Source organism: Pseudomonas sp. NPDC088890, assembly GCF_044900155.1.
In the GTDB taxonomy this organism is placed as follows: Bacteria; Pseudomonadota; Gammaproteobacteria; order Pseudomonadales; family Pseudomonadaceae; genus Aquipseudomonas; species Aquipseudomonas urmiensis.
Window position 1 is genome coordinate 1 of sequence record NZ_JBJDNG010000001.1, and the last position, 40,402, is coordinate 40,402.

Sequence of the window (40,402 nt, forward strand, 5' to 3'; positions counted from 1 at the left end):
TGGTAGTGTGGGGTTTCCCCATGTGAGAGTAGGTCATCGTCAAGATTCATTTCGCAAAACCCCTATCTGCGCGAGCAGGTAGGGGTTTTGTCTTTTCCAGCCTGCTATATTGCCGCGCCCGATACCTGGCCTTGCCCCACCCCTTGTAGGAGCGGGCTTGCCCGCGAAGAGGCCTCTGGTACCACACCTCCCGCCTTTCCCCCTCAAGCAAATGCATTTTGTCCGAACAAGTACATTTCTCCTACACGATAGGTGCGACAATATTGCAGTTCAACGACGTGACTTTCTCGCACATAGTCAGCGTCAAGACTTAGATTCGGGGGCACCTTCCGCCCGCGACAGACCGAAGTCAGTACACCGTGCTGACCGTCCTGGACGTCTCCACCGTCCTACTACTTGAGGTAACAAGCAAGATGGCTAAGGCCGCCGATGTCGTTGTGCAATGCCTGGAAAACGAAGGTGTCGAGTATGTGTTCGGCATTCCTGGTGAGGAGAACCTCGACCTGCTGGAGTCCCTGCGCAAGTCGAAGATCAAGCTGGTACTGACCCGCCACGAGCAGTCCGCAGGCTTCATGGCCGCCACCTATGGCCGCCTGACCGGCAAGACCGGCGTCAGCCTGTCGACCCTCGGCCCTGGCGCGACCAACCTGGTGACCGCCAGTGCGTACGCCTACCTGGGCGGTATGCCGATGATGATGATTACCGGCCAGAAGCCGATCAAGAAGTCCAAACAGGGCCGCTTCCAGATCATCGACGTGTGCGGCATGATGGCCCCCATCACCAAGTACACCCACCAGTTCGCCTCGGCCGACAACATCCCCGCGCGCATGCGTGAAGCTTTCCGCCTGGCTGAAGAAGAAAAGCCGGGTGCCGTGCACCTGGAACTGCCGGAAGACATCGCTGCCGAGCAGACTGATGCCATGCCGATCCCGCGCAGCCTGCACCGCCGCCCGCTGGCCGAGCATGTGGCCATCGAAGCCGCCATCGAGAAACTGCGCACCGCCCGCAGCCCGATCTTGGTCATCGGTGCCGGCGCCAACCGCAAGATGACCGCCAAAGTCCTCAAGCAACTGATCGACAAGACCGGCATTCCGTTCGTCACCACCCAGCTGGGCAAAGGTGTGGTCGACGAGCGCAGTCCACGCTTCCTGGGCAATGCTGCGCTGTCGTCCGGTGACTTCGTCCACCGCGCGATCGAAGCTTCCGACCTGATCATCAACATCGGCCACGACGTGATCGAAAAACCGCCGTTCTTCATGGTCCGTGGCGGCACTGAAGTCATTCACATCAGCTTCCGCTCCGCCGAAGTCGATGCCGTGTACTTCCCGCAGGTCGAAGTGATCGGTGACATCGCCAACGCCGTCTGGCAGATTGCCGAAGGCCTGGGCGATACCTCGCACTGGGACTTCACTCGCCTCATGGCGATTCGTGATGCCAACGAAGTGCAGATCGCCGAAGGTGCCGATGACGATCGCTTCCCGGTCTACCCACAGCGTCTTGTCGCCGATATCCGCCGCGTGCTGCCATCCGAAGGCATCGTCGCCCTGGACAATGGTATCTACAAGATCTGGTTTGCCCGCAACTACAAGGCGCACAAGCCCAACACCGTGCTGCTCGACAACGCCCTGGCGACCATGGGCGCCGGCCTGCCATCGGCCATGGCGGCGCACCTGGTCTACCCAGATCGCCCGGTGATTTCGGTGTGCGGCGATGGCGGCTTCATGATGAACAGCCAGGAGCTGGAGACCGCTGTGCGTCTGGGCATGCACATCACCGTGGTGATCCTGCGTGACGACGGTTACGGCATGATTCGCTGGAAGCAGGCCAACATGGGCTTCACCGATTTCGGCCTGGACTATGGCAACCCGGACTTCGTCAAATACGCCGAAGCCTATGGTGCCAATGGCCACCGTGTGGAAAGCGCCGAAGGCTTCCTGCCGCTGCTCGAGCACTGCATCAAGACCCCAGGCGTGCACGTGATCGACTGCCCGGTCGACTACAGCGAGAACGACCGCATCCTCAACAGCGAGCTGCGTGAGCGCGCGCTGGCGGTCTAAACGCTGACGCTCTATCGCGGTACATGCCCGCTCCCACAGAGCCAATACAGGCCTTGTGGGAGCGGGCTTGACCCGCGATGAGGCCCGCCCAGACAACACCTCTGTGCTTCACCTGATCATGTGCTAGGGTGCACCCCAACTCCTTACCCAGGACACCCAGACTCATGCTTCCCCGCCTCAATGAAAAAGAACTCGCCCGCCTCGAAGACCTGCTGATCACCTACGGCAATGACTTCTCCGTACTCAACCTGGCCGAGCTCAATGGTTTCTTTACCGCGCTTGCCAGCTCGCCAACCACCGTCACCCCGGAAAAATGGCTACCCGCCGTCAGCGGCGGCAAAGTGCCTAAGTTCAAACGTCCTGCTCATGAAGAGGCCTACACCGCACTGATGCTGCGTTACTGCAATGACGTAGCCGCGGAACTAGCCGAGCAGTTGGAGCACTTCGAGCCGTTGTTCGAAGAGAGCGAGGGCGAAGAAGGGCCGGCGATCATTCTCGAAGAGTGGTGCTTTGGCTACATGCGTGGCACCCAGGTCGCCGAGTGGGACGCATTGCCACCGGAGCAGGATGCACTGCTCAAGGCGATCTCCTTGCATGGCCTGGAAGATAACTTCGAGTTGCTCGACTCGATGAGCTTCGATGAGCTGCAAGCGTGCGTGCCGCTGGTTATCGATGCCGCGCGTGGCTTGTATCGCTACCAGAAGCAGCAGCGCCACTGAGTTATTCGCGCAGCGCCATTCGCGCCCTGGCCGTGAATGGCTCGCTAATGATTATTTCGCTTGGCGAAATTATGGATTGCCCCTCGCACTGATTCTTTTGCCCGCAGATTAGGTGCAGCATGTGTTCCACAGCCTACCCCGCCTGGAGCGCAATCATGTCAACTGCCATCAAACTGTACAACTTCCCGAAATCTGGCCATGCCCATCGCATCGAGCTGATGCTCTCGCTGCTCAACCTGCCCACCGAACTGGTGTTGGTTGATCTGGCCAAGGGCGCACACAAGCAACCCGAGTTTCTGGCCATCAACCCGTTCGGCCAAGTGCCGGTGATCGACGATAACGGCACGGTGATCGCCGATTCCAATGCCATCCTCGTGTATCTGGCCAAGACCTACGGCGAGGGCCGCTGGCTGCCCGAGCAAGCCCACGCGGCCGCCCAAGTGCAACGCTGGCTGTCAGTGGCTGCCGGGCCGCTCGCCTATGGCCCCGCCGCTGCGCGGTTGGTGACTGTTTTTGGCGCGACGTTCAACACCGAGGAAGTCATCGCACGTGCCCACACGCTGCTGACAGTGATGGACCGTGAACTGGCCAAATCGCCATTCCTGGTCGGGGATACGCCCACCATCGCTGATATCGCCAACTACTCCTACATCGCCCACGCGCCGGAGGGCAATGTGTCGCTGGAGCCCTACGCTAACGTCCGTGCCTGGTTGGCGCGCATCGAGGCGCTGCCCGGATTCGTAGCGATGCCACGCACCGCTGTGGGCCTGCAAAGCGCAGATTGATCGCCACCCAACGCTGCGAGGTATGCCACCATGCGCGCACAACATCGAACTTCGCCTTGGCACGCCGGCGAAAAAAGCCTGCAGGAAAAGGTTGGCGTCGCCGAGCGCATGGAGCAGTTCGGGCAAAAGGTCATTCGCGACTACATGCCCGATCAGCATCGCCAGTTCTACCATCAGTTGCCGTTCATGGTGGCAGGTACGGTAGATGCCCAGGGCAGGCCTTGGGCAACCCTGCTCGAAGGCCCAGAAGGCTTTGTCACCTCACCCGAACCCCGCCAGCTTGTGATATCCGCTACACCGGCAGCTGATGATCCTGCTGCATCAGGTATTGTCGTGGGCCAAGCAATTGGCTTGCTGGGCATCGAGCTGCACACCCGGCGACGCAATCGCATCAATGGCCAGATCAGCCAGGCCGCAGGGGGACAGCTGCTGGTTGAAGTGGAGCAATCGTTCGGCAACTGCCCGCAATACATTCAACTGCGTAATTACCGGCGAGTCGACCAACCCGCACTGCCGCGTGAGGATTCGACCGCACTGGATGCTTCGGCGATTGCGATGATCGAGTCGGCCGACACCTTTTTTGTCGCAAGCTACGTCGATCACGACGACGCTCAGCGTTCGGTGGATGTCTCGCACCGGGGAGGTCGCCCAGGCTTCATCAAGGTCGAGGGCAATCGCCTGACCATCCCCGATTATGCCGGCAACCTGCATTTCAACACCCTCGGCAATTTGCTGCTCACTCCACGGGCCGGGCTGCTATTCGTCGATTTCGCTAGTGGCAATGTGCTGCAGCTCTCAGGTCGCACCGAGCTGATTCTGGAGAGCCCGGCCATAGCCGCTTTCGAAGGTGCCGAGCGGCTGTGGACGCTAGAAGTCGAGCAAGTGGTGTTGCGCCCAGCTGGCGTGTCGCTGCGTTGGGCGTTCGAGGAGTATGCGCCGACCAGCCTGATGACCGGCACCTGGGCCGAGGCCGAGCAGCGCCTGAAACAGAGCAAGGCCCAACGAGAGTGGCAGAGTTGGCGTGTGCTTCAGATAGCGCAAGAGAGCCGCGATATCCGCTCGTTCTATCTGCAACCCGAGGACGGTTCGCCCGTGCCGTTCGCTGCAGGTCAGCACATCCCTGTGCGTGTTCGCCTGGGCGAGGACTCAGTGGTGCGTACCTACAGCCTGTCCAGTGCTCCCGCCGATAGCTATGTGCGTATCAGCGTCAGGGCGCAAGGCCCTGCATCGCGGCACTTGCATGAACAGGTTGCCGTGGGTGACCTGCTGCAGGTGCGCCTACCGATGGGCAGTTTCAAGCTCGATAGCGACAGCCCGCGCCCGGTCGTGCTGATTGGCGCGGGCGTGGGGATCACCCCACTCTGGGCAATGCTGCGCGAGCAACTGACGCGCCATCCCAGCCGACCTATTCATCTGTTCCAAGGCGCTCGAAGCCTGGCTGAATTGCCATTCCAACAGGAACTGACTGCGCTGCGGCAGGCCAACAGTGCGCTGAGCGTGCACCGAGCCCTGAGCCAGCCGGAAGCGCATGCGCAACAGGGACGTGATTACGAGCTCACGGGGCGCCTGGGTATTGAGCAGATCAAGAGTCGCCTGGCCTTGGATGACTACGACTTCTATCTGTGTGGCCCACCTGGTTTCACCCAGGATATCTACGACGGACTACGTACTGTAAACGTGCCGGATCATCGCCTGCATGCGGAGGCCTTCGGACCTTCCACGCTCAAACGCCACGGCGATGCCGCGCAGCCGCCCCTGATGCAGCCGCCCGCAGCCAGTGTGCCAGTGCCGGTGTATTTCGCCGGCTCCGCCAAGGAGGCACGCTGGACACCCGACAGCGGCAGCCTGTTGGAACTGGCGGAGAATCGCGGTCTGTCACCGGACTTCAGTTGTCGGGGCGGTTCGTGCGGCAGCTGCAAGACCCGTGTGCTCAGTGGCCAGGTGCACTACCCGAATCCACCGGCAGAACTGCCGGACAGCGGCTCAGTATTGATCTGCTGCGCAGTTCCAGCTCAGCTAGAGGGTGACAGCGCTCAACCGTTAGTACTGGATCTATAGAACGCCGCACTTGTGCAAGCGGGTTGGCCCCGCGAATAATCGCCCCACGACAACCACGGGGGCGCGGCATGGATCAGATCCACCTGATGAAGGTGTTGGTGGCAGTCGGCGAGCTCGAGAGCTTCGCCGGCGCCGCGCGCCGTCTGGGCATCTCGCCCGCGGCGGTGACCCGGGCAATCAGCACGCTGGAGGAAACACTCGGGGTCAAACTGCTGCTGCGCACCACCCGCAGTGTGCGCCTGACTGAAGCGGGCAACCGCTATCTGGAGGACACCCGCAATATTCTCGCCAGCATCGCCGAAGCCAACGAAGCAGCCGCCGGGGTCAATGCAGCGCCCAAGGGCAATCTCTCGGTCACCGCACCGCTATTGTTCGGCAAGGCCTTCGTCATGCCTTGCATCGTCGACTACCTGCAGGCCTACCCGCAGGTTGATGTGTCGGCGTACTTTCTCGATCGGGTGGTCAACCTGGTGGAGGAGGGCATGGACGTCGCGGTGCGCATCGGTCCGCTGCCCGACTCGGGCCTCAAGGCCTTGCACGTCGGCCAGGTGCGCCGGTTGTTGTGCGCCTCGCCGGAGTACCTCGAACGCCACGGCGTGCCGCAGCATCCGAGTGAACTGGTGCAGCACACCGTGATCGCTGCCAGCGGCGTGTCACCGCGACTGGATTGGAAGTTCGGGCCGGCCCATGAACCGATCCAGGTTCGGCTCAAGCCGCGCCTGACCGTTACCAGCAATGATGCGGCCATCGTGGCCGCCAGTGCTGGCCTGGGGATCGCCCGGCTGCTGTCCTATCAGGTGGCAGGGGATCTGGCTGCCGGTCGTTTGCAGGTGGTGCTCGAAGCGTACGAGGAGGCGCCTTGGCCGATTCATGTGCTGCACCGGGAAAGCAAGTACGGCTCGGCCAAGGTGCGCGCCTTCATCGATAGGCTGGCGCAGCAGCTGCGGGCGCATCGGTATCTGAATTGAGCTAATGCTGTTCACTTAAGATTTTGGGGCCGCTTTGCGTCCCTTCGCGGGCAAGCCCGCTCCCACAGGTACGGCGCCGACCGTTCGAGCGGCGCCGTACCTGTGGGAGCGGGCTTGCCCGCGAAGGGGCGCAAAGCGGCCCCAATGCAGGCGACACAAGCCTTAAGTGAACAGCATTCTGTCCATTGGGCAACCTTTCCAGTTAAGTGGGAAGATCAGTCCCAGCTCAACGCCCCACCCGTCTGATACTCGATCACGCGCGTTTCAAAGAAGTTCTTCTCCTTCTTCAAGTCCATGATCTCGCTCATCCACGGGAACGGGTTGGTGGTCCCTGGGTATTCTTCCTTCAGACCAATCTGGGTCAGGCGACGGTTAGCGATGAACTTGAGGTAGTCCTCCATCATCGCGGCGTTCATGCCCAGTACGCCGCGTGGCATGGTGTCACGGGCGTATTCGATCTCCAGCTGAGTCCCTTGCAGGATCATCTGGGTGGCTTCTTCCTTCATCGAGGCATCCCACAGATGCGGGTTCTCGATCTTGATCTGGTTGATCACGTCGATGCCGAAGTTCAGGTGCATCGACTCGTCACGCAGGATGTACTGGAACTGCTCGGCAACGCCGGTCATCTTGTTGCGGCGACCCATCGACAGGATCTGGGTGAAGCCGCAGTAGAAGAAGATGCCTTCCAGTACACAGTAGTAGGCGATCAGGTTGCGCAGCAGTTCTTTGTCGGTCTCCGGGGTGCCGGTGTTGAACTCCGGATCCGAGATCGCGCGGGTGTACTTCAGGCCCCAGGCAGCCTTTTTCGCCACCGATGGGATCTCGTGGTACATGTTGAAGATCTCGCCTTCATCCATGCCCAGCGACTCGATGCAGTATTGGTAGGCGTGGGTGTGGATCGCCTCTTCAAAGGCCTGGCGCAGGATGTACTGGCGGCACTCCGGGTTGGTGATCAGGCGGTACACGGCCAGCGCCAGGTTGTTGGCAACCAGCGAGTCAGCGGTGGAGAAGAAGCCCAGGTTACGCATGACGATGCGGCGCTCGTCTTCGGTCAGGCCGTCCTGGCTCTTCCACAGGGCGATGTCGGCGGTCATGTTGACCTCTTGCGGCATCCAGTGGTTGGCGCAGCCGTCGAGGTACTTCTGCCAGGCCCAGTCGTACTTGAACGGTACCAGCTGGTTGAGGTCGGCGCGGCAGTTGATCATGCGCTTCTCGTCAACCGCAACGCGGGCCGAGGAGCCTTCCAGTTCAGCCAGGCCTTCGGCGATGTCCAGGTCGTTCAGGGCAGCCTTGGCGCGCTTGACCGCCTCGGAGTCAGAAGCGGTAGCGGCACGCGCTTCCAGGGCGGCGGCGCCACCGGCGCTGTCGAGCTTGTCGAGGGTAGCGGCGGCGTTGGCCTGCGCGGGGGTGCTGCCTTTGGCGGCGACTTCGCCGTCTTCTTTATCGAATTCGTCCCAGCTCAGCATGGTCCTGGCTCCTGCTAGAGGGTTGCGCGGGGCAACCGGTTGGATTTGAGGTGATGCCTGTACTACGCAAGGCCCATAAGGCAATACGGCGGGCAGTGAGAGCTCGCTCTCGTCACATTTGAAATTGTCGGGTCAGCGCTTGGCCTGTCCTCGAACGAGGGGCCAGGACGCCTGAAAACAGTGTGGCAACGACAAAACATGCGGTCTGGCCAAGCGGGGCTTGTGTCACGCAGTCGATCATTGGCTCAACCCTTTTTTGGGGGGCGAAGTATAACGGAATTCGCAGGCGATCGGAGCGACGCTGCGCCGGTCTGCGGTAATTTTTCGACCGGTACAGGGCGATTCCGTTCACGAATAACGCGTCGTTTCACGGGGAAGGAGTGTAGCTGAAAAAACGCTAGATGTGGTGTTTGGTTATTTGATTTGGCACAAAATATTGTGTTTTAAGCGATAAGAGAGGGGAGGCGGGAGGCTATGCGCCTCCCGCGATCGGGGGCTAGCCGCACTTCTTGCGAAGCGTTTCGACGATGTGGGTCTTAGGGTTGTTGCGCGCTTCTTCGACCGTGGTGAAGCGGCCGGTTGCAGCATTGCGGCCAATCCTGCGAGTGATGGTTTTTTTCCGAGCCATGCTTGCCTTCCTCATTGGATGTGGGGGCCGATGCCGCCTGTGCGGTGTCGACACTCTTTTTTATCCATTGACGAAGGTTGCTAGGCAGTGGGTGATGATTCCCTGTCAGGGCCAGTACAGACAAAAATGCCGCAAGCGGCGCTCCTCAGAGCGCCCCTTGCGGCATCAGGCCTTACTGGCAGGCTTCGCAGTCAGGCTCGTCGATCGCGCAGGCCTTCGGCACAGGTGCTGGACCTGCGGCCTGGACCGGGGCGCTGTCGCCGCCGCTGGAAACGGCGTTGAGCTTGCCGGTGTTGATGGTCGACTTCTCGGTGCTGGTCGCGGCCAGGGCACGGAGGTAGTAGGTGGTCTTCAGACCACGGTACCAGGCCATGCGGTAGGTCACGTCCAGCTTCTTGCCCGAAGCGCCAGCGATGTACAGGTTCAGCGACTGGGCCTGGTCGATCCACTTCTGGCGACGCGAGGCGGCATCGACGATCCACTTGGTCTCGACTTCGAACGCGGTGGCGTAGAGGTCTTTGAGCTCTTGTGGGATGCGCTCGATCTGCTGGACCGAACCATCGTAGTACTTCAGGTCGTTGATCATCACCGAGTCCCACAGGCCGCGAGCCTTGAGGTCGCGAACCAGGTATGGGTTGATCACGGTGAATTCGCCCGAGAGGTTCGATTTCACGTACAGGTTCTGGTAGGTCGGTTCGATCGACTGCGAAACGCCAGTAATGTTGGCGATGGTCGCGGTTGGCGCGATGGCCATGATGTTCGAGTTACGAATACCTTTTTGTACCCGAGCACGCACCGGCGCCCAGTCCAGGGTCTCGTTGAGGTCGACGTCGATGTACTTCTGGCCACGGGCCTCGATCAGGATCTGTTGCGAGTCCAGCGGCAGGATGCCTTTGGACCACAGCGAGCCCTGGAAGGTCTCGTAGGCGCCGCGCTCGTCAGCCAGGTCGCAGGACGCTTGGATCGCGTAGTAGCTGACCGCTTCCATCGACTTGTCGGCGAACTCGACGGCGGCGTCGGAACCGTAAGGGATGTGCTGCAGGTACAGTGCGTCCTGGAAGCCCATGATGCCCAGGCCGACCGGACGGTGCTTGAAGTTCGAGTTACGCGCTTGTGGCACCGAGTAGTAGTTGATGTCGATCACGTTGTCGAGCATGCGCACGGCGGTGTTGACAGTGCGCTGCAGCTTGGCGGTGTCCAGCTTGCCGTCGACGATGTGGTTCGGCAGGTTGATCGAGCCCAGGTTGCAGACCGCGATCTCGTCCTTGTTGGTGTTCAGGGTGATCTCGGTGCACAGGTTGGAGCTGTGCACGACGCCCACGTGCTGCTGCGGCGAACGCAGGTTGCACGGGTCCTTGAAGGTCAGCCATGGGTGGCCGGTCTCGAACAGCATCGAGAGCATCTTGCGCCACAGGTCTTTGGCCTGGATGGTCTTGAACACCTTGATCTTGTTGTACTCGGTCAGGGCTTCGTAGTACTCGTAGCGCTCTTCGAAGGCCTTGCCGGTCAGGTCGTGCAGATCAGGTACTTCGTTCGGCGAGAACAGGGTCCACTTGCCGTCATCGAAGACACGCTTCATGAACAGGTCAGGGATCCAGTTGGCGGTGTTCATGTCGTGGGTACGACGACGGTCATCACCGGTGTTCTTGCGCAGTTCGATGAATTCTTCGATGTCCAGGTGCCAGGTTTCCAGGTAGGCACACACAGCGCCTTTGCGCTTGCCACCCTGGTTCACGGCGACGGCGGTGTCGTTGACCACTTTCAGGAACGGCACGACGCCCTGGGATTTACCGTTGGTACCCTTGATGTAGGAGCCCAGTGCACGCACAGGGGTCCAGTCGTTGCCCAGGCCACCGGCGAATTTCGACAGCATGGCGTTGTCGTGGATCGCGTGGTAGATGCCCGACAGGTCGTCCGGCACGGTGGTCAGGTAGCAGCTCGACAGCTGTGGACGCAGGGTACCGGCGTTGAACAGGGTCGGGGTCGAAGCCATGTAGTCGAACGACGACAACAGGTTGTAGAACTCGATCGCGCGGGCTTCTTTGTCTTTCTCTTCCAGCGCCAGGCCCATGGCCACACGCATGAAGAACACCTGCGGCAGCTCGAAGCGCACGCCATCCTTGTGGATGAAGTAGCGGTCGTACAGGGTCTGCAGGCCCAGGTAGGTGAACTGCTGGTCACGCTCGTGGTTGATCGCCTTGCCCAGACGCTCCAGGTCGAAGTCGGCCAGGGCAGGGTTGAGCAGCTCGAACTCGATACCTTTGGCCACGTAGGCCGGCAGCGCCTTGGCGTACAGCTCAGCCATCTCGTGGTGAGTGGCGCTGTCGGCGACGCTGAGGAAGCCCAGGCCTTCGGCGCGCAGGGTGTCCATCAGCAGGCGAGCGGTGACGAACGAGTAGTTTGGCTCACGCTCGACCAGGGTACGGGCGGTCATCACCAGGGCGGTGTTGACGTCCTTGATGGCGACGCCGTCGTACAGGTTCTTCAGGGTTTCGCGCTGGATCAGCTCGCCATCGACTTCGGCCAGGCCTTCGCAGGCTTCGCTGATGATGGTGTTCAGGCGGGCCATGTCCAGCGGCGCCTTGCTGCCGTCGGCCAGGGTGATGCGGATCGATGGGTGCGGCTCGACCACGGCATCGGTGTTGGCGCGGGTAGCACGCTCTTTGGCGCGCTGGTCGCGGTAGATCACGTAGTCGCGGGCAACTTTCTGCTCGCCGGCACGCATCAGGGCCAGTTCGACCTGGTCCTGGATTTCTTCGATGTGGATGGTGCCGCCCGATGGCATGCGACGCTTGAAGGTAGCCGTGACCTGCTCGGTCAGGCGCGCAACGGTGTCGTGGATGCGCGACGAGGCGGCGGCAGTGCCGCCCTCAACTGCGAGGAACGCCTTGGTGATGGCCACGGTGATCTTGTCGTCGGTGTAGGCGACGACAGTGCCATTGCGCTTGATCACGCGCAGTTGGCCAGGTGCGGTGGCAGCCAGATCCTGGTTCGAATCTGCGCCCTGCGGCACCTGGGCCTGCGGGTTCTCGCGAGTTGTGTCGGTTTGCATCGGTGGGTGTCTCCACAGTTTCTATATGTTCAGGCGCCTTTTGAGCGCCCACCGTTCCATCCACTAGCCTGGTGGCCCCGCGGGGATGCACACGCACGTGCATCCGCCCGCTCGGGCTTACCGACTTCGGGACAGACTCAGGAATAAGGGGCAATAGCTTGCCGCTCCCTGGCCGAAGTCAAAGGTTCTGGGCCGTGGCCCAAAAACTGTTGCTGTCGGGTGTCACCAGGCGATGCCTGCAACACCCATACCCGAACAAGGCCGCTTGGACGGGCTTGCCTCGGTCGCCTCCGCAGGAGCGGTTTGGCTGCGCAAATCACACTAAGTTCAGGCCGAAAAATCGCTTGAGTTTGCGTGCCGACTTGTGTTTGTGATTTCAAGCGAAACCCAATATGTAGTGGTTCGCTGCAATGGGGATACAAGATAATGCGGTCGCGGGGGCTTTGCAAGGTGAGCGCCTGTGGATAACTTGTGCGTAGTTTGTGTGTGATTCGTGGGTATTGGCTGTAGGCCTTGTCCCATGAGGTTTTCACTTTTTTTCTACGCGCTGATGCCCCGGCAGAGTTTTTTTAGGGCGCGCACCCTATCACAAAAAACGGTTCAGTCCAGGGCGTGTTGGCGCGGGGTTGGATGAGATTTGGAAGTCCGTGGTGCGCGACGTAGTATCCGTCGGTGATATTGCCTTTTGGTGAACGGCAGGGACACTGTAGTGGCTCGCGCGCAAACGTATCTCAGCGTGGGAGCGGGCTTGCCCCGCGATGAGGCCCGCCCAGGCAACACCCCCAGCAGATAACTAAAACAACACAGAGGAAGGCCATGGACCAGCCCTGCAACCGCATCCTGATTGTCGAGGACGACCAGCGCCTCGCTGAGCTCACCGCTGAATACCTGCAGGCCAACGGTTTCGAGGTGGCAGTGGAAGGCGATGGCGCGCGCGCGGTGCGGCGTATTCTCGACAGCCAGCCGGACCTGGTGATCCTCGACCTGATGCTGCCCGGCGAAGATGGCCTGAGCATCTGCCGCCGGGTGCGCGGCCAATACCCCGGGCCGATTCTCATGCTCACCGCCCGCAGCGACGAGCTCGATCAAGTCCAAGGCCTGGACCTGGGGGCCGACGACTATGTGTGCAAACCGGTGCGCCCGCGCCTGTTGCTGGCGCGTATCAATGCCCTGTTGCGCCGCAGCGAGAGCCTGGATGGCAAGCGCCAGGAGTTGCAATTCGGTGCCCTGCGGATCGACAGCAGCCTGCGCGAGGCCTGGCTCAACGAACAACCGATCGACCTGACCGGCGCCGAATTCGACTTGCTCTGGCTGCTGGCCAGCCACGCAGGGCGGGTGCTCTCGCGCGAACAGATCTTCACCTCCCTGCGCGGCGTCGGCTACGACGGCCAGGACCGCTCCATCGATGTGCGTATTTCCAAGATTCGCCCCAAGATCGGCGATGATCCGATTCATCCGCGGCTGATCAAGACCCTGCGCAGCAAGGGCTATCTATTCGTCGGCGAGGCGGCCCAGGCCTGATGAACTCGATATTCCTGCGTATCTATGGCGGCATGCTCGCCGTCCTGGTGCTGGTCGCGGTGCTTGGCGTGCTCAGCCTGCACCTGGTCAATCAGGTGCGCGCCGAACAGCACCGCGAGCGCCTGGCCCAGGGCACTTTCAGTTTGATGGCCGACAATCTGGCGCTGCAGAACGACGTCGAGCGCAAGCGTTCGCTGGTGATCTGGGAGCGGCTGCTCGGTGTGCCGTTGGACCTGCGACCGATGAGCGCATTGACCCTCGACGGCGGCCAGCGAGCGCGTCTTTACCGCGACCTGGTGGTCGTGGAGAAGACTGGCCCGCATGCGGCGCGGGTATTGCGCCGGGTCGGCCGCGAAGACGTGTTGCTCGAAGCGCAGGTCCAGCAGGTCAGCGAGCAATTGGCGCGAGCCACACTGTACCTGGTGGCCGATGAACTGGTGCGTTATCCGATCACCGAGCAACAGCGACGCCTGGCTGAGCTGCGCCAGAGCAAGGGCTTTGGTTTTGACGTCGCCCTGCAGCGCTTGGAGCGCGTGGGTCTGGACGACGACCAGCGGCGGCGGGTGGAGGAGGGCGACACGGTGATGGCGCTGGGCAAGGATGGCGACTCGATTCGGGTGTTTGCTGGCCTGCCTGGCTCGCCCTGGGTGCTGGAAATCGGCCCGCTGTATCAGCTCAACCTCTATCCACCGCAGTTGTTGATCCTTATCGCCTTCCTCGGCCTGTGCCTGATCGGCTTGGTCGTGTACCTGCTGGTGCGCCAGTTGGAACGGCGGGTTTCGGGCCTGGAGAATGCCGCCACGCGCATTGCCCAGGGCAGTCTGGATACCCGCGTGCCAGCGGGCGATGCGGACTCGGTCGGGCGTCTGGCGGCAGCGTTCAACGGCATGGCCGAGCACCTGCAGCGTTCGCTGAGCATGCAGCGGGAGCTGGTGCGTGCCGTTTCGCATGAGCTGCGCACACCGGTGGCGCGCCTGCGTTTTGGCCTTGAGATGATCGAAACCGCCAACACTGAACAAGCCCGGGCCAAGCATCTGGCGGGCATGGACAGCGACATTCAAGACCTCGACAAGCTGGTCGACGAGATGTTGACCTATGCCCGCCTGGAACAGGGCGCACCGGCGCTGAAATTCCAGGCCGTCGACCTCGACGCCTTGCTCGACCGGGTCATCGCCGAGTTGGCGCCGCTGCGCGCCGAGGTACGCGTTAGCCGTGGCGTATGCCAGGGGCTGGAAGGGGCGGGCGCCTGGGTCGAGGCGGAACCGCGTTATCTGCACCGCGCTTTGCAGAACCTGGTCGGCAACGCCATGCGCCATGCCGAGTCCGAGGTGCGCCTGAGCTATCAAATTGGCCAGCAGCGTTGCCGGATCGATGTCGAAGACGACGGCCCAGGCATTCCCGAAGGCTTCTGGGACCGCATTTTTACTCCCTTCACCCGCCTGGACGACAGCCGCACGCGTGCCTCGGGCGGCCACGGCCTGGGGCTGTCGATCGTGCGACGAATCATTTACTGGCACGGCGGGCGGGCCATGGTCGGGCGTAGCGAAGGCTTGGGCGGTGCGTGTTTCAGCCTCAGTTGGCCACGGGCACAGGCGCCGTCCTGAGTGCTAGACGCTGATCAAGCTCAACAGGTGGCCATCCTTGATGCAGAACTGCCCATCGATCTCGATCCCCTGCTGCCAGGCTGGAGACAGGTCAGTGAGCAGACGAAGCCGGGCCAAGCCGCCGACAGACCATTCGAGCACTTCGGCGTGTTCGAAGTAGAAGCGTTGTTTTGTCAGTGGGTAGAGGGTCTTGAACAGGCTCTCTTTGAGCGAGAAGGTCAACGTCACAGTCAGGCCTAACTGGCTGCGGTCCAGACGTTCGAGCTCGGCAGGCGTCAGGATCTCCTGGGCCAGGCGCTCGGCACGCTCATCGTCCAGCAGGCTTTCCTGATCCAGACCCAGGCCCTTGCAGCGACCATCGGCGGCCACCACCGCAGCGGCCCAACCCTTGCCGTGGGTGATCGAGCCATGAATGCCGGTTGGCCAGATCGGAGAGCGGTCTTCATGGCTGCCGGGTACATAGTCGCGACCGTCCAGTTGCTGCAACGCGGCCCGTGCGCAGACGCGGCCGGCCAGGTATTCGGCCTGGCGCTTGGCCACCGAACGCTGCAAGCTGGCGCTGTGTTCGATGCCTGCGCGCTGAAAGTCATCGGCGGCAAGCTTGGCGGGGTCGAAGGCACAGCTGACCAGCTGCGCACCGGGGACCGGATGGGGCAGGGGCCAGTGGTGCTGGAGTGGGGCGCAGCAGGCGGGGAGTCTGTTCATGGCCGATATTGTGCCAGCCGATGAGTCATGTGTCAGGGGCCGCTATGCGGCCCTTGGCAGGCTCAAGATGAACCGTGTAGAAGCTGGCTTGCCTGCGAAGCGCCACCAAGCGGCCCCGGCGATAGTCAATCAAACGCAGTCTTGAAGAACGCCTGCATATCCGCCCAAGAGCTCTCGTCCGCCGCCTTGTCATAACCGATGTCCGGCCCGCCATGCCCACCATGGCTCAAGCGGTCAGCATCCGGATTGGTAAAGCCATGCTTGGCCCCAGGAATGCCGACGAACTTCATATCAGCCCCGGCCGCTGCCATCTCTTGTTTGAACGCCGCGACCTGCTCTGGCGTGATCATGCTGTCAGCGTCACCGTGCTCCACCAGAATTTTCGCCCTGATCACCCCAGGCTTGGCGGGCTCCTGCGTCACCAGCGCGCCATGGAAGCTCACTACGCCATCAAGCTTTACCCCGCGGCGGGCGGCATCGAGCACCACTTTGCCGCCGAAGCAGTAACCCACCGCGCCCAGTTGATGCTTATTAATGTTGGGCTGGATCTTCAAGAGCTCAAGACCTGCATTGAAGCGTGCGGCAGCTGCCTTGGGATCCTTCAGGGCGGCGGCCATGAATGCCTTGGCGTCAGCCGGGTGTTCGGTGTTCTTGCCATCGCCGTACATATCGATCGCCAACGCGTTGTAACCGAGCGCAGCAAGGTCGCGGGCACGGCGCTTGGCGTAGTCGTTCAGCCCCCACCATTCATGCACCACGACGATGCCGGGGCGCTTGCCCTCGATGGCGTCATCGTAGGCGTAGTAACCCACCAGACGGTTGCCGTCGGCGTCCTGGTAAGCGATCTCGCGGGTTTGCACGGCCGCTTGGGTAACGGCGGCGCTGCACATCAGGGTCAGGGCAAGCAGAAAACGCATGGTCGTAGCTCCTTGGACATGGCGTTTCGACAATCGGTGCGACTCGTTCAGCGAAGGTTCAGCCTGGGTTCAGCAGCGGTTCAGGGCGTCTTGCTTACTCTAGCTTCCAGACCGAAACAGCGCATCCAACTGGAGTACGAAGCTATGAAAACACTCAATACCCTGATCGCCGCCATGGCCGTTTGCGCCGCAGGCTTCACCGTCAGCGCCCAGGCCGACGACACCTTCGCCAGCCTCACCTACGGCCAGACCAGCGATAAGATCCGCAAGTCCGGCCTGCTCGATCGCAACACCGACCATCTCAACGCCGATGGCATCATCAGCAAGGACGGCACCTGGGGCGTGCGCGTAGGTAAGATCAACGACCAAGGTCGCTACTACCTGACCTACGACAATGTGTCCAACGACCATAGCGGCCTCAAGCTGCGTCAAGAAAACCTGCTCGGCAGCTACGACGTGTTCCTGCCCGTGACTGACACCACCAAGCTGTTCGGTGGCGGTAGCCTGGGCATGACCAAGCTGTCCCAGGAGTCCTCCGGCTACGGTCGCGATACCGACTATGGCTACGCTGTCGGCCTGCAGGCCGGTGTGATCCAGGACATCACCGACAACGCCTCGGTCGAGCTGGGCTACCGTTACCTGCGCAGCAACGCCAGCACCGAGCTGGTCGAACATGGCGGTCCAAAGGTCGGCACCCTGCGCCTAACCAGCAGCGCCCAGACCTACCTGTCGGCCAACTACAAGTTCTGAGGTGATGGCTAAGCCGGACCGGCCCGCTGAAGGGGCCGGTTCGCTGTTATGCTTTTCGTCAGTTCCGGCTTCATCGCGGGGCAAGCCCGCTCAGGTATCGACGCACACAGTTGCGCTAGGAGCGGGCTCGTCCCGCGATGAGGCCAGCAAATATAAGGAAGGAGAGCGGCATGAAACTGCTGGTGGTCGAGGACGAGGCGCTGCTGCGTCACCACCTGTTCACGCGCCTGAGCGAAACGGGTCATGTGGTCCAGGCGGTCGCCAATGCCGAGGAAGCCCTGTATCAAGTCGAGGAGTACCACTTCGACCTGGCAGTGGTCGACCTGGGCTTGCCTGGCATGAGCGGGCTGGACCTGATCCGCCAGTTGCGCAACCAGGGCAAGAGCTTCCCGATCCTCATCCTTACCGCGCGCGGCAACTGGCAGGACAAAGTCGAGGGCCTGGCCGCCGGGGCCGACGACTATGTGGTCAAACCCTTTCAGTTCGAAGAGCTGGAGGCCCGCCTCAATGCCCTGCTGCGCCGCTCCAGTGGTTTCACCCAGTCGACCATCGCTGCCGGACCGCTGGTGCTCGACCTCAACCGCAAGCAGGCGACCCTGGACGAGCAGCCGCTGGCGCTGACCGCCTACGAATACCGCATCCTGGAATACCTCATGCGTCATCACCAGCAGGTGGTAGCCAAGGATCGCTTGATGGAGCAGCTCTATCCCGATGACGAGGAGCGTGATCCGAATGTCATCGAAGTGCTGGTCGGCCGTCTGCGCCGCAAGCTCGAAGGTGAGCATGGCTTCAAGCCGATCGACACCGTGCGCGGCCTGGGTTACCTGTTCACCGAGCGCTGCCGATGATTCGCTCGCTGCGCGTGCGCCTGATGCTGGCGGCGGCGCTGCTTGCCTCGCTGTTCATGTTGGCGCTGCTGCCGGCCCTGCAAAAAGCCTTCAGCATGGCGTTGCAGGAGTCGATCGAGCAGCGCCTGGCTTCCGACGTCACCACGCTGATTTCCGCAGCGCGCATCGAGCATGGCCAATTGCAGATGCCCGAGCTGCTGCCGGATGAGCGCTACAACCTGCCTTATACCGGCCTGATGGGCTACATCTTCGATCGCCAGGGCAATCAGGTCTGGCGCTCGCGGGCCACCACCGACCGCAATATCAATTATCACCCCCGCTACGACGGGCGCGGCAACGAGTTCGCGCGCATTCGCCAGGACGACGGTGAGGAGTTCTTCGTCTATGACGTCGAGGTCAAGCTGCTCGGCGGCAAGAACGCCGCCTACAGTATCGTCGCCCTGCAGCCGGTGCGTGAGTACCAAGACACCATCAACGGCCTGCGGGAGAAGCTCTACCTGGGCTTTGGCGCAGCCTTGCTGGCGCTGATGGTGCTGCTCTGGGCCGGCCTGACCTGGGGGCTGCGCTCGTTGCGCAGGCTCAGCCTTGAGCTCGACGAAGTGGAAACCGGCGCCCGCGACGGCCTGAGTCGCGAGCACCCACGTGAGCTGCTGCGCCTGACGGGCTCGCTCAACCGCTTGCTGCACAGCGAGCGCGAGCAGCGCCAGCGCTACCGCGATTCGCTCGATGACCTGGCGCACAGCCTGAAAACGCCGCTGGCAGTGCTGCAAGGGGTAGGCGAAAGCATGGGCCAAGGCAGCGGTGAGCGTGAGCAAGCGCGGGTGCTGCAGAGCCAGATCGAGCGCATGAGCCAGCAGATCGACTATCAATTGCAGCGCGCCAGCTTGCGCAAGAGCGGCCTGGTGCGCCACCGGGTGCAGCTCAAGCCGCTACTCGACAGCCTGTGCAGCACATTGGCCAAGGTCTATCGCGACAAGCGCGTGGCCGTCGAGGTGGATGTTCCAGAGCACGCCCAGGTGCCGATGGAGCAGGGCGCTTTGCTCGAGTTGCTGGGCAACCTGTTGGAGAACGCCTATCGGCTATGCCTGGGGCAGGTGCGGGTGAGCCTGCAGGAAACGCCCGGGCACCTGGTGTTGTGCGTCGAGGATGATGGGCCAGGGGTGCCGGCGGATCAGCGCGAGCGGATTCTGCAGCGCGGTGAGCGGCTGGATCGCCAGCATCCGGGGCAGGGCATCGGCCTGGCGGTGGTCAAGGACATCATCGACAGCTATGACGCGCACCTGAGCCTGGATGATTCGCCACTGGGCGGGGCGGCGTTCCGGATCATCTTCAACCTCGATTGAGTGCTTCGTCAGTACCGACCTCATCGCGGGGCAAGCCCGCTCCTACAAGGTCACCGCTAATCCTGTAGGAGCGGGCTCGTCCCGCGGTGAGGCCAGCAGGGCACACTCCGGGCGGATTCCCGCCATCGACCCTGTTCAATTCCCGCCACCGGGCGGAAATCCGCCAGCGATTCCCTCACCATTGCCCCCTCATTGGGCAAGCAAACCCTTCAAATCCGGCTCCTGCACCCAATCCGGGCATTTTGGCATCGCCCTTGCTATTGACTTGGCAGAGACCTGCCCAGGCGGCTCGAACACAACGACAAATCCCTCCAGGTGCAGGAGGGTTAGCGATTCAGGTGCCCCCGCCCTGGGAAGGGTGGAAACCGGCACACTTGAGGAAAATTAGCCATGACGACACGTCAGCCGCTGTACAAATCCCTGTATATCCAGGTGTTGGTTGCCATCACCATCGGTATTCTGCTCGGTCACTACTACCCTGAAACCGGCGTCGCGCTCAAACCCCTGGGTGACGGGTTCGTCAAACTGATCAAAATGGTCATCGCCCCGATCATCTTCTGCACCGTGGTCAGCGGCATCGCTGGTATGCAGAGCATGAAATCGGTCGGCAAGACCGGCGGCTACGCGCTCCTGTACTTCGAAATCGTCTCCACCATCGCCCTGATCATCGGCCTGGTCGTGGTCAACGTGGTCAAGCCTGGCGCTGGCATGCACATTGACGTCAGCACCCTGAACGCCAGCAGCGTGGCCGCCTATGCCGCCGCAGGCGCGCAGCAGACCACCGTCGGCTTCCTGCTCAACATCATCCCTAACACTGTGGTCGGTGCCTTCGCCAACGGCGACATCCTGCAAGTGCTGATGTTCTCGGTGATCTTCGGCTTCGCCCTGCACCGCCTGGGTAGCTACGGCAAGCCGGTGCTGGACCTGATCGACCGCTTCGCCCATGTCATGTTCAACATCATCAACATGATCATGAAGCTGGCCCCGATCGGTGCCTTCGGTGCCATGGCCTTCACCATCGGCCAGTACGGCGTCGGTTCGCTGGTGCAGCTGGGCTACCTGATGGCCTGCTTCTACGTCACCTGCCTGGCGTTCATCCTGATCGTGCTCGGCGGTATCTGCCGCGCCCACGGCTTCAGCGTGCTCAAGCTGATCCGCTACATCCGTGAAGAGCTGATGATCGTGCTGGGTACCTCTTCTTCGGAGTCGGCCCTGCCGCGCATGCTGGCCAAGATGGAGCGTCTGGGTGCGAAGAAATCCGTGGTTGGCCTGGTCATCCCGACGGGCTACTCGTTCAACCTCGACGGTACCTCGATCTACCTGACCATGGCTGCGGTGTTCATCGCCCAGGCCACTGACACCACCATGGACATCACCCACCAGATCACCCTGCTGCTGGTGCTGCTGGTCGCGTCCAAAGGTGCTGCAGGCGTTACTGGTTCGGGCTTCATCGTCCTGGCTGCGACCCTGTCGGCTGTCGGCCATCTGCCGGTTGCCGGCCTGGCGCTGATCCTCGGCATCGACCGCTTCATGTCCGAGGCGCGTGCTCTGACCAACCTGATTGGTAACGGCGTGGCTACCATCGTCGTGGCCAAGTGGGTCAAGGAGCTGGACGAAGACAAACTGCAAGCCGAACTGGCTTCCGGTGGTTCGCCGCTGGAAGACACCCGTCCGACTGACGACCTGGGCGTGGCTGAAGGCCCAGCTCGCTGATTCAGGCGTAAGCAAAAAGGCGACCTTCGGGTCGCCTTTTTTGTCGCTGGGAATTGTGATGCAGCGTCGGCCTTATCGCGGGGCAAGCCCGCTCTAACGCAGGACCGGCGGCACAAGATGCTGCGTGGGAGCGGGCTTGCCCGCGATAACGGTGGTCTATTCGACGCGCGTCTGGCCGCTGTACACCAGGATCTGCCGGCAGCGCCGACACAGATAACGCCGCCCCTGGCGCACCAGCTTGTGTCGCTGCGCACTGAACGGGAAATCACTCTGCGGGCAAGGGCACTGGTAGATGTAGCGCGTTGCCGTGCGCCGCTTCACTTCATAGTTATGGCAGCGATTGGGCGGCAGCTCATACACCCCACGCATGATCAGCTGCCACTCCTCGCCATGCGGCTGGATGCTGTCGCCAAACAGCTGATGCGCCACCAGGTGGGCCACTTCATGGGCCACGGTCTGGCGCAGGAAGTCTTCCTGGTTGTCGCGGTACAGCTGCAGGTTGAAGCGCAGCAGGTTCTCATGCAGGTGGGCAACCCCGGCCTTCTGGCCGCGCAGCTTGAAGCTGACCTGCGGGCGGGCAAAGGGGCGCTTGAAGAAGGCTTCGGCTTGCTGATAGCAGGTTTCGACGCGGGATTCGAGCAACTCGGGCATGGCGGTGAATAGTCTCCTGAGCCGGGCATTATGCCGTAACCACCTTTGGCCTGCCGAGCCACCGGTCAGCAGGCAGCCAAAGGCCGCCTTGCGGCGGCCCGTGACTTGATGCCCCAGTGTTGGTTTGGATCTAGTTGGTATACACAGGCCCCACGCCCAAGCCCCAGATGATCACGGTAGCGGCCATGATAGCCACCAACACCACCAGGCCCACTGCCAGCACCGAGCTGGAGAACAGGAAGCCTTCATCCGATGGGATGTTCATGAACGTCGGCAAGCCCACATACAACAGGTAAACCGTGTAGCAAATGGCCGCTGTGCCGACCAGCATGCCTAGCCATAGGTGTGGGTAGAGCGCCGCCAGGCCGCCGATGAACAGCGGGGTGGCGGTATAGGTGGCAAAGGCGATGCATTGGGCCATGGACGGCGTGGCATCGTAGGTGCGCGCCATCCAGTGAATGAAGGCGCCCATCACCGCCACCCCGGCGAGCATTGCCAGGTAGGACATAACGCTCATCCACAGCGCGCTTTCCATGGTCAGCATCACTGCCGGTCGATTACCGATCACCCAGCCCACCTGGGTAGTGCCGATAAATGCCGAGACCGCGGGGATCGCCGCCAGTATCAGCGTGTGGGTCAGGTACATGTGGCTGATGGTTTCGTCCTCGCCACGAATCTCCTTCCACTCCTGATCGGGATGGGTAAACAGCCCCAGAACGTGATGGATCATGCGGGTCACTCCTATCGTCGTTGCCAAACGCCCCCCAAGTGGAGCGCTTGCGGCCCGAGGCCAGGCACCGATGCATGCGGTAATGTGGCCTTATGTCGCAGTATAGGAAGCAGATCCCCGCTTAATACCTGCTTTTTAGAGCAAATTGCGCTGTCAATCGGCTTGCTGATTCCCTTGCAGTCTTTGATCGGAATACGGCCGTTAATTGTGCCCAGGCCCTACGCCCAGGTGCGGTTTGTGCGTAAAATAGCCGGCTTTTGTCACACCTCGCGGATTCAAGCGCTATGGGCACCCTCTCGGTCAACCAGAACAAACTGCAAAAACGCCTGCGTCGTCTCGCTGGCGAAGCCATCACCGACTACAACATGATCGAGGATGGCGACAAGGTCATGGTCTGCCTGTCCGGCGGCAAGGACAGCTACACCATGCTCGATGTTCTGCTGCACCTGCAGAAGGTGGCGCCGATCAAGTTCGAGATCGTCGCGGTGAACATGGACCAGAAGCAGCCAGGCTTCCCCGAGCATGTGCTGCCGGCCTACCTCAAGGAACTGGGGGTCGAGTACCACATCGTCGAGAAGGACACCTACTCGGTGGTCAAGGAGCTGGTGCCCGAGGGCAAGACGACCTGCTCGCTGTGCTCGCGCCTGCGCCGTGGCACCCTGTACACCTTCGCCGACGAGATCGGCGCGACCAAGATGGCCCTCGGTCATCACCGCGATGACATCGTCGAGACCTTCTTCCTCAACATGTTCTTCAACGGCGCGCTCAAGGGCATGCCGCCCAAGCTGCGTGCCGATGACGGCCGTAACGTGGTGATCCGCCCGCTGGCCTACTGCCATGAGAAGGACATCCAGGCCTACTCGGACATGAAGCAATTCCCGATCATTCCGTGCAACCTCTGCGGCTCGCAGGAAAACCTGCAGCGCCAGGTGGTCAAGGAGATGCTGGTGGAGTGGGAACGCAAGCACCCGGGGCGTACCGAGAGCATCTTCCGCGCCATGCAGAACGTTGCCCCGTCGCAGTTGGCCGACCGCAACCTGTTCGATTTCAACAGCCTGAAGATCGACGAAAACGCCGCGCCGCGCTTCCTCGACGTGCTGAACATCTGAGCCCATGCGCGATTATCAGTGGCTGCATGAGTACTGCCTGAACCGCTTCGGCTCGGCCAAGGCCCTCGAAGCCTTCCTGCCGCAGCCGAAAACCCCGTCGCAGTTACGCGATATCGGCGATGACCGCTACCTGTCGACCCTGTCGCTGCGGGTGTTTCGCGCTGGTCTCAAGCACAGCTTGGTGGACGCCAAGTGGCCGGCCTTCGAGCAGGTGTTCTTCGGTTTCGATCCTGAGAAAGTGGTACTGATGGGCGCCGAGCATCTGGAGCGGCTGATGCAGGATGAGCGAATCATCCGCCACCTGGGTAAGCTCAAGAGCGTGCCGCGCAATGCCCAGATGATTCTGGATATCGAGCAGCAAAAGGGCAGTTTCGGTGCGTTCATTGCCGACTGGCCGGTGACCGATATCGTGGGCTTGTGGAAGTACCTGGCCAAGCATGGCAACCAGCTCGGCGGGTTGTCGGCGCCGCGTTTCTTGCGCATGGTCGGCAAAGACACCTTCATCCCAACCGATGACATGGCGGCGGCGTTGATTGCCCAGGGCATCATCGACAAGGCGCCGACCAGCCAGCGCGATCGGGCGTTGGTGCAGGAGGTGTTCAATCAGTGGCATGCCGAGAGTGGCCGGCCGCTGTGTCAGCTCTCGGTGATGCTGGCGCACACAGTCAATCACTGATTCGGCCCCTCGGCGGTGGCCCCTTGTCGGAAGGGGCGTGGGAGCGGACTGCGTGGCAGCGAACTGGTTGGAGCGAACTGGTTGGAGCGAACTGCGTGGGAGCGGGCTTGCCCCGCGATAGCGATGTCGGCCGCAGTTTCGCTATCGCGGGGCAAGCCCGCTCCCACGTAGCCCCCACCTAGCCCAGGTAGCCCACGCAGTCCACGTAGCTTGTTCTAGTTCCCTTCGCCCGCCAGCCGCCGTTCATGCTGAAACTTCCAGCGCACGAACAGCAGCCCGCTGACAAACAGCCCCAGGCTCACCAGCACCTCGATCCAGCCAAACACCGCGCGCGCCGGATCGAACGCCGCCAACACGCCCTTGATGAAGTAGATGTTCACCACAAAGCAGGTCCAGGCATGCGCCCGGGCGCTGCCCATGAGCATCCCCGGCAGCAACAGCAGCAGCGGGATCAGCTCGATCGCCAGGATGACCTCGACCCGCGCCCCGTGCAGGTTAGCGAACCACAAGTTATTGATCACCAGCAGGGCGATCAGGCCGAAGAAACAGCCCAGGCTCAGGGCCCGCGTCAAGCGCAGGCGCGGGCTCAACCACTCCAGCGGCGGCAGCACCTTGGGCTTGCTAGCCACGTTCACCACCCAAAGCCTTGGCAGTGCTCGCCAGGCGTTGGCCGAGCGCGCGGCACAGGGCGATCTCATGGCTGTCCAGCTCGCGCTTGCCATCTGCCCCGGCATGATGGCTCGCCCCGTACGGGGTGCCGCCACCACGGGTCTCGAGCAGCGCCGACTCGCTGTAGGGCAGGCCCATGACCAGCATGCCGTGGTGCATCAGCGGCAGCATCATCGACAGCAGGGTGGTCTCCTGGCCGCCGTGCAGGCTGGCGGTGGAGGTGAACACCGCCGCCGGCTTGCCGACCAGCTCACCGCCCAGCCACAGGCTGCTGGTGCCATCGAGGAAGTACTTGAGCGGCGCGGCCATGTTGCCGAAGCGGGTCGGGCTGCCCAGGACCAGCCCGGCGCAGTGGCGCAGGTCGTCGAGGGTGGCGTACAACGCCCCGCTGGCGGGGATATCCGCGGCCACTGCCTCGCATTCGGTGGAGATCGCCGGCACGGTGCGCAGGCGCGCTTCCAGGCCGGCCATCTCGACGCCGCGGGCAATGTGCCGGGCCATCTCGCTGGTCGAGCCATGGCGGCTGTAATACAGCACCAGGATGAATGGATCGCTCACGGCAGGATCTCCAGCACCTTCTCGGGTGGGCGGCCGATGACCGCCTGGTCGCCGACCACCAGAATCGGCCGCTCGATCAGTTTCGGGTGTTGGGCCATGGCTTCGATCAACTGTTGGTCGCTGAGCGCCGGGTTGGCCAGCTCCAGGGTCTTGTATTCGTCTTCACCGGTGCGCAGCAGCTGGCGCGGGGCGATGCCCAGCTTGCCCAGCAATGCCTTGAGGGTCGCCGCATCGGGCGGGGTTTCCAGGTAACGCACGATGGTCGGGCTGAGGCCGCGCGCTTCGAGCAGCTCCAAGGCGCCGCGGGATTTCGAGCAGCGCGGGTTATGATAGAGAGTCAGATCAGTCATGACGGGTCGCATCCAGCAGGGTGTGGCGGCTATTCTAACCGCAGCGACTGAATTACAGGTTTAGAAAACTTCGAGAAGGATTGACCCATGGCAAAGCGTTTGGCAGCTGCACTGGCCATCACTGCGAGCCTGTTGCTCGGCGGTTGCGGTGCGGACTACGGCGTGGACCAGCACGGCAATACGGTAAAGGCTGAACAGATCGAGGGGCACTGGCTGGTGCTCAATTACTGGGCCGAATGGTGCGGGCCGTGCCGCACTGAAATCCCTGAGTTGAACGCGGCGGCCAAGCAGTGGGACAGCCAGGGTATCAAGGTGGTCGGGGTGAACTTCGATGGCCTGCAAGGGCAGGACCTCAAGCAAGCTGCCGAGACCCTCGGGATTGGCTTCACGGTACTGGCCCAGGATCCGGCAGAGCGTTATGAGCTGCCGCGCAGCGAGGCGTTGCCGGTGACCTACATCATCGATGACAAAGGCAAGGTCCGTGAGCAACTGATGGGCGAGCAGACCCTGGAAGGGCTGCAGGAGAAGATCAAGGCTCTCAAAGGCGCCTAACGATGTTGACTTGATAGCTGGGGCTGCTTTGCAGCCCCTCGCGGGCAAGCCCGCTCCCACAGGGACCGCGCTTGTACCCGGTACACACTCTGTGGGAGCGGACTTGGCGGGGCGCTGAACCGCCGCGAAGGGCCGCAGAGCGGCCCCAACAGAGGTGATCAGCCTTCTTCAGGCCAGAATCGCAACGGCTTGCCTTGCGCCGGCCAGAACCGAATCTGTTCGATCGCCGAAACATCCCAACGCTGCACGGTCTCCAGCGCCTCGAGGAAACGCTTCTCCTGCTCCATCAACGCCGGCGCGCACAGCTTGCGAGTCTTGCCGACTTTGCCGAAGCTGATCCGCTGACCCTCAAGCGTATACGGCGCAAACCAATGGTTGCAGCCACCATTGCCATAGGCGCGGCCGTCTTCGGCCAAGGTCAGGGTGAGGTGGCTGTAATCGATCAGCGGGCGTTCGCCAATCCACTCAAGCACATAGCTCTGCTCTTGTTGCAACTTCGACGGCTGCGCAGCGCAGCCCAGCAGGCCGGTGGCAATCAGCACGCCGGTCAGCATGTTTTTCACTGAGCGCTCTCCTGGCAGTGTGGGCACAGGTGCTTGTCACCCTTGCTGGTCCAGCCCAATTCAGCGACGCGGGCAGTGGCGGCCGGCTTGTGCGCCTTGTTGCCCAGCTTGCCGTCGACGGCGAACTCGAAGTCGAGCACGGCTTGGCAGCTGTCGCACTTGACCTGCCAGTTGAGGATCTCCAGCTCTTTGAACGCCGGGCCGCTGGCCACCGCGACCCACTGGCCGCGCGGGTTGATCAGGTGGCGTACGCTTTCTACGGTCAGGCGCATGGACAAATCCTTGCTGCCTTTGAGGGTGACCAGCAGGACGTCGTCCTTCTGGATCGAACCGCCATTGCCGGTCACCTGATAGCGACCCGGCACCAGCGCGCGGCATTCGATCAGGGTGTGTTGCGGGTTGAATAGGGTGTAGCGGAAATCGTGCTCGACCATGGGTCCTCCAGAAATGCCGCGTATCCTAGCATCAACCCTCGACCAGATTCTGCGGATTGCCTGCCACCCAGCGGATGATATTTTCCAGGGTGGTCGCAGCGATCGCATCCAGCGCCTCACGGGTCAGAAACGCCTGGTGGGCGGTAATGATCACGTTGGGGAAGGTCAGCAACCGGGCCAGCACATCATCTTGCAGGGGCAAGTCGGAGCGGTCCTCGAAGAACAACTGGGCTTCTTCTTCATACACGTCCAAGCCCAGGTAGCCGAGTTGGCCGCTCTTGAGCGCATCGATCAGGGCTGGGGTGTCGACCAGCGCTCCGCGACCGGTATTGATCAACATCGCACCCGGTTGCAGCGCTGCCAGGCTGTGGGCGTTGATCAGGTGGCGGGTGTGCTCGGTCAGCGGGCAGTGCAGGCTGACGATCCGCGACTGGCGCAGCAACTCAGGTAGCTCCAGGTAGCGTGCACCCAAGGCCAGCATGCCGGGGTTGGGGTAGGGGTCGTAGGCCAGCAGCTGGCAGCCAAAGCCGGCCATGATGCGGGCGAAGGCCACGCCGATCTGGCCGGTGCCGACCACCCCGACGGTTTTGCCATGCAGGTCGAAGCCGGTCAGCCCGTGCAGGGTGAAGTCGCCTTCGCGGGTGCGGTTGTAGGCGCGATGCAGGCGGCGGTTGAGAGCCATGATCAGCGCCACCGCGTGCTCGGCCACCGCATGCGGCGAGTAGGCCGGCACCCGCACCACGGCCAGCCCCAGGCGCTTGGCGGCGGCCAGGTCGACGTGGTTGTAGCCCGCCGAGCGCAGGGCGATCAGGCGCGTGCCAGCGGCGGCCAGGCGCTCTAGCACCGGCTGGTCCAGTTCGTCATTGATGAAAGCGCAGACCACCTCGAAGCCACTGGCCAGGGCGGCGGTGTCCAGGGTCAGGCGGGCCGACTGGAAGTGCAGTTCCAGGTTGTTGTCGGTGCTGGCCCGGGTGAAGCTTTCCTGGTCGTAGTGCTGGCTGCTGAACAACAGAGTGCGCATGGCGGATTCCTTGGCAATGAGGCGAGGTGAGTTTAGCCCGATTGGCTTGGCGGACTTTGATCGGTGCCATGGGAGGCTCAGTCAGTGCCGGCCTATTCGCGGGCAAGCCCGCTCCCACAGGGTCCGAGGTGTCGAGAAGCCCGTGGGAGCATCAGTAAACGCACTCAAGCACTCTGCTGCGCCTGTTCGGCCAACCGGCTGATCGCCTGATCCAGCTCATCCAGCGCCTGCAAGGCCTGGGGATTATCCTGCTTGAGCAGGGTCTCGCTACGCTGGCACGCCGCCCGCAACTGCGGCACTCCACAGTAGCGCGAGGCGCCATTCAAGCGGTGTACCCGCTCGATCATCGCCTCACGATCGCCCGCTTCACGTGCGCTGCGAATCGCCTGGCGATCAGCCTCCAGTGACTCCAGCAGCATGCTCAACATGTCCGCTGCCAAGTCCGGTTTGCCCGCGGCCAGGCGCAAGCCTTCCTCCGGGTCGAGCACCTTCAGTTCGATGCTGTCAGGCAGGCGCTCGGTGATGCGTTCCTGTTGCGGGGTACCCAGGTTCAGCCCGGTCCATTTCATCACCACCTGGCCCAGTTGCCGTTCACTGATCGGCTTGGTCAGGTAATCGTCCATGCCGCTGTGCAGCAGGGCGCGTTTTTCATTGGCCATGGCATGCGCGGTGAGCGCGACGATCGGCAACGGATTGCCGCTCTGGCTGTTTTCCCACAGGCGGATCTGCTCGGTGCAGGCGCGCCCGTCCATACCGGGCATCTGCACATCCATCAGCACCAGGTCGAACGGCTCATCCTGCACGGCTTGCACCGCCGCAAAGCCATTGTCGACCGCCAGCACCTCGGCGCCGAGGTCTTCGAGCAGGGTCTGCACCAGCAGCAGGTTGGCCGGGTTGTCGTCGACGCAGAGGATCTTCGGCACCCGCTGGCTGCCGGCAACCCTGACTTCGCTGGTTTGCCGTCGTGGCTGAATCAGCTCTACAAGCAGCCGGCGCAGCTTGCGCGTACAGGTCGGCTTGGACAGCAGCTGACCATGGGCGTTGGGCAGGTAAGGGTGGTACAGCGCCTGTTCGGTGGTCGGGCACAGCACCACGCACTGGCAATCCAGGCGCTCCAGTTGTTGGTGGTACTGGGCGAGTTGTTCCGGCGACAGGTTGCCCAGGTTGGCCCCGAGCACGGCGAACTCGAATGGCTGGCCTGCCAGGTGCGCCGCCTGAACGCCTTGCAGCAGCTGATCGAAGGAGGCGAACAGGCTCACGCTCAAGCCGCAATCTTCCAGTTGGTGCTCAAGGGCCTGGCGCGCCAGTTCGTGGCCGTCGACGATCGCCGCGCGTCGCCCGAGCAAGGGCTGCAGCGGCAAATCCTCGGCATCGTCGTGGGCCTTGGGCAGGTTCAGGCTGATCCAGAACTGCGAGCCTTCCCCCGGCGTGCTGTCGACGCCGATCTCGCCGCCCATTTGCTCGATCAAGCGCTTGGAGATCACCAGCCCCAGGCCGGTGCCGCCGGGCTGGCGCGACAGCGAGTTATCGGCCTGGCTGAAAGCCTGGAAGAGGGTGCGCACATCTTGTGGCGACAGGCCGATACCGGTGTCTTGCACGCTGATGCGCAGTTGCACGCTGTCTTCTTGCTCGTCTTCGAGCATGGCGCGCACGACGATGGTGCCCTCACGGGTGAACTTGATAGCGTTGCTGACCAGGTTGGTGAGGATCTGCTTGAGTCGCAGCGGGTCGCCGACCAACGACAATGGCGTGTCGCGATAGACCAGGCTGAGCAACTCCAGCTGCTTGGCGTGGGCCGCTGGGGCGAGGATGGTCAGGGTGTCCTGGATCAGGTCGCGCAGGTTGAACGGGATGCTGTCGAGCACCAGCTTGCCGGCCTCGATCTTGGAGAAGTCGAGGATCTCGTTGATGATCCCCAGCAGGTTGTCGGCCGATTTCTCGATCGTGCTCAGGTAGTCGAGCTGGCGCGGCGCCAACTCGCTCTTTTGCAGCAGGTGGGTAAAGCCGAGGATGCCATTGAGCGGGGTGCGGATCTCATGGCTCATGTTGGCGAGGAACTCGGACTTGATCCGGCTGGCCTCCAGGGCCTCCTTGCGCGCCATGTCCAGTTCGATGTTCTGGATCTCGATGGTCTCAAGGTTCTGGCGCACATCTTCGGTGGCCTGGTCGATGCTGTGCTGCAGCTCTTCGTGGGCGTTGTGCAGGGTTTCGGCCATGCGGTTGATGCCGGCGGCCAATTCGTCCAGCTCGTGGCTACCCATGGCCGGCAGCCGCGCTTCGAGGTTGCCGTCCTTGAGTTGGGTGACCGCTTGCTTGATGCGGCTGATCGGGTCGTTGATCGTGCGGCTCATGCGCAGGGCGAGCAGGGCCGTCAGGATCAGGCAGCCCAGGATCAACAGTACGCTGGTGAACAGGTTGCGATAGCCGCGCAGCAGGGTGCCGTCGTGGGACAGCTCGATCTCGACCCAGCCAAGCAGCCGCTCGGCCTCGGCGGGGATGGCATCGGTAGCCAGGTCGCGATGATGACCGAACACCGGCATCAGGTAGCGCGTGGCATCGTTGCCGCTGCGTTGCAGCAGTTGGGTACCAGTGCCGCCGCTGGGCGGCTGATTGAGCATGCTCGGGCCGGCGTGGGCCAGGCGCGAGCGGTCGGGCGCGAGGAACGCTACGGCGCGCACGTCGGCCTGCTCCAGCGCCTGGGCCGCGATGCGTTCGAGCTGCGGCGCGGTGTGCTGGGCCATCGCCGGTGCGGCCAGCGGCGCCAGCTGTTCGGCGATCATCTTGCCGCGCTGCAGCAGTTGGCTGCGCAGCTCGTTCTGCTGCAACCAGGTGAAATAGCTGCCCAGCACCAGTGCCATCAGGCTGGCCGGCAACAAGGCCAGCAACAGCACCCGGCTTCTGATTCCCAAACGATCGAGCACACTCGCCTCCTGTGATGTGCCTTGCGGCCGTCGCCGAGCGGGACGGAATAATCTCGGAACGTTACTCCGGGTCTGGCGCTAATGCACTCATTGCAGACGATTTTTGTCGCCTGGGCTGGCCTCATCACCTCACCGGTCGCAATTGGGTTGCCTGGCCCGGCCACATGGCCAATAATCGCGCAACTGAGAATAAATGTCAGAAGCCAATGAATCCTGTAGCTATTCACAATTCGAGCATTCTCGCCATCGAGGACGATCCGGTCCTTGGCGCCTACCTGCATGAGGAATTGCAGCGTGGCGGCTTCCAGGTGACCTGGTGCCGCAATGGCCAGGAAGGCTTGGAAACGGCAGGCCGTCAGGTGTTCGATGTGGTGCTCATGGACATCCTGCTGCCTGGCCTCAATGGCCTGGACGCGCTCGCCCAACTGCGCAGGCGCAGCACTACGCCGGTGATCCTGATGTCGGCGCTCGGTGCCGAAGCCGATCGCATCACCGGTTTCCAGCGTGGTGCCGACGATTACCTGCCCAAGCCGTTCAGCATGGCCGAATTGCAGGTACGCATCGAGGCGATCCTGCGCCGGGTCGATCTTGAGCGCCGGCGCAAGGTCCAGCCGCAGGTCGAGCCGGGCCAGTTGCAGTACGACGAGGCCGCCAGCGATGTCTGCCTGAACGGTCAATGGGCTGGCCTTACCCCCAGCGAATACCGCCTGCTCGATACCCTCAAGCGCAGCCAGGAGGAGGTGCTCAGCAAGCCCTTCCTTTATCAGCAGGTGCTCCAGCGCGGCTACTCGCGTCACGATCGCAGCCTGGACATGCATGTCAGCCAGATCCGCCGCAAGCTCAAGAGCGTGGGTTATCACGATCAGCAGATTCGCACCGTTTGGGGCAAGGGCTACGTGCTCAGTGCCGCTGAGGCCGATTGATCATGCTTGACCGACACTCGCTGTTCTGGCGGCTGGCGATCCTGCTGGTGGGTTTCTGCCTGTTGATGATCGGCCTGAGCTACACCTGGGGCCGGCACATGGAAACCCAGAATGCGTTTCTCTCCGAGTCGGCGCGCCAAGAGCTGCGCAATTACGCCGCCGAGGCCGAGCGGGCCTGGCGCGAAGGCGGCCAGGCTGGGGTCGATCGCTGGTTGGCCGAGAGGCGCCAGCGCGAACCAGGCTGGGTCGGCGTGCTCGATGCCGACCTGCAATCACTGAGCAGCACGCCGCTGGTCACCGCCGAGCGCCAGCGCATGACGCGCTTGCGCGGCGTCGACTGGCCCATGAGCCGGCGCAGTGTCGATCAGCCCTGGGTGCGCCTGGCGTTTCCCACGCAGCCCGAGCAGGGCATGTTGGTCATCGAGTTGCCCGAGCGGCTCAATCCCGGCAAGTACCGCCTGCTCTGGCAGGTCGTGACCAATGGCGTGATTCCGGGCCTGTTCACCTTGTTGTTGTGCGTTGGTCTGTATCGCATGCTGATCGTGCCGCTGAACCAGCTGCGCGAACAGGCCACTGCCTGGCGCGCCGATCAGCTCTCGGCACGTCTCGATTCGCGGACCATCGGCCGGCATGACGAGCTGGGCGAGTTGGCCCGGGCATTCGACCAAATGGCCGAACGCTTGCAGGGTACGGTTGCCCTGCAGCAGCAACTGCTACGCGATTTGTCCCATGAAATGCGTACTCCGCTGAGCCGTCTGCGCGTGGCCTGCGATGGCGAGAGCGACCTGGAGCGTCTGCGTGAGCGCCTGACCCGTGAAGTCGACTGCATGCAGCAACTGGTCGAGGATACTTTGCAACTGGCCTGGCAGGACGCCGAGCGAGCGCCGATGAACCTTGAGCCGATCCAGCTCCAGGCGTTGTGGGAGATGCTGGCTGAGGATGCCTGCTACGAGAGTGGCTGGAGCCCGGCGCGGCTGCGCTGCGAGGTGCCGGCAAACTGCTGGGTGCAGGGCAACCTCAATCACTTGGCCCAGGCCTTCGAGAACATGCTGCGCAATGCCATTCGTCATTCGCCTGATCAGGGCTTGATCAGCCTCGGCGCAAAGCGTGAGGGCAATTACTGGCGGATCTGGCTGGAGGATCAAGGCGGGGGTGTGGCCGAGGACGATCTGGAGCGGATCTTCGCGCCTTTCTCGCGCCTGGACGGATCGCGGCCGGGGGACGGAGGCTTTGGCCTGGGCCTGAGCATCGCGCGCGGCGCCATCCAGCGCCAGGGCGGCACCTTGTGGGCGGAGAATGGCAAGCACGGCCTGCGCTTGTGCATGCGCCTGCCGGCGCATATAGCGGGGCAAGCCCGCTCCCACGAGGCCGCTGTAGAGCCAACGTCATACGCTGGAGCCTGAACTGCGCGTGCCCGGGGAAGCGTATCCAACGCCTATATAGCGGTTAGCTATAGCAACCGCAGATTGCGTGATATGGCCGCGAAAGGTTTGCCGGTATGATAGGCGCCCCTGCCGTCCGGATTGCGAAATACGCCATGACCCTGCAGTACCCAACCATCGCCGATTGCGTCGGCAATACGCCTCTGGTTCGCCTGCAGCGCTTAGCCGGCGAAACCAGCAATACCTTGCTGCTCAAGCTCGAAGGCAACAACCCCGCAGGCTCGGTCAAAGACCGCCCGGCGCTGTCGATGATCACCCGCGCTGAGCTGCGCAACCAGATCAAGCCCGGTGACACCCTGATCGAAGCGACCTCCGGCAACACCGGTATCGCCTTGGCCATGGCGGCGGCGATCAAGGGTTACAAGATGATCCTGATCATGCCGGACAATTCCACTGCCGAACGCAAGGCGGCGATGACGGCCTATGGCGCCGAGCTGATCCTGGTCAGCAAGGAAGAGGGTATGGAAGGTGCGCGCGATCTGGCCGAGAAGCTCCAGGCCGAAGGCCGTGGCCTGGTCCTGGATCAGTTCGCCAACGGCGACAACCCGATTGCCCACTACACCAGCACCGGCCCGGAAATCTGGCAACAGACGCAAGGCACCATCACTCATTTTGTCAGCTCCATGGGCACCACCGGGACCATCATGGGCTGCTCGCAGTACCTCAAGGAGCAAAACCCAGCGGTGCAGATCGTCGGTCTGCAACCGATGGAAGGCTCGGCCATCCCCGGTATCCGCCGCTGGCCGCAGGAATACCTGCCGAAGATCTTCGATGCCACCCGCGTTGATCGGGTCGTGGACATGTCCCAGGCCGAGGCCGAAAACGTCACCCGTCGCCTTGCCCGTGAAGAGGGCATTTTCTGCGGTGTGTCTTCCGGTGGTGCGGTAGCGGCCATGCTGCGCCTGTCCCAGGAAGTGGAAAACGCCGTGATGGTCGCGATCATTTGTGATCGCGGTGATCGTTATCTCTCCACCGGCCTGTTTGACGCGACCTGATGACCAGCAAGAAAAGCAAAGGCGGCCTGCGCTTCCAACCGGCTGGCGGCAACCGCGCACCCCAAGTCCCGGTGGGCAAGAAGCAGCGCCTGGACATCGAGCGGCTGTCCGCTGATGGCCGAGGTATCGCCTTCCATGACGGGCGCACCTGGTTCGTCAGTGGTGCGCTGGCCGGCGAAGCGGTCGAGGCGCGGGTGCTAAATGCCCGCGGCAAAATTGTCGAAGCGCGTCTTGAGCGGGTGTTGCAGGCCAGCGCCGAACGGCGCCAGGCGCCGTGTCGGCATTTCGACCGCTGCGGCGGCTGCAACTTGCAGCACCTGGCGCATGAAGACCAGCTCGTACTCAAGCAGCGCCTGCTCGCCGAGCAGTTGCAGCGGGTGGCCGGTATCCAGCCGCAGGCCTGGGCCGCGCCGCTGTTCGGTCCGGAGTTTGGCTACCGCCGCCGGGCGCGTATCGCCGTGCGCTGGGACGCCAAGGCGCGTCAACTGGACGTAGGCTTTCGTGCCGAAGCCAGCCAGGACATCATCGCCATCGACGACTGCCCGGTGCTGGTACAGCCCTTGCAAACGATCATGCGGCATTTGCCGACTGTGCTGCGCAGCTTGAGCAAACCTCAGGCCCTGGGCCATGTGGAGCTGTTCAGTGGTAGCGCCGAAGCGTTGCTGGTGCGGCATGTGGCGCCACTGCCGGAAGACGACCTGGCGCGCCTGCAGGCCTTCTGCAAAGAAGCCGGTGCCCAGCTATGGTTGCAAGGGGACGGTGAGCCGGCGCCAGTCGAGGCCGGGCAAACCTTGGGCTTCACCCTGGTGCCGTGGGCGTTGCAACTGGCCTGGCGGCCGGGCGACTTCGTCCAGGTCAATGCCCAGGTCAATACGATGATGATCGAGCAGGCCCTGGCCTGGCTCGCGCCGCAAGCCGATGAGCGGGTGCTGGATCTGTTCTGTGGCCTGGGCAACTTTGCCCTGCCGCTGGCCAGGCTGGCCCGCGAAGTGGTTGCGGTGGAAGGTGTACAGGCCATGGTCGATCGGGCCGCGGCCAATGCCCGGGAAAACAATGTGCATAACGCACGGTTTTTTCAGGCCGATTTATCGCAGCCTTTGGCAGGCGCCGGATGGGCCGCCGAGGGCTTTTCTGCGGTACTCTTGGATCCACCGCGCGACGGTGCTTTCGAGGTGGTGCAAGACATCGCACGCCTCAAGGCCAAGCGGTTGGTCTATGTGTCCTGCAACCCAGCGACGCTGGCGCGAGACGCCCAGGTGCTGGTCGCTCAAGGGTACCGGTTAACAAGGGCCGGGATTCTCGACATGTTTCCTCAGACGGCGCATGTCGAAGCCATGGCGTTATTCGAAGCGGGCTAGCCAGCTGGCCCCTTGGTGCGGCTTCCATGGATTGGAGGTCACACGGTGATTGTCAGTGCACCTGCGTGGTGCACTGTATGGAAAGGTAAAGCAAAGATGGTACAGGTGAGAGTGCACCAGCCGGTCAACACCGACGGCAGTATCAATCTCGAAGCGTGGTTGGATCATGTGGTCAGCGTCGATTCGGCGTTGGACCGCGTGGCCCTGAAAGAGGCTTGTGAGTTCGCCCAGGAAGTCGAGAAAAAGGGCAACCCGGCCAAGCATTCCTGGGCGGACGGTACGTCCAGCTTCCAGGCCGGTCTGGAAATTGCCGAAATTCTTGCAGACCTGAAGCTTGACCAGGATTCGCTGGTTGCCGCAGTGATCTACCGCTCGGTGCGCGAAGGCAAGGTGACCCTGGCCGAGGTCGGCCAGCGCTTTGGTCCGGTGGTGTCCAAGCTGATCGACGGCGTGCTGCGCATGGCGGCCATCAGTGCCAGTCTCAGCCCGCGTCAGTCGCTGGTACTCGGCTCCCAGGCGCAGGTGGAAAACCTGCGCAAGATGCTCGTGGCCATGGTTGACGACGTGCGCGTGGCACTGATCAAGCTCGCCGAGCGCACCTGCGCGATTCGTGCGGTCAAGGCCGCCGACGATGAAAAACGCCTGCGCGTGGCGCGTGAGGTGTTCGACATCTATGCGCCGCTGGCCCATCGCCTGGGTATCGGTCATATCAAGTGGGAGCTGGAGGACCTGTCCTTCCGCTACCTCGAACCCGATCAGTACAAGCAGATCGCCAAGCTCCTGCACGAGCGCCGGCTGGACCGCGAGCGGTTTATCAGCGACGTGATGAACCAGCTGCAGAACGAGCTGCTGGCCACCGGCGTCAACGCCGATATCAGTGGCCGGGCGAAACACATCTATTCGATCTGGCGCAAGATGCAGCGCAAGGGCCTGGAGTTCAGCCAGATCTACGACGTGCGCGCCGTGCGCGTGCTGGTGCCGGAAATCCGCGATTGCTACACCGCGCTCGGCATCGTGCATACCCTGTGGCGGCACATCCCCAAGGAATTCGACGACTACATCGCCAACCCCAAGGAGAACGGCTACCGCTCGCTGCACACGGCGGTGATCGGCCCTGAGGGCAAGGTACTGGAAGTGCAGATCCGTACCCACGGCATGCACGAGGAAGCCGAGCTCGGCGTCTGCGCCCACTGGCGCTACAAGGGCACCGACGTCAAGGCCAGCTCCAACCACTACGAAGAAAAAATCTCCTGGCTGCGCCAGGTGCTGGAGTGGCACGAGGAACTGGGCGACATCGGCGGCCTGGCCGAGCAGTTGCGGGTCGATATCGAGCCGGACCGGGTGTACATCTTTACCCCCGACGGCCACGCCATCGACCTGCCCAAGGGCGCCACGCCGCTGGACTTCGCCTACCGCGTGCACACCGAGATCGGCCACAACTGCCGCGGCGCCAAGATCAACGGGCGGATCGTACCGCTCAACTACAGCCTGCAGACCGGCGAGCAGGTGGAAATCATCACCAGCAAGCACGGCAGCCCTAGCCGCGACTGGCTGAACTCCAACCTCGGCTATGTCACCACCTCGCGGGCACGGGCGAAGATCGTCCACTGGTTCAAGCTGCAAGCACGCGACCAGAACGTCGCTGCCGGCAAGACCCTGCTCGAACGCGAACTCAGCCGGCTCGGCCTGCCGCAGGTGGACTTCGAGCGCCTGGCGGAGAAGGCCAACGTCAAGACGGCCGAGGACATGTTCGCTGCCCTCGGCGCCGGCGACTTGCGCCTGGCCCATCTGGTCAACGCCGCGCAGCAGCTGCTCGAACCTGAGCGCATCGAGCAGATTGAGCTGACCCCGCGCAAATCGTCGAGCTCGCGCACCGGCAAGCGTGCCGATATCCAGATCCAGGGGGTTGGCAACCTGCTCACGCAGATGGCCGGTTGCTGCCAGCCGCTGCCCGGTGAGGCGATTGTCGGTTACATCACCCAAGGCCGCGGCGTGACCATCCACCGCCAGGACTGCGCCTCGGTGCTGCAACTGGCTGGCCGTGAGCCGGAGCGGATCATCCAGGTCAGCTGGGGCCCGGTGCCGGTGCAGACCTACCCGGTGGACATCATCATCCGCGCCTACGATCGCCCAGGTTTGCTGCGCGACGTGTCGCAGGTGTTGCTCAACGAGAAGATCAACGTGCTGGCGGTCAACACCCGCTCGAACAAGGAAGACAACACCGCGCTGATGTCGCTGACCATCGAGATTCCGGGCCTGGGTGCCCTCGGACGCTTGCTGGGGCGCATTTCGCAGTTGCCTAACATCATCGAGACGCGGCGTAATCGTACCCCTTGAAATCGCGGCGGCCTCATCGCGGTCAAGCCCGCTCCTACAGGATCTCAGCGGTCCTTGTGGGCGCGGGCTTGCCCGCGAATGGGGCGACACGGTCCGGAAGGATTGACCCATGACCTACACCCTAGAAGACCTGCTGCACCTGATGGCCCGGCTGCGCGACCCCAAGCACGGCTGCCCCTGGGACCTCAAGCAGGACTACGCCAGCATTGTCCAGCACACCCTCGAAGAGGCGTATGAAGTCGCCGATACCATCGAGCGCGGCGACTTTGTTCACCTGCAAGGCGAGCTGGGCGACCTGTTGTTCCAGGTGGTCTACTACAGCCAGCTGGCGCGCGAGGAGGGCCGTTTCGAGTTCGCCGGTGTGGTCGATGCCATCACCCGCAAGCTGATTCGTCGTCACCCTCACGTATTCCCCACCGGCGATCTCTACGCGGCCCTCGACACCCCACGCCTGAGCGAGGCCGAGGTCAAAGCCCGTTGGGAGCAGATCAAGGCCGAGGAGCGCGCCGAGCACAGCGAGCCAGAGCAGCTGTCGTTGCTCGACGATGTGCCTGCCGCGTTGCCAGCCTTGTCGCGAGCGGCCAAGCTACAAAAGCGTGCGGCCACGGTCGGCTTCGACTGGCCGGAGGCACTGCCGGTGCTGGACAAGGTCCGCGAGGAGCTTGATGAGGTATTGCAGGCCATGGCCGACGGCGACAGCGATGCGCTGGAAGACGAAATCGGCGACCTGCTGTTTGCCACCGTCAACCTGGCCCGCCACCTCAAGCACGACCCAGAAAACGCCCTGCGCCGCGCGAACCGCAAGTTCGAGCGACGTTTCCGCTTCATCGAACAGGCCTTGCGCGACAGCGGCAAGCCGATCGAAGAGTGTAACCTTGACCAGCTGGACGCCCTTTGGGGTGAAGCCAAACGTCAGGAAAAGAACCTGCCCAGCTGCGGCTGAGCTGTTGCATAAGTGAGTGAACATCCATGAGCCTTTCCCTTCGCGACCAATTGCTCAAGGCCGGTCTGGTTAACCAGAAGCAGGTCAAGCAGACCAACAAAGCAGAAAAGAAACAGAAGCGCCTGGAACAAAAGGGCCAGGTCGAGGTGGACGACACCCAGCAGCGCCTGGCCAAGGAAGCCATGGCCGAGAAGGCCAAGCGCGATCAGGAGCTGAACCGCCAGCAGCAGGAAAAGGCCGAGCACAAAGCCCGCGCCGCGCAGATCAAGCAATTGATCGAAGCCACCCGCCTGCCCAAGCTGACCACCGAGGATTACTACAACTTCGTCGACGACAAGAAGGTCAAGCGCATCGCCGTCAACGCCTTGATGCGCAGCAAGTTGAGCAATGGCTCGCTGGCGGTGGTGTCGTTCGGCGGTGGTTACGAGGTGATCCCGCGCGAAGCGGCAGTGAAGATCCAGGAGCGCGACCCTAATCGCATCCTGTTGCTCAATACTCATGTCGAGGAGGCGGACGAGGACGATCCGTATGCGGCCTACAAGATCCCGGACGACCTGATGTGGTAAACACGAAAAACCCCGCCTTGGCGGGGTTTTTTATCGAAGACTGTTTACTGCGTGTGCCGCTGGTTCTCAAGGTGCTCAAGCTCCATGCGGTACTGATGGGCTTCATGCTCCTGGTGGAACATGCCGACCAGCTGACCTTGCTGATGCACATCCCAGATCCGCACACCGGCGGCCAGGCCTTCGTGGGACATTTTCGATTCGTCGCGTTCGGTTACTTGGACTGTCATCGTTAAAACTCCACTTCTCGTTGGCTGCGGCACTGTGTCGCAGGCCTTAGTTATAGAGTTTGTTAGCAGGCTAAGTAAATAAACTGCCGATGAAACATGTTTAATGAAGCGCGCATGTGGAAACGTGGGAGCGGGGGTTGCCCCCCCAAAAGGGAAAACCAAAAACACATAAGCGGGGGCCACCCCCGACCAACGCCCCAATTTTAAACAAAAAAAAAAGGACAAAAAAAAAACCCCCGCCGG

At 62.5% G+C, this 40,402-nt stretch carries 35 protein-coding genes and 1 pseudogene; 21 read left to right on the plus strand and 15 right to left on the minus strand.

Annotated features, from left to right (window positions below):
• Positions 1–413 precede the first annotated feature (413 nt).
• The 5 genes from ACI2JX_RS00005 to ACI2JX_RS00025 all read left to right on the plus strand — a co-directional run bounded on the left by ACI2JX_RS00005 (position 414) and on the right by ACI2JX_RS00025 (position 6,587).
• Entirely contained in the window at positions 414–2,057 is a 1,644-nt protein-coding gene (locus ACI2JX_RS00005; protein WP_264237287.1) for an acetolactate synthase large subunit, read from the plus strand.
• A gap of 164 nt (positions 2,058–2,221) precedes the next feature.
• A complete protein-coding gene (locus tag ACI2JX_RS00010; RefSeq protein ID WP_404689089.1) occupies positions 2,222–2,776 on the plus strand; it encodes a UPF0149 family protein in 555 nt (184 codons plus the stop codon).
• A 155-nt stretch (positions 2,777–2,931) separates the two neighbouring features.
• Positions 2,932–3,561 carry a glutathione S-transferase family protein gene (locus tag ACI2JX_RS00015; RefSeq protein ID WP_404689090.1) on the plus strand — a complete coding sequence of 210 codons (630 nt, stop codon included), beginning with the start codon at positions 2,932–2,934 and terminating at the stop codon, positions 3,559–3,561.
• A 30-nt stretch (positions 3,562–3,591) separates the two neighbouring features.
• On the plus strand, positions 3,592–5,619 hold the full coding sequence (locus tag ACI2JX_RS00020) for a pyridoxamine 5'-phosphate oxidase family protein (protein ID WP_404689091.1): 2,028 nt from the start codon (positions 3,592–3,594) through the stop codon (positions 5,617–5,619).
• Between the two features lie 68 nt (positions 5,620–5,687).
• Complete coding sequence (locus ACI2JX_RS00025; protein ID WP_404689092.1) at positions 5,688–6,587, plus strand: LysR family transcriptional regulator; 900 nt, start codon at positions 5,688–5,690, stop codon at positions 6,585–6,587.
• A 215-nt stretch (positions 6,588–6,802) separates the two neighbouring features.
• Here the strand turns inward: ACI2JX_RS00025 and ACI2JX_RS00030 are convergent, their stop codons facing one another.
• From ACI2JX_RS00030 to ACI2JX_RS00040, 3 genes are all read right to left on the minus strand, one after another.
• Positions 6,803–8,053 carry a ribonucleotide-diphosphate reductase subunit beta gene (locus ACI2JX_RS00030; protein ID WP_186554621.1) on the minus strand — a complete coding sequence of 417 codons (1,251 nt, stop codon included), beginning with the start codon at positions 8,051–8,053 and terminating at the stop codon, positions 6,803–6,805.
• 496 nt (positions 8,054–8,549) lie between these two features.
• Positions 8,550–8,681, minus strand: coding sequence for a hypothetical protein (locus ACI2JX_RS00035; protein WP_264235820.1), 132 nt, complete (start codon positions 8,679–8,681; stop codon positions 8,550–8,552).
• A 172-nt stretch (positions 8,682–8,853) separates the two neighbouring features.
• On the minus strand, positions 8,854–11,733 hold the full coding sequence (locus tag ACI2JX_RS00040; protein WP_264235819.1) for a ribonucleoside-diphosphate reductase subunit alpha: 2,880 nt from the start codon (positions 11,731–11,733) through the stop codon (positions 8,854–8,856).
• 816 nt (positions 11,734–12,549) lie between these two features.
• Between ACI2JX_RS00040 and ACI2JX_RS00045 the strand changes: the two genes are divergently transcribed.
• Together ACI2JX_RS00045 and ACI2JX_RS00050 are read left to right on the plus strand one after the other, a co-directional pair.
• On the plus strand, positions 12,550–13,254 hold the full coding sequence (locus tag ACI2JX_RS00045) for a response regulator transcription factor (protein WP_264235818.1): 705 nt from the start codon (positions 12,550–12,552) through the stop codon (positions 13,252–13,254).
• A complete protein-coding gene (locus ACI2JX_RS00050; RefSeq protein ID WP_368972866.1) occupies positions 13,251–14,858 on the plus strand; it encodes an ATP-binding protein in 1,608 nt (535 codons plus the stop codon). Before ACI2JX_RS00045 ends, ACI2JX_RS00050 begins: the two co-directional genes overlap by 4 nt.
• Positions 14,859–14,861: 3 nt before the next feature.
• Here the strand turns inward: ACI2JX_RS00050 and ACI2JX_RS00055 are convergent, their stop codons facing one another.
• On the minus strand, positions 14,862–15,563 hold the full coding sequence (locus tag ACI2JX_RS00055) for a 4'-phosphopantetheinyl transferase (RefSeq protein ID WP_404689093.1): 702 nt from the start codon (positions 15,561–15,563) through the stop codon (positions 14,862–14,864).
• A gap of 125 nt (positions 15,564–15,688) precedes the next feature.
• Positions 15,689–16,480: a dienelactone hydrolase family protein gene (locus tag ACI2JX_RS00060; RefSeq protein WP_404689094.1), complete on the minus strand. Its 792-nt coding sequence runs from the start codon at positions 16,478–16,480 to the stop codon at positions 15,689–15,691.
• 144 nt (positions 16,481–16,624) lie between these two features.
• Between ACI2JX_RS00060 and ACI2JX_RS00065 the strand changes: the two genes are divergently transcribed.
• The 4 genes from ACI2JX_RS00065 (at position 16,625) to ACI2JX_RS00080 (ending at position 21,134) form a co-directional block, all read left to right on the plus strand.
• A complete protein-coding gene (locus ACI2JX_RS00065; RefSeq protein WP_264235815.1) occupies positions 16,625–17,230 on the plus strand; it encodes an outer membrane protein in 606 nt (201 codons plus the stop codon).
• Positions 17,231–17,400: 170 nt separating this feature from the next.
• On the plus strand, positions 17,401–18,078 hold the full coding sequence (locus ACI2JX_RS00070) for a response regulator (RefSeq protein WP_186554627.1): 678 nt from the start codon (positions 17,401–17,403) through the stop codon (positions 18,076–18,078).
• A complete protein-coding gene (locus ACI2JX_RS00075) occupies positions 18,075–19,421 on the plus strand; it encodes an ATP-binding protein (RefSeq protein WP_404689095.1) in 1,347 nt (448 codons plus the stop codon). Before ACI2JX_RS00070 ends, ACI2JX_RS00075 begins: the two co-directional genes overlap by 4 nt.
• A 390-nt stretch (positions 19,422–19,811) precedes the next feature.
• On the plus strand, positions 19,812–21,134 hold the full coding sequence (locus ACI2JX_RS00080) for a dicarboxylate/amino acid:cation symporter (protein ID WP_186554629.1): 1,323 nt from the start codon (positions 19,812–19,814) through the stop codon (positions 21,132–21,134).
• A 156-nt stretch (positions 21,135–21,290) separates the two neighbouring features.
• Here ACI2JX_RS00080 and ACI2JX_RS00085 read toward each other — a convergent pair.
• Together ACI2JX_RS00085 and ACI2JX_RS00090 are read right to left on the minus strand one after the other, a co-directional pair.
• Positions 21,291–21,788 (minus strand): annotated as a pseudogene (locus ACI2JX_RS00085) (SprT family zinc-dependent metalloprotease); the annotation flags it as partial.
• Positions 21,789–21,915: 127 nt separating this feature from the next.
• On the minus strand, positions 21,916–22,515 hold the full coding sequence (locus tag ACI2JX_RS00090; protein WP_186554631.1) for a Yip1 family protein: 600 nt from the start codon (positions 22,513–22,515) through the stop codon (positions 21,916–21,918).
• 284 nt (positions 22,516–22,799) lie between these two features.
• Here ACI2JX_RS00090 and ttcA point away from each other — a divergent pair, with 284 nt between their 5' ends.
• Both ttcA and ACI2JX_RS00100 read left to right on the plus strand, forming a co-directional pair.
• Positions 22,800–23,624: a tRNA 2-thiocytidine(32) synthetase TtcA gene (ttcA, locus tag ACI2JX_RS00095; protein WP_264235813.1), complete on the plus strand. Its 825-nt coding sequence runs from the start codon at positions 22,800–22,802 to the stop codon at positions 23,622–23,624.
• A gap of 4 nt (positions 23,625–23,628) precedes the next feature.
• Positions 23,629–24,300, plus strand: a complete 672-nt coding sequence (locus ACI2JX_RS00100; RefSeq protein ID WP_404689096.1) for a DNA-3-methyladenine glycosylase I — start codon at positions 23,629–23,631, stop codon at positions 24,298–24,300.
• Positions 24,301–24,515: 215 nt separating this feature from the next.
• Here ACI2JX_RS00100 and ACI2JX_RS00105 read toward each other — a convergent pair whose 3' ends face one another.
• From ACI2JX_RS00105 to arsC, 3 genes are read right to left on the minus strand one after another with little or no spacing between them, the layout of a single operon-like run.
• Complete coding sequence (locus ACI2JX_RS00105; RefSeq protein ID WP_404689097.1) at positions 24,516–24,929, minus strand: DUF2069 domain-containing protein; 414 nt, start codon at positions 24,927–24,929, stop codon at positions 24,516–24,518.
• Positions 24,922–25,527, minus strand: a complete 606-nt coding sequence (gene wrbA, locus ACI2JX_RS00110) for an NAD(P)H:quinone oxidoreductase (RefSeq protein WP_264235810.1) — start codon at positions 25,525–25,527, stop codon at positions 24,922–24,924. The genes ACI2JX_RS00105 and wrbA overlap by 8 nt, the downstream gene beginning before the upstream one ends.
• Positions 25,524–25,877 carry an arsenate reductase (glutaredoxin) gene (gene arsC / locus ACI2JX_RS00115; RefSeq protein WP_186554636.1) on the minus strand — a complete coding sequence of 118 codons (354 nt, stop codon included), beginning with the start codon at positions 25,875–25,877 and terminating at the stop codon, positions 25,524–25,526. The genes wrbA and arsC overlap by 4 nt, the downstream gene beginning before the upstream one ends.
• An 87-nt stretch (positions 25,878–25,964) precedes the next feature.
• On the opposite strand from arsC, the gene ACI2JX_RS00120 reads away from it, so the two are divergent.
• Entirely contained in the window at positions 25,965–26,429 is a 465-nt protein-coding gene (locus tag ACI2JX_RS00120) for a TlpA disulfide reductase family protein (RefSeq protein WP_186554637.1), read from the plus strand.
• A 158-nt stretch (positions 26,430–26,587) separates the two neighbouring features.
• On the opposite strand, the gene ACI2JX_RS00125 is transcribed toward ACI2JX_RS00120, so the two are convergent.
• From ACI2JX_RS00125 to ACI2JX_RS00140, 4 genes are all read right to left on the minus strand, one after another.
• Entirely contained in the window at positions 26,588–26,992 is a 405-nt protein-coding gene (locus ACI2JX_RS00125; RefSeq protein ID WP_404689098.1) for an META domain-containing protein, read from the minus strand.
• Positions 26,989–27,426: a hypothetical protein gene (locus tag ACI2JX_RS00130; RefSeq protein WP_264235808.1), complete on the minus strand. Its 438-nt coding sequence runs from the start codon at positions 27,424–27,426 to the stop codon at positions 26,989–26,991. Before ACI2JX_RS00130 ends, ACI2JX_RS00125 begins: the two co-directional genes overlap by 4 nt.
• 31 nt (positions 27,427–27,457) lie before the next feature.
• On the minus strand, positions 27,458–28,447 hold the full coding sequence (locus ACI2JX_RS00135) for a 2-hydroxyacid dehydrogenase (RefSeq protein ID WP_404689099.1): 990 nt from the start codon (positions 28,445–28,447) through the stop codon (positions 27,458–27,460).
• Positions 28,448–28,611: 164 nt separating this feature from the next.
• On the minus strand, positions 28,612–31,368 hold the full coding sequence (locus tag ACI2JX_RS00140) for a response regulator (RefSeq protein ID WP_264235806.1): 2,757 nt from the start codon (positions 31,366–31,368) through the stop codon (positions 28,612–28,614).
• Between the two features lie 206 nt (positions 31,369–31,574).
• Between ACI2JX_RS00140 and ACI2JX_RS00145 the strand changes: the two genes are divergently transcribed.
• The 7 genes from ACI2JX_RS00145 (at position 31,575) to ACI2JX_RS00175 (ending at position 39,932) form a co-directional block, all read left to right on the plus strand.
• Entirely contained in the window at positions 31,575–32,291 is a 717-nt protein-coding gene (locus tag ACI2JX_RS00145; RefSeq protein WP_264235804.1) for a response regulator transcription factor, read from the plus strand.
• A 2-nt stretch (positions 32,292–32,293) separates the two neighbouring features.
• Positions 32,294–33,694, plus strand: coding sequence for a histidine kinase sensor domain-containing protein (locus tag ACI2JX_RS00150; RefSeq protein WP_404689100.1), 1,401 nt, complete (start codon positions 32,294–32,296; stop codon positions 33,692–33,694).
• A gap of 134 nt (positions 33,695–33,828) precedes the next feature.
• The gene (cysM, locus tag ACI2JX_RS00155) at positions 33,829–34,728 is read left to right on the plus strand and encodes a cysteine synthase CysM (protein ID WP_264235802.1); all 900 of its coding nucleotides are present in this window, start codon (positions 33,829–33,831) and stop codon (positions 34,726–34,728) included.
• Positions 34,728–36,086, plus strand: coding sequence for a 23S rRNA (uracil(1939)-C(5))-methyltransferase RlmD (gene rlmD, locus ACI2JX_RS00160; RefSeq protein WP_404689101.1), 1,359 nt, complete (start codon positions 34,728–34,730; stop codon positions 36,084–36,086). The genes cysM and rlmD overlap by 1 nt, the downstream gene beginning before the upstream one ends.
• Positions 36,087–36,182: 96 nt before the next feature.
• On the plus strand, positions 36,183–38,423 hold the full coding sequence (gene relA, locus ACI2JX_RS00165; RefSeq protein ID WP_186554645.1) for a GTP diphosphokinase: 2,241 nt from the start codon (positions 36,183–36,185) through the stop codon (positions 38,421–38,423).
• Positions 38,424–38,532: 109 nt separating this feature from the next.
• Positions 38,533–39,366 carry a nucleoside triphosphate pyrophosphohydrolase gene (gene mazG / locus ACI2JX_RS00170; protein ID WP_264235800.1) on the plus strand — a complete coding sequence of 278 codons (834 nt, stop codon included), beginning with the start codon at positions 38,533–38,535 and terminating at the stop codon, positions 39,364–39,366.
• A 26-nt stretch (positions 39,367–39,392) separates the two neighbouring features.
• Positions 39,393–39,932, plus strand: coding sequence for a DUF2058 domain-containing protein (locus tag ACI2JX_RS00175; protein WP_264235799.1), 540 nt, complete (start codon positions 39,393–39,395; stop codon positions 39,930–39,932).
• A 44-nt stretch (positions 39,933–39,976) separates the two neighbouring features.
• Here the strand turns inward: ACI2JX_RS00175 and ACI2JX_RS00180 are convergent, their stop codons facing one another.
• Entirely contained in the window at positions 39,977–40,159 is a 183-nt protein-coding gene (locus ACI2JX_RS00180) for a hypothetical protein (RefSeq protein ID WP_264235798.1), read from the minus strand.
• Between the last annotated feature and the right edge of the window lie 243 nt (positions 40,160–40,402).

Bases quoted from the DNA above. Each gene is read 5' to 3' on its own strand.
- ACI2JX_RS00005 (WP_264237287.1), top strand. From the start codon at position 414: ATGGCTAAGGCCGCCGATGTCGTTGTGCAATGCCTGGAAAACGAAGGT.
- ACI2JX_RS00010 (WP_404689089.1), top strand. From the start codon at position 2,222: ATGCTTCCCCGCCTCAATGAAAAAGAACTCGCCCGCCTCGAAGACCTG.
- ACI2JX_RS00015 (WP_404689090.1), top strand. From the start codon at position 2,932: ATGTCAACTGCCATCAAACTGTACAACTTCCCGAAATCTGGCCATGCC.
- ACI2JX_RS00020 (WP_404689091.1), top strand. From the start codon at position 3,592: ATGCGCGCACAACATCGAACTTCGCCTTGGCACGCCGGCGAAAAAAGC.
- ACI2JX_RS00025 (WP_404689092.1), top strand. From the start codon at position 5,688: ATGGATCAGATCCACCTGATGAAGGTGTTGGTGGCAGTCGGCGAGCTC.
- ACI2JX_RS00030 (WP_186554621.1), bottom strand. From the start codon at position 8,053: ATGCTGAGCTGGGACGAATTCGATAAAGAAGACGGCGAAGTCGCCGCC.
- ACI2JX_RS00035 (WP_264235820.1), bottom strand. From the start codon at position 8,681: ATGGCTCGGAAAAAAACCATCACTCGCAGGATTGGCCGCAATGCTGCA.
- ACI2JX_RS00040 (WP_264235819.1), bottom strand. From the start codon at position 11,733: ATGCAAACCGACACAACTCGCGAGAACCCGCAGGCCCAGGTGCCGCAG.
- ACI2JX_RS00045 (WP_264235818.1), top strand. From the start codon at position 12,550: ATGGACCAGCCCTGCAACCGCATCCTGATTGTCGAGGACGACCAGCGC.
- ACI2JX_RS00055 (WP_404689093.1), bottom strand. From the start codon at position 15,563: ATGAACAGACTCCCCGCCTGCTGCGCCCCACTCCAGCACCACTGGCCC.
- ACI2JX_RS00060 (WP_404689094.1), bottom strand. From the start codon at position 16,480: ATGCGTTTTCTGCTTGCCCTGACCCTGATGTGCAGCGCCGCCGTTACC.
- ACI2JX_RS00065 (WP_264235815.1), top strand. From the start codon at position 16,625: ATGAAAACACTCAATACCCTGATCGCCGCCATGGCCGTTTGCGCCGCA.
- ACI2JX_RS00070 (WP_186554627.1), top strand. From the start codon at position 17,401: ATGAAACTGCTGGTGGTCGAGGACGAGGCGCTGCTGCGTCACCACCTG.
- ACI2JX_RS00075 (WP_404689095.1), top strand. From the start codon at position 18,075: ATGATTCGCTCGCTGCGCGTGCGCCTGATGCTGGCGGCGGCGCTGCTT.
- ACI2JX_RS00080 (WP_186554629.1), top strand. From the start codon at position 19,812: ATGACGACACGTCAGCCGCTGTACAAATCCCTGTATATCCAGGTGTTG.
- ACI2JX_RS00090 (WP_186554631.1), bottom strand. From the start codon at position 22,515: ATGATCCATCACGTTCTGGGGCTGTTTACCCATCCCGATCAGGAGTGG.
- ttcA (WP_264235813.1), top strand. From the start codon at position 22,800: ATGGGCACCCTCTCGGTCAACCAGAACAAACTGCAAAAACGCCTGCGT.
- ACI2JX_RS00100 (WP_404689096.1), top strand. From the start codon at position 23,629: ATGCGCGATTATCAGTGGCTGCATGAGTACTGCCTGAACCGCTTCGGC.
- arsC (WP_186554636.1), bottom strand. From the start codon at position 25,877: ATGACTGATCTGACTCTCTATCATAACCCGCGCTGCTCGAAATCCCGC.
- ACI2JX_RS00120 (WP_186554637.1), top strand. From the start codon at position 25,965: ATGGCAAAGCGTTTGGCAGCTGCACTGGCCATCACTGCGAGCCTGTTG.
- ACI2JX_RS00130 (WP_264235808.1), bottom strand. From the start codon at position 27,426: ATGGTCGAGCACGATTTCCGCTACACCCTATTCAACCCGCAACACACC.
- ACI2JX_RS00135 (WP_404689099.1), bottom strand. From the start codon at position 28,447: ATGCGCACTCTGTTGTTCAGCAGCCAGCACTACGACCAGGAAAGCTTC.
- ACI2JX_RS00145 (WP_264235804.1), top strand. From the start codon at position 31,575: ATGAATCCTGTAGCTATTCACAATTCGAGCATTCTCGCCATCGAGGAC.
- ACI2JX_RS00150 (WP_404689100.1), top strand. From the start codon at position 32,294: ATGCTTGACCGACACTCGCTGTTCTGGCGGCTGGCGATCCTGCTGGTG.
- cysM (WP_264235802.1), top strand. From the start codon at position 33,829: ATGACCCTGCAGTACCCAACCATCGCCGATTGCGTCGGCAATACGCCT.
- rlmD (WP_404689101.1), top strand. From the start codon at position 34,728: ATGACCAGCAAGAAAAGCAAAGGCGGCCTGCGCTTCCAACCGGCTGGC.
- relA (WP_186554645.1), top strand. From the start codon at position 36,183: ATGGTACAGGTGAGAGTGCACCAGCCGGTCAACACCGACGGCAGTATC.
- mazG (WP_264235800.1), top strand. From the start codon at position 38,533: ATGACCTACACCCTAGAAGACCTGCTGCACCTGATGGCCCGGCTGCGC.
- ACI2JX_RS00175 (WP_264235799.1), top strand. From the start codon at position 39,393: ATGAGCCTTTCCCTTCGCGACCAATTGCTCAAGGCCGGTCTGGTTAAC.
- ACI2JX_RS00180 (WP_264235798.1), bottom strand. From the start codon at position 40,159: ATGACAGTCCAAGTAACCGAACGCGACGAATCGAAAATGTCCCACGAA.